Origin of the sequence: Streptomyces hoynatensis, from assembly GCF_003626535.1 — a bacterium.
Lineage (GTDB): Bacteria > Actinomycetota > Actinomycetes > Streptomycetales > Streptomycetaceae > Streptomyces > Streptomyces hoynatensis.
Genome location: NZ_RBAL01000004.1, coordinates 402,317 through 459,396 on the forward strand (window position 1 = coordinate 402,317; position 57,080 = coordinate 459,396).

General features: G+C 77.2%; 44 protein-coding genes and 3 pseudogenes (2 of these 47 running past the window's edge). 20 read left to right on the plus strand and 27 right to left on the minus strand.

The genetic code is table 11. The features are described from left to right. Positions 1-453, plus strand: partial view of a xanthine dehydrogenase family protein molybdopterin-binding subunit gene (locus D7294_RS09815; RefSeq protein ID WP_241562229.1) — the 3' portion only. Its footprint begins 1,668 nt before the window's first position; 453 of the gene's 2,121 nt are visible here — the last part of the coding sequence; the start codon falls outside the window, past its left edge; the stop codon is at positions 451-453. A gap of 289 nt (positions 454-742) precedes the next feature. Here the strand turns inward: D7294_RS09815 and D7294_RS31870 are convergent, their stop codons facing one another. Beyond that, the gene (locus D7294_RS31870; RefSeq protein WP_158674598.1) at positions 743-1,342 is read right to left on the minus strand and encodes a TetR/AcrR family transcriptional regulator; all 600 of its coding nucleotides are present in this window, start codon (positions 1,340-1,342) and stop codon (positions 743-745) included. Positions 1,343-2,266: 924 nt separating this feature from the next. Further along, positions 2,267-3,160, minus strand: a complete 894-nt coding sequence (locus tag D7294_RS09825) for a helix-turn-helix domain-containing protein (protein ID WP_120677692.1) — start codon at positions 3,158-3,160, stop codon at positions 2,267-2,269. 486 nt (positions 3,161-3,646) lie between these two features. On the opposite strand from D7294_RS09825, the pseudogene D7294_RS09830 reads away from it, so the two are divergent. Beyond that, positions 3,647-4,327 (plus strand): annotated as a pseudogene (locus tag D7294_RS09830) (class I mannose-6-phosphate isomerase); the annotation flags it as partial. After that, positions 4,324-5,661, plus strand: coding sequence for an ROK family protein (locus D7294_RS33685; RefSeq protein ID WP_120677694.1), 1,338 nt, complete (start codon positions 4,324-4,326; stop codon positions 5,659-5,661). The pseudogene D7294_RS09830 and the gene D7294_RS33685, both read left to right, overlap by 4 nt. Positions 5,662-5,743: 82 nt before the next feature. On the opposite strand, the gene D7294_RS09840 is transcribed toward D7294_RS33685, so the two are convergent. The 3 genes from D7294_RS09840 to D7294_RS09850 form a co-directional block, all read right to left on the minus strand. Then, entirely contained in the window at positions 5,744-6,646 is a 903-nt protein-coding gene (locus D7294_RS09840) for a GH25 family lysozyme (RefSeq protein ID WP_120677696.1), read from the minus strand. A 429-nt stretch (positions 6,647-7,075) separates the two neighbouring features. After that, positions 7,076-7,744 carry a hypothetical protein gene (locus tag D7294_RS09845; RefSeq protein ID WP_120677698.1) on the minus strand — a complete coding sequence of 223 codons (669 nt, stop codon included), beginning with the start codon at positions 7,742-7,744 and terminating at the stop codon, positions 7,076-7,078. A gap of 52 nt (positions 7,745-7,796) precedes the next feature. Continuing rightward, on the minus strand, positions 7,797-8,657 hold the full coding sequence (locus D7294_RS09850) for an LppU/SCO3897 family protein (RefSeq protein ID WP_120677700.1): 861 nt from the start codon (positions 8,655-8,657) through the stop codon (positions 7,797-7,799). Positions 8,658-9,121: 464 nt separating this feature from the next. Here D7294_RS09850 and D7294_RS09855 point away from each other — a divergent pair, with 464 nt between their 5' ends. Next, positions 9,122-10,375 carry an MFS transporter gene (locus D7294_RS09855; protein WP_241562248.1) on the plus strand — a complete coding sequence of 418 codons (1,254 nt, stop codon included), beginning with the start codon at positions 9,122-9,124 and terminating at the stop codon, positions 10,373-10,375. 73 nt (positions 10,376-10,448) lie between these two features. On the opposite strand, the gene D7294_RS09860 is transcribed toward D7294_RS09855, so the two are convergent. Beyond that, positions 10,449-10,844 (minus strand): nitroreductase/quinone reductase family protein, encoded by a 396-nt coding sequence (locus tag D7294_RS09860; RefSeq protein ID WP_120677702.1) that lies wholly within the window; start codon positions 10,842-10,844, stop codon positions 10,449-10,451. A gap of 248 nt (positions 10,845-11,092) precedes the next feature. After that, entirely contained in the window at positions 11,093-13,312 is a 2,220-nt protein-coding gene (locus D7294_RS09865) for an NADP-dependent isocitrate dehydrogenase (protein ID WP_120677704.1), read from the minus strand. 188 nt (positions 13,313-13,500) lie between these two features. Between D7294_RS09865 and D7294_RS09870 the strand changes: the two genes are divergently transcribed. Then, complete coding sequence (locus D7294_RS09870) at positions 13,501-14,526, plus strand: LacI family DNA-binding transcriptional regulator (RefSeq protein WP_120677707.1); 1,026 nt, start codon at positions 13,501-13,503, stop codon at positions 14,524-14,526. Positions 14,527-14,676: 150 nt separating this feature from the next. On the opposite strand, the gene D7294_RS09875 is transcribed toward D7294_RS09870, so the two are convergent. Next, the gene (locus D7294_RS09875; RefSeq protein ID WP_120677709.1) at positions 14,677-15,585 is read right to left on the minus strand and encodes a LysR family transcriptional regulator; all 909 of its coding nucleotides are present in this window, start codon (positions 15,583-15,585) and stop codon (positions 14,677-14,679) included. Between the two features lie 247 nt (positions 15,586-15,832). On the opposite strand from D7294_RS09875, the gene D7294_RS09880 reads away from it, so the two are divergent. Continuing rightward, positions 15,833-16,855, plus strand: coding sequence for a YeiH family protein (locus D7294_RS09880; protein WP_120677711.1), 1,023 nt, complete (start codon positions 15,833-15,835; stop codon positions 16,853-16,855). Positions 16,856-16,906: 51 nt separating this feature from the next. Here D7294_RS09880 and D7294_RS09885 read toward each other — a convergent pair whose 3' ends face one another. Together D7294_RS09885 and D7294_RS09890 are read right to left on the minus strand one after the other, a co-directional pair. Continuing rightward, complete coding sequence (locus tag D7294_RS09885) at positions 16,907-17,269, minus strand: hypothetical protein (protein ID WP_120677713.1); 363 nt, start codon at positions 17,267-17,269, stop codon at positions 16,907-16,909. Then, complete coding sequence (locus tag D7294_RS09890; RefSeq protein ID WP_241562230.1) at positions 17,266-17,811, minus strand: hypothetical protein; 546 nt, start codon at positions 17,809-17,811, stop codon at positions 17,266-17,268. Before D7294_RS09890 ends, D7294_RS09885 begins: the two co-directional genes overlap by 4 nt. A gap of 895 nt (positions 17,812-18,706) precedes the next feature. Between D7294_RS09890 and D7294_RS09895 the strand changes: the two genes are divergently transcribed. The 4 genes and pseudogenes from D7294_RS09895 to D7294_RS09910 all read left to right on the plus strand — a co-directional run bounded on the left by D7294_RS09895 (position 18,707) and on the right by D7294_RS09910 (position 20,878). Further along, a complete protein-coding gene (locus D7294_RS09895; RefSeq protein WP_120677715.1) occupies positions 18,707-19,594 on the plus strand; it encodes an SRPBCC family protein in 888 nt (295 codons plus the stop codon). Between the two features lie 49 nt (positions 19,595-19,643). Beyond that, a pseudogene (gene gvpK / locus D7294_RS33850) lies at positions 19,644-19,757 on the plus strand (gas vesicle protein GvpK); the annotation flags it as partial. Between the two features lie 108 nt (positions 19,758-19,865). Continuing rightward, positions 19,866-20,600: a HemK2/MTQ2 family protein methyltransferase gene (locus D7294_RS09905; RefSeq protein ID WP_206619491.1), complete on the plus strand. Its 735-nt coding sequence runs from the start codon at positions 19,866-19,868 to the stop codon at positions 20,598-20,600. Next, positions 20,597-20,878, plus strand: a complete 282-nt coding sequence (locus D7294_RS09910; protein ID WP_241562231.1) for a CDGSH iron-sulfur domain-containing protein — start codon at positions 20,597-20,599, stop codon at positions 20,876-20,878. The genes D7294_RS09905 and D7294_RS09910 overlap by 4 nt, the downstream gene beginning before the upstream one ends. A 59-nt stretch (positions 20,879-20,937) precedes the next feature. On the opposite strand, the gene D7294_RS09915 is transcribed toward D7294_RS09910, so the two are convergent. The 13 genes from D7294_RS09915 to D7294_RS31555 form a co-directional block, all read right to left on the minus strand. Continuing rightward, positions 20,938-21,975: an iron-containing redox enzyme family protein gene (locus D7294_RS09915; RefSeq protein WP_120677721.1), complete on the minus strand. Its 1,038-nt coding sequence runs from the start codon at positions 21,973-21,975 to the stop codon at positions 20,938-20,940. Positions 21,976-22,162: 187 nt separating this feature from the next. After that, on the minus strand, positions 22,163-23,434 hold the full coding sequence (locus tag D7294_RS09920; RefSeq protein WP_120677723.1) for an MFS transporter: 1,272 nt from the start codon (positions 23,432-23,434) through the stop codon (positions 22,163-22,165). Positions 23,435-23,600: 166 nt separating this feature from the next. Then, positions 23,601-24,269, minus strand: a complete 669-nt coding sequence (locus tag D7294_RS09925) for an NADPH-dependent FMN reductase (RefSeq protein WP_158674599.1) — start codon at positions 24,267-24,269, stop codon at positions 23,601-23,603. A gap of 32 nt (positions 24,270-24,301) precedes the next feature. Next, positions 24,302-25,528 (minus strand): NAD(P)/FAD-dependent oxidoreductase, encoded by a 1,227-nt coding sequence (locus tag D7294_RS09930; protein WP_174248310.1) that lies wholly within the window; start codon positions 25,526-25,528, stop codon positions 24,302-24,304. Then, the gene (locus D7294_RS09935) at positions 25,506-26,594 is read right to left on the minus strand and encodes a hypothetical protein (RefSeq protein ID WP_147450804.1); all 1,089 of its coding nucleotides are present in this window, start codon (positions 26,592-26,594) and stop codon (positions 25,506-25,508) included. Before D7294_RS09935 ends, D7294_RS09930 begins: the two co-directional genes overlap by 23 nt. A gap of 61 nt (positions 26,595-26,655) precedes the next feature. Next, positions 26,656-27,984 (minus strand): metallopeptidase TldD-related protein, encoded by a 1,329-nt coding sequence (locus D7294_RS09940; RefSeq protein ID WP_120677729.1) that lies wholly within the window; start codon positions 27,982-27,984, stop codon positions 26,656-26,658. After that, positions 27,965-30,175 carry a lantibiotic dehydratase gene (locus D7294_RS09945; RefSeq protein ID WP_120677731.1) on the minus strand — a complete coding sequence of 737 codons (2,211 nt, stop codon included), beginning with the start codon at positions 30,173-30,175 and terminating at the stop codon, positions 27,965-27,967. The genes D7294_RS09940 and D7294_RS09945 overlap by 20 nt, the downstream gene beginning before the upstream one ends. Continuing rightward, positions 30,172-32,412, minus strand: coding sequence for a lantibiotic dehydratase (locus D7294_RS09950; protein ID WP_120677732.1), 2,241 nt, complete (start codon positions 32,410-32,412; stop codon positions 30,172-30,174). The genes D7294_RS09945 and D7294_RS09950 overlap by 4 nt, the downstream gene beginning before the upstream one ends. Beyond that, positions 32,409-34,055 carry a hypothetical protein gene (locus D7294_RS09955; protein ID WP_120677734.1) on the minus strand — a complete coding sequence of 549 codons (1,647 nt, stop codon included), beginning with the start codon at positions 34,053-34,055 and terminating at the stop codon, positions 32,409-32,411. Before D7294_RS09955 ends, D7294_RS09950 begins: the two co-directional genes overlap by 4 nt. Further along, positions 34,052-36,310 carry a lantibiotic dehydratase gene (locus D7294_RS09960; RefSeq protein ID WP_120677736.1) on the minus strand — a complete coding sequence of 753 codons (2,259 nt, stop codon included), beginning with the start codon at positions 36,308-36,310 and terminating at the stop codon, positions 34,052-34,054. Before D7294_RS09960 ends, D7294_RS09955 begins: the two co-directional genes overlap by 4 nt. Next, positions 36,307-38,787: a lantibiotic dehydratase gene (locus tag D7294_RS09965; RefSeq protein WP_120677738.1), complete on the minus strand. Its 2,481-nt coding sequence runs from the start codon at positions 38,785-38,787 to the stop codon at positions 36,307-36,309. Before D7294_RS09965 ends, D7294_RS09960 begins: the two co-directional genes overlap by 4 nt. A gap of 9 nt (positions 38,788-38,796) precedes the next feature. Continuing rightward, positions 38,797-40,575 carry a hypothetical protein gene (locus tag D7294_RS09970; protein WP_206619488.1) on the minus strand — a complete coding sequence of 593 codons (1,779 nt, stop codon included), beginning with the start codon at positions 40,573-40,575 and terminating at the stop codon, positions 38,797-38,799. A 612-nt stretch (positions 40,576-41,187) separates the two neighbouring features. Then, positions 41,188-41,340 (minus strand): ammosamide/lymphostin RiPP family protein, encoded by a 153-nt coding sequence (locus tag D7294_RS31555; protein WP_147450805.1) that lies wholly within the window; start codon positions 41,338-41,340, stop codon positions 41,188-41,190. Between the two features lie 495 nt (positions 41,341-41,835). On the opposite strand from D7294_RS31555, the gene D7294_RS09975 reads away from it, so the two are divergent. Further along, positions 41,836-42,768 (plus strand): IclR family transcriptional regulator, encoded by a 933-nt coding sequence (locus D7294_RS09975; RefSeq protein WP_120677740.1) that lies wholly within the window; start codon positions 41,836-41,838, stop codon positions 42,766-42,768. Between the two features lie 77 nt (positions 42,769-42,845). Here D7294_RS09975 and D7294_RS09980 read toward each other — a convergent pair whose 3' ends face one another. Continuing rightward, positions 42,846-44,483, minus strand: a complete 1,638-nt coding sequence (locus tag D7294_RS09980) for an FAD-dependent oxidoreductase (RefSeq protein ID WP_120677742.1) — start codon at positions 44,481-44,483, stop codon at positions 42,846-42,848. Between the two features lie 87 nt (positions 44,484-44,570). After that, positions 44,571-45,992 (minus strand): aldehyde dehydrogenase family protein, encoded by a 1,422-nt coding sequence (locus tag D7294_RS09985; RefSeq protein WP_120677744.1) that lies wholly within the window; start codon positions 45,990-45,992, stop codon positions 44,571-44,573. Positions 45,993-46,216: 224 nt separating this feature from the next. Between D7294_RS09985 and D7294_RS09990 the strand changes: the two genes are divergently transcribed. Both D7294_RS09990 and D7294_RS09995 read left to right on the plus strand, forming a co-directional pair. Continuing rightward, on the plus strand, positions 46,217-47,992 hold the full coding sequence (locus D7294_RS09990; RefSeq protein WP_120677746.1) for a thiamine pyrophosphate-binding protein: 1,776 nt from the start codon (positions 46,217-46,219) through the stop codon (positions 47,990-47,992). After that, positions 47,989-49,005 carry a zinc-dependent alcohol dehydrogenase gene (locus tag D7294_RS09995; RefSeq protein ID WP_120677748.1) on the plus strand — a complete coding sequence of 339 codons (1,017 nt, stop codon included), beginning with the start codon at positions 47,989-47,991 and terminating at the stop codon, positions 49,003-49,005. The genes D7294_RS09990 and D7294_RS09995 overlap by 4 nt, the downstream gene beginning before the upstream one ends. Positions 49,006-49,056: 51 nt before the next feature. On the opposite strand, the gene D7294_RS10000 is transcribed toward D7294_RS09995, so the two are convergent. Beyond that, positions 49,057-49,353, minus strand: coding sequence for a putative quinol monooxygenase (locus D7294_RS10000; RefSeq protein WP_120677750.1), 297 nt, complete (start codon positions 49,351-49,353; stop codon positions 49,057-49,059). Between the two features lie 50 nt (positions 49,354-49,403). On the opposite strand from D7294_RS10000, the gene D7294_RS10005 reads away from it, so the two are divergent. The 7 genes and pseudogenes from D7294_RS10005 (at position 49,404) to D7294_RS10025 (ending at position 56,472) form a co-directional block, all read left to right on the plus strand. Beyond that, positions 49,404-50,648, plus strand: coding sequence for an oxidoreductase (locus D7294_RS10005; RefSeq protein ID WP_120677752.1), 1,245 nt, complete (start codon positions 49,404-49,406; stop codon positions 50,646-50,648). A 199-nt stretch (positions 50,649-50,847) separates the two neighbouring features. Further along, entirely contained in the window at positions 50,848-52,371 is a 1,524-nt protein-coding gene (tcuA, locus tag D7294_RS10010) for an FAD-dependent tricarballylate dehydrogenase TcuA (RefSeq protein ID WP_120677754.1), read from the plus strand. A gap of 104 nt (positions 52,372-52,475) precedes the next feature. Next, complete coding sequence (locus D7294_RS31875; RefSeq protein WP_158674600.1) at positions 52,476-53,870, plus strand: MFS transporter; 1,395 nt, start codon at positions 52,476-52,478, stop codon at positions 53,868-53,870. Continuing rightward, positions 53,867-54,913: an NAD-dependent epimerase/dehydratase family protein gene (locus D7294_RS31880; protein WP_158674601.1), complete on the plus strand. Its 1,047-nt coding sequence runs from the start codon at positions 53,867-53,869 to the stop codon at positions 54,911-54,913. Before D7294_RS31875 ends, D7294_RS31880 begins: the two co-directional genes overlap by 4 nt. 11 nt (positions 54,914-54,924) lie before the next feature. Next, on the plus strand, positions 54,925-55,818 hold the full coding sequence (locus tag D7294_RS10020; RefSeq protein WP_120677756.1) for a sugar phosphate isomerase/epimerase family protein: 894 nt from the start codon (positions 54,925-54,927) through the stop codon (positions 55,816-55,818). A 57-nt stretch (positions 55,819-55,875) separates the two neighbouring features. After that, positions 55,876-55,935: pseudogene (locus D7294_RS33930) on the plus strand (hypothetical protein); the annotation flags it as partial. 3 nt (positions 55,936-55,938) lie between these two features. Continuing rightward, entirely contained in the window at positions 55,939-56,472 is a 534-nt protein-coding gene (locus tag D7294_RS10025; protein WP_120677759.1) for a GntR family transcriptional regulator, read from the plus strand. Positions 56,473-56,488: 16 nt separating this feature from the next. Here D7294_RS10025 and D7294_RS10030 read toward each other — a convergent pair whose 3' ends face one another. Continuing rightward, positions 56,489-57,080: the 3' portion of a helix-turn-helix domain-containing protein gene (locus D7294_RS10030; RefSeq protein ID WP_241562232.1), read on the minus strand. Its footprint extends 245 nt past the window's final position; only the last 592 of its 837 coding nucleotides appear in the window; its start codon lies beyond the right edge, outside the window — the gene reads right to left on this strand; it ends in the stop codon at positions 56,489-56,491.

Here is a 57,080-nt window from a genome sequence, read left to right on the forward strand (position 1 = left end):
TTGTCCCGGCACTCCTACGGGGCGCAGTTCGCCGAGGTCGCCGTGCACGCCGTCACGGGGGAGGTGCGCCTGGAGCGGATGCTCGGCGTTTTCGCCGCGGGACGGATCGTCAACCCGCGGACGGCGCGCTCCCAGTTGCTCGGCGGAATGTGCATGGGGCTGTCGGGGGCGCTGCACGAGGGGCTCGAAGTGGACCCGCGCGACGGGGACTTCGCCAACCACGACCTGGCCACGTACCACGTCGCCTCGCACGCGGACTTCCGCGGCGCCGAGGTGGTGCTGCTTGAGGACGAGGACCCGGGGCTGAACGAGATCGGGGTCAAGGGCATCGGCGAACTCGGCATCGTGGGCGCCGCGGCCGCGGTCGCCAACGCGGTGCACCACGCGACCGGCGTGCGGGTGCGCGACCTGCCGATCCACCCCGAGGACCTGCGCACTCCCGCCGGAGGCTGAGGCGGGCCCGGGACGGGAGGGGGACACGGCCCCGGGGGCGGGGACGCGGAGAAGGGCCGGGGCGGAGGCGAAGCAGGGGCGAAGGAGGGGGGATGGGGCCCGGAGGGGAGGGGGCCGGAGGAGGGGGAGGGGGTCCGGAGGAGAGGGGAGGGGCCCGGTGGGGAGGCGGGCTCCGGGCGGGACGGCGAGCCGTCGATCCGGCCGGGGGCGGCCGGCCCCGAGGCGGCCTCGGGCGGGCGGGATCGCGCCGGGTGGCGCCGGTGGCCGGGCGGACGCGCGCCGGGTCGCGTCAGGCGCGGGGGGCCTGGGGGCGCAGGCCGTCGAGGAGGACCGTGAGGAACGCCTCGTAGAGCGTCTGCGCGGCGGGCCCCGCGTCCGCCCCCGCGCGCGCCACCGCGGAGGTCGCCTCGCCGACCATCGTCATCACCGCCTCCGCCGCTATGTCCGTGCGGATCGCGCCCTGTTCCCGCGCCCTGGCCACGAGGCCGTCCTCGACCTCCCGCAGGGCCGCCCGCTGCTCGCCGGTCGCCGGCAGGTCGAGCCCGCGCAGCTGCTCGCCGACCCGCAGGTGGGCGGACTGGAAGGCCATCGTCTCGGCGAGGAAGCCACGCAGCGCCCGCTCCGCGTCCGGCTCCTCCAGCGCCTGCCTGCCCCGCCGCACCAGCGGGCCGAGCAGGTCGGAGACGGCCGCGTCGAGCAGCGCGTCCTTGCTGCCGAAGCTGCGGACCACCGTCGCGGCCCCCACGCCGGCCTCCCGGGCGATGGCCTCGACCGTCACCGCGCCGTCCGCCCGGGCGAGCAGCGCCTTGGCCGCGTCGAGCACCAGCCGCCGGTTGCGCACGGCGTCGGCGCGGCGGCGTGGATCACGTCTCCCCGTGGGGCTTGACATGTGGAACGCGCCTTCCATATCGTTAAGTGAAACGAGTGTTTCACTTGGCTCTTCGGTCAGCCTATGAGAGCAGGGGGACCCATGCAAGCACGATCCACGGCCGCGGTGGCGAGCCCGGCGGCGGCCCGCGCCGCGGGGCGCGCGGGGGAAAGCGCCGCGGGCCGAAGCGAGTACGCGTCGGGGACCAGGGGGAAGGGGGCCGGCCGATGAGGGGGCGGGTGCTGATCGCCGGGGCCGGCATCGCCGGCCTGGCCCTGGCCTTCCGGTCGGCAGGCCACGGCTTCCGCCCGGCGATCGCCGGGCGCCCCCCGGGCCCCGCCCGGGGGGAGACGGGGCGGCCGTCCGCGCGCGGGCGATCGAGGCGGGCGCGCGGACGGGGCTCATGGGGCTCGTGGGGAGCGTCGGGCGCAGGGCCGCCGAGGCCGCCGGGACGGCCCTCGTGGAGGGGAGTCCGAAGGGGCGCGTCTCCCTTTCCGGTGACGCCCGCCCGGCGCCTCGGGCCCGGCCGGGAGCGGCCCGGGCCCCCGGAGGTGGTGCCGAGCGTCCTGGCCAGTCCGTCGACGTCGAGTTCCTCGCCGAGGTGCTCCTCGACGAGAGCGACAAGCTGGTTGAGTGCCGGGATCACGGGGCCTCCTTCCGGCGGCCACCCTGGCAGGAGGCGCACCGCCCCCACCCGACCGTCGCGGTCCGATGCGATCAGGCGGCACGGCCGGCGCGAAGCCGGCGCCCGCCCACCCCGCCGGGCAGGCACCCGCCACACCCCACACATCGACAGGGCAACAAGTCGACAGAGAAAGGAGATCCGCGCGACGCCCCCGGCGGGCCGGCCCGGCACCGCGCGCACCAGGACCTGCCCTGGCGGCGCATCCCTCCCCGCGACCTCGCCCGTGATCACCTCCGCACGCCTGGCCGCTCCGGCGGCGGTCAGGAGGCGGCCGCGGGCGCCGCCTGCGGTGGCGCGGCGCGCTCCGGCCCGGTGGGCGGGGCGGCTGGGGCGAGCCCCGAGAGGGCGGCCAGTGCGGCGTGGGAGGCCGTGCCGGGGGCGGCGGTGTAGGCGACCAGCCGCTGCCCCGGGGCGGTGGGCGCCGCGAGCACCGTGTACTCCAGCGTCAGGCGGCCGCACCGCGGGTGGCGCAGCTCCTTGCGGCCCTCCACCTTGTGGCGCAGTTCCCTGGCGGCCCACAGCCGGCGGAACTCGGGGCTCTCGGCCCGGAGACCGGCGATCAGCGTGGCGAGCGCCGGGTCGTCGGGGCGATGCCCGGCGGCGGCCCGCAGGTGGGCCACGGAGTCCGCGGCGATCTCCGGCCAGTCGACGAAGAGTTCCCTGGCCTCCGGGCTGGTGAACACGTAGCGCACGTTGTTGGGGCGGCGCGGCCCCTCGACCAGGTGGCCGAACAGGGCGGCGGCGGCCCGGTTCCAGGCGAGGACGTCGCTGCGCTCGTCGATCACGTAGGCGGCGGTCGGCGGGAGAAGCAGGTCGAGCATCCGGCGGGTGCCCGCCTCCAGCACGGTGGACTCCGGCTCCGGCGACGGCTGGTGCGCGAGTGCGAACAGGTGCCGACGCTCCTCGGGCGGCAGCCGCAGCGCCCTGGCCAGCGCCCCCAGCACGCCGGCCGAGGGGTACGCCGCGCGGCCCTGTTCGAGCCTGACGTAGTACCCCGTGCTGACCCCGGCCAGCCGGGCGACCTCCTCGCGGCGCAGCCCCGAGGTGCGCCGCACGCCCCCGGTCGCGAGGCCCACCGCCTGCGGCGAAAGCACTGCCCGGCGCGACCGCAGGAACGCGCCCAGCTCCCGTGCCCTCGGGCTCTGCCCGGCCATCCGGCACCCCTTTTCCTCGACGTTTTCCCTCGACGTTTTCCCTCGATGTTTCCCCCGGCTTTTCCCCCGACGTTTTCCCCGGCGTTTCCCCCGACGTCGCACCGACCTTGCCCCGACCTTCCCTGCTGTGAGGGTAGCCCCGGCGGGAACGCCCCGGTCCCGGCCGCCTCCCGGTCCCCGGCCCCGGCCGCCTCCCGTCCCCTTCCCGGTTCCGTTCTCGTCCCCGGCCCGGTCGCGTCCTCGTCCCCGGCCCTTCCCCTCCCGGTTCCGGGTCCCGGCCTCGTCCCGTCCCGGTCCCGGTACCGCCTGGTCTCGGTCCCGGCCTGGTCCTCGCGTGGCCCCCCAAGCGCCGGGGGCCCGGGGAGGGCGCACGCGCCGTCGTCCGCGAGGTCCCGCACGCGGCGGCGGGTCCCACGGGGCGCCCGCGGTGGGCCGCCGGGCGCTCGCGGTGGGCCGGCGGCGCCGGGCGGGCGGGGCATGGCCGTGACGTACTACATGACCCTCGGCGGGCCGCAGACCCGGGTGTTCCTCGGCCTGCGCGAGGACGCCGACGTGGGCAGGTTCCGCGCCGAGATCGAGCGGGCCGTGTCCGAGGGCGTCCCGATGCGCCCCGAGGACCACGTGCTGACCTTCCCGGCCGAGCGCGGGCAGCTGTTCATGATCCCGGCGGGCACCCCGCACGCCAGCGGCGCCGGGAACCTGGTCCTGGAGATCAGCGCCACCCCGTACCTGTACAGCCTGCGCTTCTACGACTGGCTGCGCCCGGACGCGGAGGGCAACCCCCGCCCGCTGCCGTACGAGCACGCGCTGGCCAACCTGGACACGGAGCGGCGCGGGGCGGCCGTCGCCCGCGACCTGGTGCCGCGCCCGCGCACCCTCAGGGAGGGCCCTGGCTGGCGCGAGGAACTGCTCGGCAGCCTGGAGGAGATGTTCTACGAGGTCCGCAGGTTCGCCGTCGACGAGGGCGCGGCGGCCGAGGACGACACCGCGGGCCGCTTCCACGTGCTGAACGTGGTGGAGGGCGAGGGCGTGGTGGTGGAGACGGCCGCCGGGGACCGGCACGACCTGTCCTTCGCCGAGACCCTGACCCTGCCGGCCGCGGTGGGCGCCTACCGGCTGCGGCCGCGCGGCGGCCCCGCGCTGGTGGTGAAGGCGCTGGTCCGGTGATTCCCGTCCTCGACATCGGCGGCACGCACGTGACCGCCGCCCTCGTCGAACCGGCGGCGGGCGGGCCCCTGGTGCGGGCCCGCCGCCGCCACCCGCTGGACGCCCACGGCGCCGCGCCGGAGATCCTCGCCGCGATCACCGGCTGCGCCGCGGCCCTGGCGGCGCCCCCCGGCGCGGTGTGGGGCGTGGCGGTGCCCGGCCCCTTCGACTACGAGCGGGGGGTGGGGCGCTTCGCCGGGGTGGGCAAGTTCGACGCCCTGCGGGGCGTCGACGTGGGGGCCGCGCTGCGCGCCGGCCTGCCGGGGCCGCCGGGCGCCGTGGTCTTCCGCAACGACGCGGAGTGCTTCCTGCTGGGGGAGTGGCGCTCCGGGGCCGCCCGCGGCATGTCCCGGTGCGTGGGCATCGCCCTCGGCACCGGCGTGGGCTCGGCCTTCCTCGGCGAGGGCCGCGTGCACCGCGCAGGTCCCGGGGTACCCCCCGAGGGCCGGGTGGACCTGCTCACCCTGGGCGGGCGCCCGCTGGAGGACTCGGTGTCCCGGCGCGCCATCCGGGCCGCCTACGGCGAGGCGGGGGCCGACGTGCACACCATCGCGGAGCGGGCCAGGGCCGGGCAGGCGCGGGCGAGGCGGGTCCTTGACGAGGCGTTCGGCGGACTTGGTACCGTCCTCGGGCGCCGCGTGGACGGCATCGTGGCGGTGCCCGCCGGCGCCGACCAGCGGCACCTGGCGGCGGCCGCGGCGCAGGGCGTTCTCGTGGTCTGCGCCAGCCGCCCGCCCGCCGGTTTCGAGGCCGACCACGTGCTGGTGGACGACTTCGGCGGGGCCAGGGACGCCACCGGGCGGCTGATCGGGCTCGGCCACCGCAGGATCGGTTTCCTCGGCCCCCCGGCCGGGGTCTACACGAGCACGGAGCGGCTGCGCGGCTACCGGGCCGCGCTTCAGGCGGCGGGGCTGCCGGTGGCGGAGCACCACCTCAGGCAGGGGCAGCAGGAGATCGGCCAGGCCGAACGGGCCGCCGCCGAACTGCTCGCGCTGCCCGACCCGCCGACGGCCCTGTTCTGCTCCAACAACCGCAACACCATCGGCGCCTTCCGCGCGGTGTCGGCGGCGGGCGGCGAGACCGCGCTGGCCGGCTTCGACGACTTCGAGCTGGCCGACGCGCTGGGCGTCCCGCTGCTGATCCAGGCCTACGACAGTGACGAACTGGGCCGCGAGGCGGGCCGGTTGCTGCTCGGCCGGCTGGCCGGCGGCGCCGGGGACCAGCCGGCGCGCCGCACGGTGCTGCCCACCCGGCCGGTGCAGTACGGCGTGCCGCGCCCGGTTCGGACCGGCTGAGGGCCGCCCCGGCCGCACCGGCGGGGTGCCGGTGCGGCCGGGGCGGCCCTGGGGTGCGTGGGCGGGGAGCCGCCCGGGGGGATCAGGCCGTGTTGTTGGCCAGGGCCAGCAGGCGGTCGCGCGAGCCGTTGAACTTGTCGCGGTCCACGCCGCCGGAGACGCCGCTGACCGAGCCGGAGCTCGTGTACTGCCAGACCGTCCAGACGGAGAAGCCGCCGGGCAGGGTCGGGCTGCCGGCCGAGGTCCAGTGGGCGACCCACAGCGGGGACTTGGCGGCCATGCCGCTCCAGCTGCCGGTGCAGGTGTTCCACCAGCTCGGCGAGGTGTAGATGACGATGTCCCGCGAGGTACGCGACTTGTACGTGTTGTAGAAGTCGGTGATCCACGAGCGCATCGCGGTCTGGCTCAGCCCGTAGCAGGTCGCGCCGTAGGGGTTGGACTCGATGTCCAGCACGCCGGGCAGCGTCAGGTTGTCCCGGGACCAGGCGCCGCCGTTGGAGGCGAAGTAGTTGGCCTGGGTCGCGCCGCTGGACGCGTTCGGCAGGGCGAAGTGGTAGGCGCCGCGGATCACGCCCGCGTTGTAGGCGCCCACGTAGTTGGAGTTGAAGGAGCTGTCCTTGTAGCTGGTGCCCTCGGTCGCCTTCATCCAGGCGAACTGGATGCCGGCGTTGCGCACCGAGGTCCAGTTGATCGCGCCCTGCCAGTGCGAGACGTCGATGCCCTGGACGCCGCCGCTGCTGTCGAGAGGGATCACCATGGCGTCGTCCGCCGCGGCGGCGCCCTCGTGGATCATGGTGCCCGCGCCCATGAAGGCCTGGCCGGGACGCAGGTCGCCGACGCGCGCGGGCGCCGGGTTGCCGGCGGGTTCGGCGGCCGAGGCGGCGGTGGGGGTGGTGACGAGGAGGGCGGCGAGCGCGCTGAACAGCGCGCCCACGGCCGCTGCTCGCAGACGGGTCCTCGTGGTGAGAGATCTGTGGAAGAGCATCCGATGTTCTCCTTGGCACAGAGACGGGGGGACGAACTCAGCACTGAGTTGACCGGAGCACGTCATAAAGTGACGCACGTAGACCCGGGCCAAGGGAAGGGTTTCCGGCTGCTCTCTATGGTCTAGCCCTGTGCTCTGGCGTTACGCCTGCGGCAACAGGGAGTCCCGCCGGGAACTTTCACAGTCTGACACTCGCTCGACACAACCCGGCCGACTCCGCCGGGCTCCTCCGCAATCTGCGCGAAACCCCGCAGCCCCGAGCGAATCGCACACGCCTCCGCTCGCGCCCCGCCCGCACACCGGGCGGTCGGGAGGTGAGCGGAGGCATCCGAAGGCGCAGAAGGGCGTGCGGAGGCGTGCGGGGCGTACGGCCGCGCACGGCGGGAGCCGCCGGCGGGGAGGGCGGCACCCGCCGGGGGCGCCGCCGGCTCAGCCGAGGGCGCCCGCGGGGCGCCGGGTCCTGCCGAGCAGGTAGCCGGCGAAGATCGCGGCGGCCGGGGCCAGCGCGATCAGCAGCCAGGTGACGCCCTCGGCATTCTCCGTCCAGCCGTCCCACATGTCGGAGAAGTTGTCGAAGAACAGCTCGAAGGGGCTCTTCGCGCCGTCCGACGCGTCCGAGGAGACGACCGCCATGGCGAAGGTCTGGCCCAGCAGCATCGAGCCGAGCGCCAGCGCGCCCGCCAGCCAGTAGTACCCCGCCTGCCCGGCCGCGTACTTGCCCATCGGGATGCCGACCAGCGCGCCCACCGCGGCGGCCAGCCAGGTGAGTTGGGTGATCTTGATCTCGCTGTCCCCGTCCTCCATCGCGTCGCGGATCAGCGAGTCCAGGTCCACCACCGAGCCGTTGAGGTAGCCGTAGAGCACCACGAGCAGCAGGGCGGCCCCGGCGGCCAGGGCCACCCCGAGCCCGGCCTGCGAGCCGGTGGGACGCACCGGCACCGGCGCTCCGCCCGGCGGCGGATAGCCGTAACCCGCGGGCGCGGGCGGCGGGCCGAAGCCCGCCTGGGGCGGCGGCCCGAACCCCGGCTGGGGCTGGGGCTGCGCCGGGTATCCGTAGCCGGGCTGGTTCGGCTGTGGCTGCTGCCAGGGCTGGCTCATGACTCCCCCTGTGAACGAGACGACGTTGCCTGCGGTGCCGGGCGCGCCCCGGTCACGAGTACACGACGGCGCAGACCAGCACGGACTCGCCGTCCACGGTCCACCACCAGTAGGTGTTCTGATCGGTCGAGGACTGGCGGCACTCGTCGCCGGTCGGGTTTGCCGGGGCCGAGTAGACGCTCGTCACGTTGTAGAGCTGGTTGTAGGGCGAGGGGACCTCGGTGGCGGCGCAGTCGAACCAGCTCATCAGGTTGGCGCTGCCGTCGGGCATGCCGAGGAAGCACTGCCCGACCGCGAACTGGCGGGTGACGCACAGCGCGACCGTCTCCAGGCCGCTGCTGTAGTACAGGTAGGAACGGCCCGCGTCGGTGGGGCAGTCGGAGGTGTCGCCCGAGGTCTGGGAGACGCGCACCCCGGCCGCCTCGTCGCTGCAGGAGACCACCTCGGGCACGTCGCTGGCCCACTCGGTGTCCGAGATCATCCAGTCGTTGAGGCAGTCGCCCGCGGTGATCGACCTGAAGTGCTCCAGCGTCGGGTCGGTCTGCGTCGGGGTGGGCGTCGGCGTCGGCTCCGTGTAGACGTCGCCGCCGTCCGAGGTGCCCCCGGAGCCCGGGTCACCGCCCCCCAGGTCGTCCCCGGTGCCGCCGAGCCCGTCGTCGACGTCCTCCCCGCCCAGGCCGTCGAGATCGGGCATCTCGCCGGGCCCCGGGCCCAGGGCCGCCGGGCCGGAGCCGCTGCCCAGGGCGTCCGCCCCGGTGGCCTTCGCGAGCCCGAAGGAGCCGGCCACCACCAGGGCGACGACGAGCGCGAGGATGGCGAACCGCTGTCCCTCGCTTGCGCCCTGGGACCCCGCGGGGGCCGCGGGCCCCCCGGGACCCGCCCCCGCACCCGGCCAGCCCTGTATACCGCTCATCGCTCCCCCGTGGAAAGTTCCCTGCGTTTGTCCTGCACAGGCCAGGCTAGCAACCCGTGTTGCCCTCGGCGCACGTGCGGCGGACGGCCCCCGGCGGGGCCGTGCGGCCCGCGCCGTGCCGGCGAACGCCCGTGGTGCGCCTCGGCGTTACCGGCCCTGCCGGGCAGGACGCGGCTGCGCGCGGGGCGGTTCCCGGCCCGGGCGGGTTTTCCCTCCGGGCCCGCGCACCGCCCCCGGGCACCCGGAACGGGCGCCCGGGGGAGCGGCCTTACAGTGAGGAGAAACGGTTCGCTGCCGGAAACGGCCGGCGTTCCCGTGCCCGAAGCGGCGCGGCCCGGGCTCGCGGGGCCCGAAGAGCTCGCGGGGCCCGAAGAGAGGAGAGGGCGGTGGAGAGCGCGAAGAGCCGCGCCGAGGACGACGATCGGGACGCGGCCGGGCGCCAGGCCGCCGGGGGCGGGCCCGCGGTGCCCGCGCCGGAGCGGCAGCCGCTGTGGCGCCGCTGGGTCATGGACACCGCGCCGCTGCGCCACCGGCCCTTCCGCCGCCTGTGGTCCTCCACCAGCGTCACCGCCATCGGCAGCCAGCTGACCGCGGTCGCCGTCCCCAAGCAGATCTACGACATCACCGGTTCCTCCGCCTGGGTCGGCTACGCCAGCTTCGCCGGGCTGCTGCCGCTCATCGTGTTCGGCCTGTGGGGCGGGGCGATCGCCGACAGCGTGGACCGGCGCACCCTGCTGCTGGTCACCAACGCCGGCATCGCCGTCACCTCCCTGCTGTTCTGGCTCCAGGCCCTGGTGCACGTCGACTCGGCGGGGCTGCTGATGGTGCTGCTCGCCGTGCAGCAGGGCCTGTTCGGGATGAACTCGCCCGCCCGCACCGCCTCCGTGGCCCGCCTGGTGACCGAGGAGGAACTGCCCGCGGCCAACGCCCTGCTGTCCACCGTGGGCGGCACCGGCATGATCCTCGGGCCGCTGCTGGCGGGCTCGCTGATCCCCGTCCTCGGCCTCCCGGTGCTGTACCTCGCCGACGCCGTCGCCCTGGTGGCCACGCTGTGGGCGGTCTGGATGCTGCCGCCGCTGCCGCCCCTCGACGGCGGCGGCAGCCGGCGCGCCGGCTGGGGGGAGGTGGTGGCGGGCTTCCGCTACATCGCCGCCAGGCGCGTGCTGATGATGTCCTTCCTCGCCGACATCGTCGCCATGGTCCTGGGAATGCCGCGGGCCCTGTTCCCGCAGCTGGCCGCGGGGCGGTACGAGCCCTGGGGCGAGGGCTTCGCGCTCGGGCTGCTCTTCGCGGCCATCCCGGTGGGCGCGGTCCTCGGCGGGCTGCTGTCCGGGACCTTCTCCCGGATACGGCGGCACGGGCTCATGGTGGTCGCGGCCGTGGTCGCCTGGGGGCTCGCCGTGACCGGCTTCGGGCTGAGCGGCAACCTGTGGTGGGCCGCCGCCTTCCTCGCCCTCGGCGGGGTGGCCGACATGGTCTCGATGGTCTTCCGCAGCGCCATCCTCCAGTCCGCCGCCACCGACGAGATGCGCGGCAGGATGCAGGGCGTCTTCACGGTCGTCGTGGCGGGCGGCCCGCGCCTGGCCGACCTGCTGCACGGGCTCGGCGGCTCGGCCTTCGGCCCGGGCGCCGCCGTCACCGCGGGCGGCCTCCTCACGGTCGCCACCATGCTCGCGCTGGCCGCCGCCACCCCCGACTTCCGCCGCCACGCGATCTGAGGCCGGCCACGCGACCCGGCGCCCGCCGGGACGGCGCCCGCCCGCCGGGCGGCGCGGGGAAGGGGCGCGCGCCTCAGCCGTCGAGGTCCACCCGGATGGTCAGCAGGCTGGTGCCGAAGGCGCGGACCGCCGCGCTGTTGAACCGGGGCAGGGAGCGCAGCCGCGCCCTGGGGTCGTCCTCGGGCAGCAGCCGCGCCGTGCCGGTGTGCCAGTGCCCGCCGACCCGCACCCGCACCCGCGGGTCGGCCTTGATGTTGCGCACGTACTGGGCGCGTTCGCCGTGCTCGGCGACCAGCCAGAAGGCGCCGCCGATGATCCGGCCGCCCACCGGGGTGCGCCGCGGCAGGCCCGAGACGCGCCCGGTGGTCTCCAGCAGGGTCTGGAAGGGCAGCCGTGCCAGCACGGGGTTGCCGACGCGCCGCTGGAACAGGGTGACGGCCCGGTGCTTCAGGTGGTGACGGCGCGGCATGGGCCCTTCTCTTCCCTCGCGTTCTTCGCTTCTTCCCGCGGCGCGTGCGGCGCGAGCCGCCCCGGCCGGGTCCCCGTGCGGCGGCCGGGCCTTCCCCGTCCGGCGCCGGCGGTACTCCGGCGCGCCCCGCCGCCACGGGGGACGTTACCGGCATCCGCGGGGTCCGCGCACGGCCGGGCGCGCGAGGGCCCCGGCCGCCGCCTCGCGGCGGGCGGGCCGGGGCCCGGGCGCAATCCGGTGCCGCGCGCTCAGGCCAGGGAGGCCAGGGCGTCGTTGAAGGTCTTCGACGGGCGCATGACGGCGGTCGCCTTGGCCGGGTCGGGCTGGTAGTAGCCGCCGATGTCGGCCGGGGAGCCCTGCACCGCGATCAGTTCCTCGACGATCGTCTTCTCCTGCGCCGTCAGGGTCTCGGCGAGCGGCGCGAACCGCTCGGCAAGCGAGGCGTCCTCGGTCTGCCGCGCGAGCTCCTGCGCCCAGTACAGCGCCAGGTAGAAGTGGCTGCCGCGGTTGTCGAGGCCGCCGACGCGGCGGCTGGGCGACTTGTCCTCGTTGAGGAAGGTGGCCGTCGCCCGGTCCAGGGTGTCGGCGAGCACCTGGGCGCCGGCGTTGCCCGTGGTCCTGGCGAACTGCTCGAAGCTGACCGCAAGCGCGAGGAACTCGCCGAGGCTGTCCCAGCGCAGGTAGTTCTCCTTGACCAGCTGCTGCACGTGCTTGGGCGCCGAGCCGCCCGCGCCGGTCTCGAACAGGCCGCCGCCGTTCATCAGCGGCACGACCGACAGCATCTTGGCGCTGGTGCCCAGCTCCAGGATCGGGAAGAGGTCGGTCAGGTAGTCGCGCAGCACGTTGCCGGTCACCGAGATGGTGTTCTCGCCGCGGCGGATGCGCTCCAGGGAGAACGCCGTCGCCTCCCGCGGGGACATGATCTCGATGCGCAGGCCCTCGGTGTCGTGCTCGGGCAGGTAGGCCCTGACCTTCTCGATCAGCCGGGCGTCGTGGGCGCGGGACTCGTCCAGCCAGAACACCGCCGGGTCGCCGGTGGCGCGGGCGCGGGTGACGGCGAGCTTGACCCAGTCCCTGATGGGGGCGTCCTTCGTCTGGCACATGCGGAAGATGTCCCCGGCGCCGACGGCCTGCTCCAGTACCACGGCCCCCGACTGGTCGACGACGCGGACGGTGCCGGTGGCCGGGATCTCGAAGGTCTTGTCGTGGCTGCCGTACTCCTCGGCCTTCTGCGCCATCAGGCCGACGTTGGGCACCGAGCCCATGGTCGCCGGGTCGAAGGCGCCGTGGGCGCGGCAGTCGTCGATGACGGTCTGGTAGACGGCCGCGTAGCTGCTGTCGGGGATCACGGCGAGGGTGTCGGCCTCCTGGCCGTCGGGGCCCCACATGTGACCCGAGGTGCGGATCATCGCGGGCATGGAGGCGTCGACGATGACGTCGCTCGGCACGTGCAGGTTGGTGATGCCGCGGTCGGAGTCCACCATGGCCAGGGCCGGGCCCTCGGCGAGCTCGGCCTCGAAGGAGGCCCGGATCCCGGCGCCCTCGGGCAGCGCGTCCAGACCGTTCAGGATGCCGCCGAGCCCGTCGTTGGGGGTGAGGCCCGCGGTGGCCAGGACGGCGCCGTAGGCGGCGAACGTCTTGGGGAAGAAGGCCCGCACCACGTGCCCGAAGATGATCGGGTCGGACACCTTCATCATGGTGGCCTTCAGGTGCACGGAGAACAGCACGCCCTCCGCCTTGGCCCTGGCCACCTGCGCCGCGAGGAACTCGCGCAGCGCGCCCACCCGCATGACCGAGGCGTCCACCACCTCGCCGGCCAGCACCGGCACGGACTCCCGCAGCACGGTGGTGGCGCCGTCGTCCCCGGCCAGCTCGATGCGCAGGGTGCCGGCCTCGGCGATGACCGCGGACTTCTCGGTGGAGCGGAAGTCGTCGGCGCCCATGGTGGCGACGTTGGTCTTCGAGTCGTGGCTCCAGGCACCCATCCGGTGCGGGTGGTTCCTGGCGTAGCCCTTGACGGAGGCGGGCGCGCGGCGGTCGGAGTTGCCCTCGCGCAGCACCGGGTTGACCGCGCTGCCCTTGACCCGGTCGTAGCGGGCGCGAATCTCCCGCTCCTCGTCGGTCTTCGGGTCGTCCGGATAGTCGGGCAGGGCGTAGCCCTGGGCCTGCAACTCGGCGATCGCGGCCTTCATCTGGGGGATGGAGGCCGAGATGTTCGGCAGCTTGATGATGTTGGCCCCCGGCGTCCTGGCCAGCTCGCCGAGTTCGGCGAGGGCGTCGTCGATGCGCTGGGACTCCTCCAGGTACTCGGGGAAGACGGCGATGATCCGCCCGGCCAGGGAGATGTCGCGGCTCTCGACGCCGACCCCCGCCGCGGCGGCGTACGCCTGGACCACGGGCAGGAACGAATAGGTCGCCAGGGCCGGGGCCTCGTCAGTGTGCGTGTAGATGATGGTCGAGTCAGTCACCGGTACTCCGCTTCGCGTCAACTTCGTCTCGACATCAAGATATCTCGTGATCGACCGTGCCCGACACCAACCCCCGGGTGGCGTCGGCGCGCCCCGGGGCCGCGGGCCGCTCCCCGGGCAACGGTCCGGTGATCCCGCGGCGACGGACCGTGTCACCCGGCCGCCGCCCTCCCCACTACAGTGGCGTCATGGTGACGATCCGCGACGTGGCAACCGATGCCGGAGTCTCGCGCAGCACGGTCTCCTACGTCCTGACGGGCAACAAGCGGCTGAGTCCCGCCACGGTCGCCAGGGTGCGCGCCAGCATGGCCAAGCTCGGTTACCGGCCCGATCTCGCCGCGCGTGCCTCGGGGCGGGGCAGGACCGGCGTGCTCGGGCTGCTGGCCCCGGTGTCCGCGGCGGGACCCGAGTCAGGGGTCGAGGTGTTCATGCACTTCGTCAGGGCGGCGACCTACGCGGCCCGGGCGCGCGGCCTCGACCTGCTGGTGATGGGCGGCAAGGACCAGCGGCTCGGGGCCGGCCTGCTCGCCGACGCCCTCGTCGTCATGGACGTGCAGCGCCAGGACCCGCGCCTGGGGGCTCTGCGGCGCTCGGGACTGCCCGCGGTCCTGATCGGGCTGCCCGAGGACCGGCACGGGCTGAGCGCGGTGGACCTCGACTTCGAGGCGGCCGGGCGCGCCGCGGCGCAGCACCTGGCGGAACGGGGGCACCGGGAGGTCGCGTTGCTCGGCATGCCGCGGCGGCACGGCTTCGCGTTCGCCTTCGCCGAGCGCTTCCGGCACGGCTTCGAGGCGGAGGCCGCGGCCCGGGGGCTGGCCGCCCGGCACCTGCCGTGCGAGCCCGACGGGGAGGGCGTGGGGGACTGGCTGGACACCCTGGCGCCGGAACTGCCCGGGCTCAGCGGCCTGGTCGTGCTCAACACGGACGCCCTGCGGCCCCTGCTCGACGCCCTCGGCCGCCGCGGCCTGGTCCTGCCCCGCGACTGCTCGGTCCTGGCCGTCTCCCCCGGGGAGCTGGCCGCGCGCGGGCCGCGCCCGGTGACGGCCGTGGACCTGCCGGCGGCCGAGCTGATGGCGCGGGCGGTCGCCCGGGTGCTGGAGGAACTCGCCGGCACGGCCGAGGCGGGGGCGGTGGACCTGCTGCCCCCGGTGCTGCGCGACCAGGGCTCCACGGCCCGTCACGTCCCGGGCGTCAGCCGCGGCGTCTACGCCTGAAATCCCCCGCCCGGCAAGCGCGTTCCTCGACGCCGGCGCCTTGCCCCGCCGGGCCCCGCCTCCCCTCACGGGCCCGCCGCCCCGGGCCGGGGCCGCCTCCCCGCGCCGGGCCCGCCGGATGCCGTAACGGCCGGGGGCCGGGGGCGCCGCTCAGCGGCCGCGGGCGAGGGCGAGGAGGGTGGCGGCGGCCCCGGCCGGCGGGGCCTCGGGGCGCCACACCGCCCGGAAGCTGCGCCGCAGCGGGGCGGGTTCGCCCAGCGGCACGGCCACCAGCCGCCGCCCGGCCAGTTCCTCGCCCACCACCAGCCGGCTGACCACGGCGGGCGCCACCCCGGCGGCGGCCTCCGCCTTGATCGCCGCGGCCGAGCCGAGTTCCGCGGCGGGCGCCGCCGGCTCGCCGAAACGCCGCAGCACCTGCCACAGCGCCTCCCTGGTGCCGGAGCCGGGCTCCCTGGTGATCAGCGGGGTGGCGGCCAGGGTGCGCAACGGCAGCGGGCGCCGCCGCCCGGCCCAGGGGTGGCCCGGGGCCACCACCACGACCAGCTCGTCCGAGCCGACGACGCGACTGCGCAGCCCGGCCGGGGCCTGCGGACCCTCCACGAAGCCGAGGTCGGCCCCCTCCCTGACCAGCTGCGCCACCTGCTCCGAGTTGCCCACCTCCAGGGCCACCCTGGTCCCCGGCTCCCGGTCGCGCAGCGTGATCAGCCAGCCGGGAATGCGGTGGTCGGCGATCGTCAGCGAGGCGGCGACCCGCAGCCTGGCGTCCCCCTCCGCCCTGGCGTGCAGCGCCGAGACCCCGCCGACCAGCGCCCGGGCGGCGGCCAGCACCGGCACCGCCCACTCGACGACCGCCGCGCCGGCCGTCGTCGGGCGCGAGCCGGTGGGGCCGCGCTCCAGCAGCACCAGCCGCAGCCTGCGCTCCAGGGCGCTGATCCGCATGCTCGCGGCGGGCTGGCTGATGCCGTGGCGCCTGGCCGCCTCGCCCAGGCTGCCGGTCTCGGCCACCGACACGAGCAGGTCGAGGACGTCGAGTTCGGGCGTTCCCGGGGGCAAGGGCATAAGGCCAGCTTATGGACACCTCCGGAAAAGGGCTCTACCGGGCCCCGGCCTGGGCGCCGATCATCGAATCCGTCCCACCGGGACCCCAAGGGGGGCACGCCGGTAGCCCGCGAGCGCCGGCCGGACGCCCCCGGCGCCGGGAGCAGCGCGGAAGCGCCGGGACACCCCCGGGCGCCCCCCAGGGAGGGCCCGGGTGAACCCGGGCGAACCCGGGAGAACCCGAGGCGACAGCGGGAAGGGAGCGGCCGTGGACGCCACCGCAGGCGGCAGGAGGCGCGTCCCCGGGCTGCTCCTCGCCGCCGCCCTCGCGGCGCCGGCGGTGGGCCTGGGCGAACTGGCGCCCGTGGTGGGCGGCCCGGTGTGCGGGCTGCTCCTCGGCGCGGCGCCGGGCGCCGCACTGCGCCTGCGGCGCCCGGCGGCCTACGCCCGCTGCCTGCCCGGACTGACCACCGCGGGCAAGGGCGTCCTGCAGAGCGCGATCGTGCTGCTCGGCCTCGCCCTGCCGCTGGGCCGCGTGCTCGACGCGGGCGCCCGCTCGCTCCCGGTGCTGCTGTCCACCCTGGGCGTGGCCCTGGCCGGGGCCTGGTGGCTGGGGGGCCGGCTGCGGCTGCATCCGGAGACGCGGGTGCTGATCGGGGCGGGCACCGGCATCTGCGGGGCCTCGGCCATCGCCGCGGTCGCCTCCGTGATCCGCCCGGCCCGCGAACGCACCGCCTACGCGCTGGGCACGATCTTCACCTTCAACCTGGTCGCCGTCCTCACCTACCCCGCCCTCGGCCGGCTGCTCGGCCTGACGGAGCACGGCTTCGGGCTGTGGGCCGGCACCGCCGTCAACGACACCTCCTCGGTGATCGCCGCTGCCTCCGCCTTCGGCAGCGGCGCGGTCGCCCTGGCCGTGGTCGTCAAACTGGGCAGAACTCTGATGATCGTGCCGCTGTGCCTCGCGCTGCACCTGTGGCGCCGCCCCGGGCGCCCGGCCGGAGAGCGGCGCGGGGCGGCCGGGGCGCTGCTGGGCGCCTTCCCGCCGTTCATCCTGTGCTTCCTCGCCGCCTCAGCGCTCGCCGCCGCGGGCACGGTGCCCGGCGGCCGGGCGCAGGTGACGGCGCTCAGCTCCGCGCTGGTCACCGTGGCCCTCGCCGGCATCGGCGCCACCCTCGACCCGGGGGCGATCCGCGCCGCGGGCCCGCGCCCCCTGGCGTTCGGCGGCGCCCTGGGCGCGGCGGTCGCCGTCAGCGCCCTGGCCGTCCAGGCCCTCACCGGGCAGACCTGAGCCCGCAGCGGGGGACCGGCCGGAAGGGGAGCCGCCGGGGCCCGGCGGCGCTCAGACGCCGGTGCGGTGGAACTCGTCCACCCGCTCCGGGGGCGGGACGGGCTCCACGCCGTGCGCCCCGAGCTGGGCCGCCAGCTGTGCCGCGTACCCGGCGAAGGCACGCACCAGCGACTCCAGGCCGAACAGCCGCTCCCTGAGCCGCGCGTTCTCCTGGTCGACCCGCTCCACGCTCGCCCTGAGCACCGCCAGGTCCGCCAGCCGCCCCTCCGGGCCCGCCGCCGTCTCGGCCACCCGCTTCTGCGCCTCCGCGCCGATCACGGCCGCCGCCCTGGTCGCCCGCGCCGCGTACCAGCCGCCGAGCACCGCGCCCACCGGTCCGCCCACGGCGGCCATCGTCGTCCAGAAGCCGCTCATCCGGCCGTGCCCTCCCGGGCGGCGGACGCCGTCGGCCCGGGCCGCGGGGGCGGCGCGTGCTCGGGCGTCGCGCTGGCCCACAGGCAGACGCCGACGTGCGTGGCCGAGTAGTAGGCGGCCAGCCACAGGCCGCGCGGGTACTCGCCCGAGCAGGCCGCCGTCAGGTAGGCGGCCAGCCACATCATCGGCGGCGTGAGGGCCGCGGCGAAGCCCAGCCAGTCGCCGCGGCTGCGCACGCACGCCGCGAGCGCCGCCAGCAGCCCCGAGACGACCCACAGCCAGGCCCAGGCCCGCAGCGGCGCCACCTCGGTCAGCAGCGTGAGCCCCCGCGGGTTCGGCGCCGGGTCGAAGCGGAACTGGAAGCCCCACACCACCTCGCCGAGGCCGACGAGCAGCAGGAAGCCGCCGCGCCGCCCCAGGTGTGCGCGCGCCAGGCGCGCCACCCGGCCGGTCACCGGCCGCCGCCGCACGGCGGGGCGGCCACGGGCGCGGCCGCCCGCTGTGGGCCCTGGGGCCAGGCGCCGGGGCAGGCGGGTTCCCAACCGGCCTCCCCGGCCGTGTCACCGACGGCGTTGCGGACCGTGCCGGCCATCGCGCACCTCCCCGACGCGGCGCCACCCCGGGCGCCCTCCCGAACCTTCGCTCACCCGCCTGATACCCGCCGCCGGCGGGCAGGCCGCCGGCCCGCGCCCCGATTACCGCGAACGTGTGCATCCCCGGCCGGGGCCGGCGCGGGCGGCCGGGGCGGCGGGGGTGGCGGCGCCTCGGCGCGGGCACCGGTGCCGCCACGCCAGGCGGACCCGGGGCGAGGTTCCGGCCCCGCCTCGTCCCCGGGGCAGGGGGTTGGCGAACTCCCCGTCTCGCGCCCGGCGTTGGCGAACGTGGGTCCCGGCTTCCGCCCCGCGGGCGGAACAAGGACGTTTACCCGGCCGCCGAAGATGCCACCCGAGAGGGGCCATGGCAGAGCAGACAGCGCACGCAGCGGAACGAGAAGACGACGGCGGCACCGGCGAGGGCGCGCAGGCGCGCGAGGGCCGGGAGCGCGGCGGGAGGGCCGGGCACCGCCCGGCGGCCGAGGGACTGCGCAGTGCCGGGGCCGGGCCAGGGGGCCAAGGGGGCGTCCGCCTCCGGGCGGCCCTCGCGCACCCCGGCCCGCCGCCCGGGAGGTGACCGCGATGACTGACGCGCTGCGCAAGGACGCGGCACGCGCCCCGGGTTCGCCGCGCGGGCGGCTCCTGGGCGGCCCCGCCGCCGAACGGCTGAAGGAGGAGGCCGCGGCCTTCGCCACCGCCCAGGCCCGGCGGCTGCGCGTCTCGCTCGGCCACCGCCGAGGGCAGGGGACCGGTCCGCGCCGCCCTCGGGGCCGGGGCGGCGCGGGTCAGGGACACCCTGGGGAGTGGCGTCGCGGAGCGCGCGAAGGACACGGCCCGGCGGGCGGTGTCCCGCCGCCGCGGCGGCTTTGGGGAGCGCTTCCTCACCCTCGTGGAGAGCCTCGACGTCGGCGTCGCGGTGCGGGAGGCGTACGGCCGGTGGACGCGGCTGCAGGAGTTCGGCGCCTGTGCCCGCGGCGTGCAGGGCGTCGAGCGGGTCGACGGGACCGGGAGCGACTGGCGGGCGGAGATCCTGTGGTCGACGCGCAGTCGGCAGGCCGAGGTGACCGAGCAGGTGCCGGACGAGCGCATCGCCTGGACCGGCTCGGGAGCCAAGGGCACCACCAGGGGCGTGGTGTCCTTCCACCCCCTCGGCGAGCGGCTGACCCGGGTGCTGCTGGTGATCGAGTACCACGCCAGGGGGGTGCTGGAGAAGGCGGGTGCCCTGTGGCGCGCCCAGGGGCGGCGGGTCCGGCTCGACCTCAGGCGGTTCGGGCGCTTCGTGACCCTGCGCGGCGAGGCCACCGGCGAGTGGCGCGGGGAGATCCGCGAGGGCGAGGCGGCGGAGGGGCCAGGGGAGAGCGCGGCGGGGGAGGAGTACGAGGACTGGCCGGAGGGCGAGGAGCCGGAGGAGGACCGCCCCGAGCGCGCGGCGTACGCGGCGGGCGACGCCGGGGAGGCGGGGGACTACGGGGAGGCCGGCGAGCGGGACGAACTCGACGAGGCGGAGGAGCCGGACGAGGACGTCGGCGAGGAGGCAACCGCGGCCGGATACCCGGAGGACACGCAGGACACAGAGGACACACGGGACACGGAGGACGCACAGGACACAGAGGCCGCAGAGGGCCCGGAGGACGCGGCGGGGGCCGGGGAGGCGGAGGAGGGGGAAGAGCCCGCGGACCCCGGTGAGTTCGGGGACGCCGGGGAGAGCGAGGACCGAGAGGGAGCCCGCTGAGCCGCCGGGCCCCGCGGGGCCGCGGGGCGGGGACGGCGGGCGGATCGCCCTCGACCGGGACACGGCGGAGCTGCGCCGGCGCTACGGCCTGCGCCCCGAGGACCTGAACCTCGACCTCGGCCCCCTCGGCCCGCTCCTCCCGCCCGCGGACGCAGCGGAATGAGCGGCGGCGGAAGGCCACCGCGGCCCGCCTGGGCCGGGCGGGTGAAGTGGAGGACGGCCGCCGGATCGGCGTTTCGCCTGGTGCGGGCGTGGTACTCCGGGGCTCGTGATGCTTCTGCGGTCCTTCGGGGTCTACGCGCCCCAGGGCGACACCGCCCTCCTGCTGAGTGCCCTGAGCCAGTTCGGGGTCCGGCCGGGGAGCAGGGCCCTCGACGTCGGCACCGGCTCGGGGACGGTCGCGCTGTCCGTGGCGGGCGCCGGGGCGGCCGAGGTGTGGGCGGTGGACGTGTCCCGCCGGGCCGCGCTGACCGCGCGCCTGAACGCGTTCCTGCACCGCAGGCGGCTGACCGTGCGCCGCGGCGACTTCGGCGAGTGCGCGGGGCAGGGCCGTTTCGACCTGGTGACCGCCAACCCGCCCTATGTGCCCTCCCGTTGTGGCGCCCTCCAGGCGCGGGGGGTGGCCAGGGCGTGGGACGCGGGGCCGCGCGGGCGGGACGTGCTCGACCGGCTGTGCGCCGCCATGCCGCGGCTGCTCGCGCCCGGCGGCACGCTGCTGCTGGTGCACTCCGCGCTCTGCGGGGTGGCGGCCACCCTGACCGGGCTGCGCGCGGAGGGCCTCGATGCGTCGGTGGTGGCCCGCCGCGCGCAGCCCTTCGGCCCCGTGCTCCTCAGGCGGGCGCGCTGGCTGGAGGAGCAGGGCCTCATCGCCGCGGGGCAGCGCCACGAGGAACTGGTGGTGGTCCGGGCCGACCTGCCGGGGGCGCCGGGCGGGCGGGCCGCGGTGCCGGCGGAGCGCGCGGCCGGGGGAGCGGCGGGCATGAGGCGGCCGGGCGGCGCCGGGTGAGCGGGCGGCGGCAGGAACCCGAGCCGCGGCGCGTCACGATCGACCCGCGCGGCCCGCTGCTGATCGAGGGGCCGGTGGAGGTCGTGCTGGCGGACGGCAGGACCGTCCGTTCCGATCGCTTCCTGGTGGCGGTGTGCACCTGCCGCCGCAGCCGCGCCTACCCGTGGTGTGACACCAGCCACCGGCGGCGCTCCCGCCCGCCTTCCCGGCGCGCCGCGGCGGGTCCGGGAGGCGGGGAGGAGCCGCAGCCTGGCGCCGGGGCGGAGGAGGCCGGCTGAGCCCGGCGCCGCGGCGCCCGCGCGAAGCGCGGAGCGCCGGCGCCCGGGCCCCCGGCGGGTCAGGGCCCGAGGTCCGCGGGCAGCGGGCGGCGCAGGGAGCTCTCCCCGCGCCGCCAGGCGCCGAGCAGGCGGTCCGCGAGCCGGCCCTCCAGGTACTCCGTGGCCTGGACGCCGAACACCACGTCGGCCGCCAGCTCCGGCTCCCCGGCGAGCAGTCCGCCGACCACCTCCCGGCGCATCACCTGCTCGTGCACGGCGTCCGCCTCGATGTGCTCGGTGAAGAACCGCACGCAGGCCGGGGCCGCGCCCACCCGTTCCAGCGCCGCGGCCAGCCGCCGCGCGCTGGGCGCGGTGGTGATCTCGGCCGCCGCGAAGTGCCCGACGAGCGCGCCGCGCAGCCCCCGGTGCAGCCCGCACAGCGACATCAGGTTGACCAGCGCCAGGGGTTCGGCCGGCACGTCGTCCAGATAGGCCAGGTAGCCGTCGTCGAGACCGGCCGCGGCCAGCAGCTCCGCGTACAGCCGCGCGTGCATCCGGTCCTCGCGGCCGCCGCCGAACTCGTCGTACTCCACCGCCACCAGCGCGGCCTTGGCCCGCCCTTCGAGCCGGGGGATCGCCCAGGCGTGCGGGTCCGCCTCCTTGAGGTGGTAGATCGAGCGGTGCACGAAGTACTCGCGCAGCCTGGGCCAGTCGCCCTCCGCGTGCAGGTGGGCGGACAGGCCGGTGTCCTCCGCGGGCGCCACCAGCAGCCCGTCGAGCGCGGCCTCGGCCTCGTGTCCCCCCGGCACCGCCTGCCGGAGCGCGTCGTGGAAGGCCCGTTCGAGGGCCTGGCGGAAGCGCAGCAGCTCCGCGTCCCACTCCCAGCCGTCCGCCACCCCGGGCAGGCCCCGGTAGTGCAGCTCGTAGCAGGTGTGCAGCGCCAGCTGGAGGTCCTCGCCCCACGGGTCGGCGGCGGCCACCCCGGGCCAGGGCGGGGCCTGCGCCCCGGGATCGGCGCGCAGCGCGTCCAGCACGGCGGCGGACAGCGGCCCGCGCGCCTCGGGCAGCGCGGCCGGCCGCGCCCGCGCCCGGTCGGGCCGGGGTGAGACGAGAGCCATCGCACCTCCACGGGTTCACGCACGGCACCGGGGCAGGCGAGTGCCCCCCACGCCCGCGCGGAAACGCCACCCCCAGCGGGAAACCCCCGCCCGCCGACGCCCGCCCGGGCCGGCCGGGGCGCCGTTCCGCGGGGCGCCCGGTGGGTGCCCGTGCGCCGCGCGGGTCCCCGGGCCGGGGCGCCGCCGCTCAGGTGTCCGGCGCGGTCCCGGCCCTCGGCCGGCCCGCGGCGATCAGGGCCGTGCCCGCGGCGCACATGGCCGCCGCGACGAGGAAGCCGTGCCCCGCCTCCGCCTCCACCAGCGGCCCCACGGCCGCGGCGCCCGCGGTGAGCCCGGCCGAGGAGGCGCCGTTCAGCCAGCCGAATGCCTCGGTGGCCAGCTCGGGCGGGGCCGCGTCGTCCATCGCGGAGAACTGCGCGGTCAGCGCCGGGTTGAGGGCGAGCCCGGCGAGCAGCAGCAGGCCCGCCAGCACCCAGGGGTGCGGCGCGAGGGCCAGGAGGCCCCAGCCCACCGTCAGCGCTCCCGTCCACACCAGCAGGTCGCGCCGGGGCCGCGCCTCCTGCCGCCTGCGCCCCCAGAGCAGGCCCCCGGCCACCCCGCCCACGGAAAGCAGCGCGATCAGCACCCCCGCCGCGTCCGGCCTGCCCTCCTGGTCCGCCGAGGAGACCAGGGACACCTCGATGACCGAGATGCTGCCCGTCAGCAGGAAGCCCACCGGGAGCAGCGCGCGCACCCGGCGGCTGCGCAGCGCGCCCAGCCAGTGCCGCTCCCGCGGCCCGCCGGGCGCCCCCGGCAGCAGCCGGGAACCCGTCGCGAGCGCCCCGCAGCCGGCCACCGTGGCCACCGCGGCCGCGATCAGCGCGAGCCCCGGGCTCGCCGACGCGGTCAGTCCCGCCACCACCGCGGGCCCGGCGATGAACACCACGTCGGTGACCATGGTCTCGTAGGCGAAGGCGGTCGCCCGCAGCGCGGAGCCGGCGAACATCCGCGACCACTGGGTGCGCATGACCGCCGAGACCGGCGGCAGCAGCGCCCCGCTCGCCGTCACCGCGAGCAGGGTCAGCGGCAGCCCGCCCGGCCCGTCGCCGAGGGTCACCCACGCCTCGGCCGAGAGCACCGCCGCCTCCCCGCCGCCGGTGACCAGCAGCACCGGGGCGGGGCCGAGCCGGTCGGCGGCCCTGCTCCACAGCGGCGTGGCCACCGTGGAGGCCGCGGTGAACAGCGCCGCCGTGGCGCCCGCCGCCGCGTACGAGCCGGTGACCTCCACGGCGGTCAGCATGAAGACCAGCCCGAGCATGCCGTTCGCCAGCCGCGCCAGCAGTCCGAAGCCCGCGGGCCAGGCCACCCCGGGATGCGCCAGGAACGGCCCGTACTGCCCGAGGAGGCCGCCCGCGCCGGGCGCGGCTGCCTCCCGCTCCCTGGCCCCCGCGCTCTGCTCGCCGCTCGCCTGCCCGGTCATGCGCCTCCTGCCCTTCCAGGGTGGTTGCCGTGGCCGCCGCCCGCGGCGGGCCCGGTGCCGTCCCCCGCTTCCTTCCCCCGCCACTCGCGCCCCGCTCGCGTGCCCCGCTCGCCCGCGGCGCCCGGCCCGCGGGCCGCGCCGGGCGAAGGCGCCGGGGCGGCCCCGGTCACCCGCCCTCCACCACCCCGGCCCAGCGGGGCCCGGGCGCGGCGCCGGCCGGCGCGGGGGCGGGCGGTGCCGGGGCCTGACCGGGGCCGCGGCCCGCCAGCCGGAAGCCGAGCAGTTCCCCGATCGCCGTGTCGACGCGCCGCAGCACCTCGGGCGCCGGCGCCCCGTCCGCGGGGAAGTCGCCGCCCGCGCACACCACCGAGGTCGGCACCGGCCAGCCGCCCAGGGCCCGGACGACGGCCTGCAGGTGGTCGACCGCCCCGTGCGCGCCCTGCACCTTGGCCGCCACCGAGACCACCAGGGCCGGCTTGCCCTGGAAGGCGCCCATCGGCAGGTGGTCGAGGAGGTTCTTCAGGGCGCCGGAGAAGCTGCCCTGGTACACCGGCGTGGCCAGCACCAGCGCGTCGGCCCGCGCCACCTCGGCGCACACCGCCCGCACCGCGGGCCGCCGGGCGAGCGCGCCCGAGGCCCGCGCGTCCACCTCCATCGCCGGCAGCCGCAGCGCCTCCGGCCCCAGGCAGGTGCCGCGCACCCCGGGGCGGGCGCTGCCTGCCCGTTCCAGGACCGCCCGCGCCGCCCGGGCCGTCTGCGACTCGCGGGCCGTGCTGCCCGGCACGGCGAGCAGGCGGAACTCCCTCCCGCCCGGCGCTCCGTTTCCTTCGCTCATCGGGGCCTCCTGTCCCGCTCGAAGAAAGGTCATCACGGCCGGGCGGCCGGCACGGCGCCCCAGGCCGCGCGTGGCGAGAACTCGGCCGGAACGCCCGACCAGTCCTCCCGCAGCAGCCCCGCGGCCACCCCCCGCGCGGTGTGCCGCGCGGTCAGCAGCCCGTGCCCGGCGTGGCCGGTGGCCACGAACACGCCAGGCGCGCCGGGGAGTTCGCCCACCAGCGGCCTGCCGTTGCGGGTCGTGGGACGCAGCCCGGCCCGCGTCTCGCACACCTCGGCCTCCGCCAGGCCGGGCACGGTGCGCAGCGCGAACGCCAGGAGCCTGGCGGTCCCGGCCAGCGAGGTGCGCGCCGCGAACCCGGCGTCCTCCTCGGTCGCGCCGACCACCACGGAGCCCGAGGGCAGCGGGGCCAGGTAGAACCGGGAGGACAGCACGCACCGCGGCGGCCTCTCGCAGCGCAGCACCACCAGCTGCCCCCGCTGCGGCGCCACCCACGGCGCGGCCGCCGCCCGCCGGGCCCCCTCGCCCGCCGGGCCCCCGGCAGGAACGTCCGCGGCGTCCGCGGCAGGACCGTGCGCCGGGGCGCCGGCCGGGGCGCCCCGCGGCCCCGGCCCCGGCAGCAGGCGGCCCGACCAGGCCCCGGCCGCGATCACGACCCGCCCGCCGCGCACCACCTCGCCGCAGTGCAGCCGCACCCCGGGCCGCCCGCCCCGCTCGGCCGGGCTCACCTCCACGGCCGCGCTGCCCTGCCGCCAGTCCACGCCCGCCGCCAGGCCGCCGTGGCACACGGCCTCCAGGTAGGCGCGCCCGTCCACCATCAGCCCCTCGGGCGAGCGGAACAGGTCCTGCCCCTCGGGCACCCGCGCCCCCGGCAGCAGCTCGCGCAGCTCCGCCGGGCCGATGCGTTCGCCGAGCGCGGGCCCCGCCGCCGAGGCCAGGACCGCCGCCGCCTCCGCGGCCGGCAGGCAGCGCACGATCGGCTCCCGGCGGCTGAACGGCGGATGCCCCGCCGCCAGCCGCGCCAGCTCCTCCGCCAGGGTGCCGCGGGCCGCGTCCAGCCAGCCGTAGAGCACCGGATCGCCCAGGTGCCGCAGCGAGGGCACGGCCACCCCCGCGGCGTGCCCGGTGGCGTGCCCCGGCTCGCGGCCGGCGTCCACGACGAGGACCGCGGCCCCCGCGAGCGCCAGCTCCTCGGCGAGGCAGGCGCCGACGATTCCCCCGCCCACCACGACGACGTCATAGCGCCGAGATTGAGGCACGTGAGCTCCTTTCGAGTTCTTCCGCGGCCGGCAGGAGGAGCGAGGCGCTCCGGACGTCCTGGTCGGCGCAGGTGTCGGTGAGGGCCCCCGCGCCGCCGGCGACGGCGCGCAACAGGCCAAGCGGCGTTCCGCCGAGCCGCACGGCGAACCACCCGTGGCCAGGCGCCGCCCGCGCCAGGCACCGCAGGCTCATCCGGCCGCCGGGGTGGTAGCGGCGCAGGCCCTCCAGGCAGCGCACCAGCTCCACGGCCTCCTCGGGGGCGGCGACCTGCGGGCTCTCCAGCCGCAGGCGCAGCGGCGCGGGCCGCGCCAGGGCGGCCAGGTCGTGGTCCCACACCGCGCGCCCCACCGGCAGCCCGCCCGCCGGCTCGCGCGCCGGGAGCGCGAACCGCCCCCGGTCGATCCACAGGTGCCGGGCCAGGCCGGCCCCGGCGTCGTCCACGGCGGCCTCCCGGTGCACGTCGGGCGGCAGTTCCGCGAGGCTCAGCGGCGGCAGTCCCCGCCTGCCGTCCAGGCCGCGGGCCGCGGGCGCCTCCAGGGCCAGCCGCGCCCCGGCGGCGAGCGCGGCGGCCACCGGCGGCCGCAGCAGCAACGGCCGCCGCCGCCAGCCGTGCGGCGGCTCTTCCCGGCGGGCCAGGTGCCCGGCCAGCTCCGCCGCCCCGTCCAGGAGGCGGGCGAGGACCGGCGCGGGCTCGGCGCCCCTGGCGCCGAGCAGCACAGGACCGGCCGCGGTCTCCGCCCTGGCCAGCGCCCGCACGCTCAGGCCCACCACGCCGCCCGCGCCGCCGTCCACGCCGCCCGCGCCGTCTGCCGCGCGCCCCAGGACGGTCAGGTGCACGCTCTGGCAGACCGCCTCGGGCCGCCCTCGTTCGGCCAGGCCGGCGAGGAGGGCCGGGAGGTGCCGCGCCACCGCCTCCTCGAGCGCCGCCCCCAGCCGGGCCGCGCCGGGGCAGGCGCCTGGCGGCACCCGCGCCGAGGAACGCACCCGGCCCTCCTCGCGCACCAGCCGCAGCACGTCCGCGGTGCGCCGCGCCGGCGCGCCCGCCCCCGCAGGGGGCGTCAGCACGGCCGTCACCCGGCCCCGCAACTCCCCGCCCCCCGGCGGCCCTCCGGCCCCGGGAGGCGGCTCACCAGCGCACATCGACGGCCTCCCCGCCGAACCACAGGCCGCTGTTGCCGAAGCTGACCACGAGGGGGAACTGCCCGAGCTTGCCGCAGCCCTTCCTGGCCCGGCCCGCGCACCCCACCTCGGGCGCGCCCGGCCGCAGGGCGGCCAGCACGGCGAGGCCGTTGCCCGCCAGGGTGCACGGGCCGGCCCGCCGCGGCCCGCCGCCTTCCCCGTGCAGCAGCGCCAGCGGGACGTCGAACTCGAAGTCGCCGGTCAGCAGGTTCATCCACCGCAGCTGCACTCCGCGCGGCGCCAGCCACGGCCCCTCGGGACGCTCCTCGGGCACCCCGGCGTGCCGGGCCACGGTGTGCCGCATCCGGGGCACCGCCGGGTGGCGGTAGTCGAGCCGCCGCGCGCTGCCGGTGGCGGCCGCCGGGCGAGCGGCCCCCGGCGCGCCTCCCGCGCGGGAGGCCGCCGCGCCGCCGTGCCGCGCCGTGGCCAGGTCGGTCAGGGCCTCCGCCACCACGCCGCCGCGCAGCATCGCCGCGGTGCGCACCGGGGTGCCCTCGTCGTCCACGCCGACCACCAGGCCCGCGCCCGGCGCCCCGGCTCCGTCCTCCACCGTCAGCCACCCGGGCGCCACCGCGCTGCCGAGCCGCCGCGCCAGGTACGAGGAGCGGCCCGCCACGATGTCCCCCTCCATCGGATGGCCCACGAGCTCGTGGAAGAACGCGCCCGCCCGCCCGGGTTCCAGGACGACGGCGCACCGGCGCGGCGGGCCGGGCGCCCTGGGCAGGGCCGCGATCCGCAGCGCCTCCCGCGCCGCCAGCTCCACCCGCCGCGCACTCTCCCGGGGGCGCGCCGGGTCCCAGTGGGCGCTCTCCGCGCACACCGTGCCGTCCGCGGCCTTCGCCTGCACCTCCACGGTGCGCATCGACCGCTCGTCGAGCACCACCCGCCGCGCGTCGCCCACCGCGGCGAGCTGGTGGTACGCGGCCCACGTCACGGTCAGCCCACCGTCCAGGGACAGCGCGCGCAGCTCCCGCTCGGCCTCCTCCCCTGGGCCCCCGCCCGCCTGCCCGCACCCGCCGGGGCCGCCGGAGAGCACCTCGCGCACCACGGCCCCGGCCTCCCGCGACAGCCGCGCCACCCGGGAGCCCAGCAGGTCGGCCCCGTCCGCGCACAGGTGCCGGGTGCCGGTGAGCGGGCGGTGCTGCTCCACGCAGGCGCCGCGCCGCGTGACGCGCTCGGACCACCGCAGGGCCCCCTCGGCGTACCGGCGCACCGAGCGGACGGTGCTCTCGGCGAAGACCACGTCCGGCGGCGCCTCAGCCCGCGAGCGCCGCATCCGCCGGCTCCCACCGCACGAAGACCGGCACCCGCAGCTCGGCGGGCTGCCGCGCCCCGACGTTCCACCAGGTGTCCCTCAGGCCGGGCAGCACCTCCGAGCAGGTCACCTCGGCGCCGGGCAGCCGGCACAGGTCGTCCACGCCCAGCGGGTCGGTGAAGTCCACCAGCAGCGGCTTGGTCTCCCGCGGATGCCGCAGGAACACCTGGTCCGGCATGCCCTCGGCCCGCTGCCACACCCGCGCCGCGCGCCAGCCGGCCAGGCCGCGCCCCAGCGGCGGCAGCGGCAGGCGCCACCGGCGGCGCTGGACGACCATGCCGCCGAGCACCACGCGCGGCGCCCTGCGGCGGCCCGGCGCGAAGTCCACCGGCACCAGGCAGGGCAGGGACAGCGCCCGCGCCACCACGCTGCCCAGGTCGCCCGGGTACAGCTGGTAGCGCCGCCCGCCGTGCAGCACGCTCGCCCCGTCCGCCGCGACCTCCACCGCACAGGCGGGCACCACCTGCTCGGGGGGCTTGGCCGAGACGCCGGACAACTCGATGGACAGGCCGGGGAGTTCAGGCGTGATGTGCCGGTTGCGGCGGCGCCCGACCACCGTGGCCATCCGGCCGGTGTCCAGCCAGCCGGGCAGCCGCGCGCAGAAGTCGAGGAAGTCGCGGGTGCCGCCGGGGCGGGCGTCCGCGGTGAAGCCGCCCACGATGGTGCTGCTGTCGTCATGGCACTCCGAGAGCACCCACTGCCCCCCGCCCGGCGGGCCGCCCGCCACCATCAGGTCGAACCCGGGCCAGCAGGCCCACTGTTCCCCCTCGGCGGGGCGCAGCCGGGACCACAGCGGGGCCAGGCGCGCGGCCAGCTCCTCCGGGTCGAGACGCAGCTCGTCCACCCCGCCCGGCTCCCCGCGGTCCTCGCCCTCCTCGCCGCCCACGCCGTCCACGCAGGCGGCGAGGACGCGAGATAGGGCCTCCCGGCGCTCGGTGACCGGGGGCACCTCGCGGGCCACGAGCTCCACCAGGCCCACCCGGCGCCCGCCCGTGGCGCGCACCACCGCCTCCCGGGCGTCCGCCTGGGCGAGCAGCGCGGCAAGCGTCATCACCGGGAGCACCGCCTCCAGCGCCCCGAGCAGGGAACGCGCGGCCGGCGCGCCGAAGGCGACCCGGCCGGTGAAGGGGCTCGACCTGTCCTCGTTCACCACGTCCCGGTCGGCGTAGTGGCTGCCGCCCGCGCGCTCGGTGGCGCAGCCCGCCCGCGCCACCCGCTCCCGCACCCGCTGCCGCGCCTGGAGGGACGCGGGCCAGGACGCCTGTGCCGCCGTGCCGAGCAGGGCCTCCAACTCGGCGACGAGCGGCGAGTCCGGGTGCTGTTCGCGCAGCCAGCGCACCCCGTGCGTTTCGGTCGATGCGGGTTGCGGCCAGGGCCGCAGGGCGGGCGCAAGCCGGGCCAGGGCGGCGGCGACCGCGCGGGGCGCGCCGCAGCGCCCGGCCAGCTGCCGCGGGGTCAGCGGCCCCGCCAGGGCCTCCCAGACCAGCGCCGCCTCCTCGCCCAGCGGGATGCGGCGCCCGGTCAGCACGCACCGCAGGTCCCCGCCCTCCCGGCGCCACAGCGGATCGCGCGCCCAGGCGCGGTCCCCGGCCGGGCGCGTGCGCCGCAGCGACTGCGCCAGGTCGCGCACCACCCAGTGGCTCAGCCGCAGCGTGCACTCCTCAGGCCCTGGCTCGCCCACCCGCAGCGGCTGGTCGAGGAAGGGGTCGAAGGAGGCCACCAGCACCGGCCCGTAGAAGGAGACCGTCTCGGTCTTCGCCAGCAGCCGCCGCAGGTAGCGGTGGGCGGTGCGCATCCGGCCGCGGGCGCCGCTGTTCATCGCGGCCCAGGGCTCGTCGGTGACGAGGGTCCGGCCGGGACCGAAGGCCAGCCGGTAGAAGGAGGGGCCGGAGAGGGACACCGCCTCCCGCATCCGGGGCGTGAACGCCGCCCGCGTGGCGGCGACCGCACGCTCCAGCGCCCGCTCGTACTCCGCCCGCACCTCCTCCTCGGCCGCGTCCGGCGCGTCCCGCAGCGGCGTCGGGCCGCCGAGCCGGGACAGCGGCCCGACGTCGAACCCGGTCGGCCGCAGCAGCAGCACCGGATGCAGGGCGTAACGCAGGGTGCCGCCCGGGGTGCGGGTGCGGCCGGACAGCACGGCTTCGCCGGTCAAGAGCCCTCCTTCGTGTCGTGGCCGGTCAGCTGCACCCGCAGCTCGCAGGTGTAGCGGTAGCCCGCCGGGTCCCTCAGCCACAGCCCCTCGGGCCCCGGCCACATCGCCTCCGCGGTCAGCCGCTCGGCGCCCGCCGCCACGTGCGCCACCAGGTCGGCGGCCAGCACGGACTCCAGGTCGACCAGGTAGGGCTTGCGCTCCCCGCTGCTGCGGCAGTACACGAACCTGCCGGTCACGGCGGCGGCCCGGCGCATCTGCAGGAACCGGGCCGCGGGAGAGCGCAGCCGCCACTCGGCCGGGTCCCAGGTCCAGCGGGGGCGCTGGTAGAGGACGCCGCCCACCCGCACGGCCGGCACCGCAGGCTCCCGCCCCTGGGCCCCGAAGGCCGCGTGCAGCACCTGCGGGTGCGAAAGCGCCGCATAGGGCGGGTACTTGACGTAGTCGCTCAGCGGCAGGTAGGCGTACAGCCGCCGGCCGGCCGCGTCCCGCAGCTCGGGGCCCTGAGCGCCGAGCCGGACCGACAGCTCCTCGGGCCGCAGGGCCAGCGGGTCCCCCGCCTCCTCGGCCGAGGGGCGGCGCAGCAGAATCCGGCGGCCGGGGAAGCGGTAGTAGCCCTTGTTGCGCCGCCCGGTGTCGAACGCGGCCACCTCAGGGTGCGCGGCCGACCACTCCCGCGCCGCCGCGCCGAAGGCCGCCCGGTCGGGGCACATCGTGGCCAGCCAGCCGTCCGTGAGCAGGTGGTGGTGCAGCCTGCTCAGGGCCAGCGGCGCCGTCGCCAGCTCGGCGGCCGAGGCGGCGCTCAGGCACAGGTCGAGCAGCGCGTACCTGTCGCCCGGCAGCGCGGCGGCCCGCCGGCCGAGACGCTCGGCCTCGGCCCGCCACCCCTCGCCCGGGTAGCCGGGGGCGTGGCCGGCGGCGAAGCGGCTGCCCTCCGCGTCGAAGGCGGCCCGCGTCGCCTCCGCGTAGGCGGGCAGCGGCAGGGAGTCCTCGCCGGGCAGCGCCTCCCGCACCAGGCGGGATGCGGCCTCCTGGGCCGCGGCGCCGTGCGCCGTGGACAGTTCGAGCGCCGCGGCCAGCCGCTCCTCCCAGGAACGCGCCACCTCCTCGCCGACCTCGAGGGAGAAGGGCGAGGCGCATTCCTCGTAGAACACGGCACGGTCGGCGTAGACCCCGCCCGCGGCCCGCCGCGCGGGCACCCCGGTGGCCCGGGTGAAGCAGTCCTCCAGCTCCTCCACCAGGGCCGGCTTCTTCGCGAACTCCGCCTCCTGCAGGGCGGTGAGCAACTCCTCGACGGCCCGCAGCCGCCCCAGCCAGTGGTCGCGCGCCCCGGAGGCGGGCAGCGCCGCGAGCGCGCGCTGCATCGTGGCCAGCGGGCACAGGTCCAGGGGGCCGGGCCCGATGCCGAAGACCACCTCGCCCGCGGTGACCATCTCCCGCAGCAGCGCCGCCGTCTCGCGCGGCGGGCGGCCGAGGGCCGCGGCCAGCGCGGGCAGCGGGAGGCCGCCGCGGGCGAGGGCGGCGAGCACCCGGTCGCGCTCCGGCGCGGCGGCGGCCGTGGCCAGGCGGCGGAAGGGCAGGTGGGCGCGCAGCGCCCGGTCGGCGGCGACGGCCCGCGCCAGCTCCGCCGCGGCCCAGGAGGACAGGAACACCCGCCGCGCGCGGGGCCGTCCGGCCCGCAGGGTGACCTGCCGGCCGGGGACGACCGTGCCGTAGGCCATGGGCCCGAAGAAGCTGACCGTCTCGTTCTTCGCGCACAGCCGCTGGACGTAGGTGTAGAGCTGGCGGCGCACCCGGCGCCAGCGGGCGTTGAGGGGCCGCGGCCGGGAGAAGGGCACCAGCATGTTGTGGTAGGCGTCCGGGTTGGACAGGAACACCGCCTCGCGCAGCTCGGTGCGCTCCAGCAGGCGGCGCAACGCCTCCGAGGCCGCGCCCTCCGCCTCGGCGAACGCCGCGGCGTACCGCTCCAGGGCCTCGGTCCAGGCCCTGGCCGCCTCCCGGTAGCGGGGGTCGCGGCAGCCGGGCAGGGCGCCGGGCCGCGCCTGCAGCACCGGCTCCGCGACGGCCGGGTGCGGCAGCCCGCAGCCGGCCGCCGCCGCAAGCAACTCCCGTTCGCGGCCCAGTACCTCGCGCGCCGCGGCGAGCAGGCCGGCCGGGGCGCCCAGGTCCTCCAGCCAGTCGAAGGGCAGCCCCGCGTGGCGCAGCACGAACACCGGGCCCAGGCTCCAGGAACGCCTCATGCGGCCTCACCGCCGCTCCGCACCGCCCTGACCCGGCCCAGCTGCCGCAGCAGCTCCTCGCGGCGGGCCGGCGCCAGGCGCCCCAGCAGGGCCGAGGCCCGCGCCCCGCCGTGCCGCAGCCGGTCCACCACCGCGGCGGTGTGCCCGGAGAGCCGGGTGATGCCGCCGCCGCGCAGGCTCACCAGGAACCGGCCGGGCGGGCCGCCGTCGGGGGCGAGGTGCTCGGTGCCGACGGCGCGCGCCGCCGGGTCCCAGCACCAGGAGCCGTGCACCCGCGGCCACCGGCTCGGCTGCGTCACGGCCGCGGCGACCCGGCCGGGGAAGAGGTCGAGGCCCGCGGCCCGGCCCGCGAGCAGCTCCCCGATCAGCCGCTGCCGCCACGCGTACCCCCCGGGCCCCCCGGGTCCTGGGGAGCCCGGCCCCGCCTGCCCGCCCGGCCCTGCGGATTCGGCGGCGGCAGCGGGTGCAGCGGGTTCATCGGGTGCACCGGTGTCATCGGTTTCGTCGTCGTACGGCAGCCACCTGGCCAGGTCGGGCAACTCCGCGGCGGGGCGCGGCGGAACGGCCCAGGCGTGGGGGGTGCCCGGCAGCGGCAGCCGGAACGGCCGGAAGCCGGCCAGCCGCACCGGCGCGCGCACCTCCTCCGCCACCAGCCGCTCGTACTCCACGGCCGGCACGCCGGGGGCGCCCACCAGGACCTCCACCGCCACCGGCACCCGGGCCGCCAGCGGCGGCACCACCGCCGCCAGGTCCACCGGGTGGCCCCGCTCGCCGACCGCGCGGCCCCAGGTCCGCAGCCCCGCCACCGTCACCACGAGCCCGGCGCAGCGCGCCGTCGCCCCCGCGGGCAGCCGCGCCACGGACTCCGCGTCCAGCCACCCCGCCCAGGGGCCGCGGGCGGGGCACTCGGCGGCCCGCGTCACCCACACCACGGGGTCCGCGTTCCCCGGCCCGCCGCACCCGCCGAGCAGCAGCCGCCGCGCCCGGGGCGACAGGCGCGCCCGGCCGGGCGCGTCCAGCCGCGCGAGCGCCGCGTGGTGGCGGGCCACGAAGCGCCCGGTGAGGGTCAGCGTGGCCGGGGGAGCGGCGGCGGCCAGGGCGAAGGCGAAGGGCAGCTGCCGGTCGGAGTCCACCACCACCTCGGCCGCCCCGGCCGCCGCCACGGCCCGCGCCGCCGCCGCCACCTCGGGCGCGAACAGGGCGCTGCCCGCGGCGGCCCGCAGCACGTCCGCGCCGCGCTGCGTGCTGCCGTGCCGCAGCCACAGGTCGTCCAGGGCCGCCGTGATCTCCGGGTCGCCCGCGCTGCGGAGCCGCAGCGCCATGCCCACCGCGCGCAGCGCCGTCGGGTCGGGCAGCTCCGCCTCGGCGAGCGCGTCGGCGCAGGCCCGCAGGAACAGCGCCCGCTCCGCGCGCCCTTGCGCCGCCGGGCCGCCCGGCCGGTCCAGGCGGGCGGCCTCCCCGGCCAGCCCCGCGGGATCGGCCAGGCGGCCGACGAACGCGCCGGCCGCGTCGAGGAGTTCCTCCCCGGCGGCGAGGGCGGGCGCGAGGGTCGGATCGCCCAGCGGCGGCAGGACGACCAGGCGCGACGGCGCGGCGGGGGAGTCGGCCGCTGCGGTGGCGTCGGCCGTGCGGACCAGGCTCACGAGTCCTCCCTGGGGGCACCCACGTAGACACAGCGGAACTCGGCGGCGAACCTCGCGGACCCGTCGGCGAGCCAGGACTGCTCCTCGCCCGGCAGCGCCTCGGAGAGGTCCACGTGTGCCGCGCCCCTGGCCAGCCTGGCCAGGCATTCGAGGAGCAGCGGGCACGCCGCGTCGACGTACACGGGCTTGCGCTCGTGCGGCGCCTTGGCGAAGAACCGGGCGGGCACGCCGTGCGTGCGCAGCAGGGCCCTGGCCGCGCCCAGCAGCTCGGCCGGCCTGGACGCCGGGGGCCAGGCGGCGAGTTCGGCGCTCGGCAGGCGCAGGCGGCGCCGCGCCCACACGAGGTTGCCCCAGCGCAGCCGCGGCATCCGGGGGAGCGCCGGGAGCGCCGGCGGCCGGATGCGGGGCAGGGCAAGCGCCGTGTGCAGGGCCGAGTCGAGTTCCCCGTTGTGGAACACCAGCTCTCCCTCGTGGTCGGGGGACCGCAGCCCGGCCCGCCGGCCGTCGCTGTGCACGAACAGCCGGTCAAGCGCCACGCGCGGCCCCGGGTCCCGCACGGGCCCGAGTTCCAGCAGCAGCCCGGGCAGGCGAAGCGGCGGCAGCCCGGTGGTCCGGCGCGCCACCACGTTGACCGCAGGGAAGCCGGACAGCGCCCGCGACAGCAGCCGGTCGCGCTCGGCCAGCGCGCCCGCCGCGTCCGGGTGGAACTGCAGCGCCCAGGGGGTGAGCAGCGGGGCGTCGTGGATGTCGCCGAGCACCAGCGGCGTCCGCCCCGCGCGGTAGGCGGCGAGGTCCGCGGTGACGGCCATGACGTCCACCGAGCACAGCAGCGGCCACCGGGCCGGCGGGGGCGGCGCCAGCCGTCCGCGCAGGTCGACCTCGGCGGCGTCCCGATCGGCCTCCCGCAGCGCCCCGGCGACGACCTCGGGCAGCCACGGGTCGGCGGCGAGCGGCAGGCCCGCGCAGCGGCGCATCGCGGCGAGCAGCGGGAAACGTCCCGGGCCGAGGTGCGCGGCCACCTGCCTGTTGTTCGCCTCGCGGGTCAGCTCGGCGGCCCGGCCCAGCAGGTCCAGCACCGCGGGCACGGCCGTGCGCAGGTCGTGGGCGAGGCCGCCGCCGAGGGTGAGGTCGAGGGTGCCGGCCGCGGCCTCGTGCACGATGACCCGGTCGTTGTAGAACCGGCTCCTGCCCCCGGCGGCCGGCGCCCGGCCCGGCACCCGGGCGGCCAGCTCCGCCTGGATCTCCGCCTTGCGCCCCGGCGCCGCGGCGGGGTAGCGGTCCAGGAGCTCCACGACCCGGCCGAGGCCGTCCGCCAGCCCGGGCGGCAGCGGGGGCCGCCGCCCGGCGCGCGCCGCCAGCCAGCGCGTGGGGTCCACCGCCGTCGCGTCCGGCTCCGCGTCGTGGGTGAGCACCCCGCGGGAGCGCGCCGTGCCCAGGGCCGCGACGGCCTCGGGCAGGTCCAGGCCCGCCCGCCTGGCGGCGCCCGCGAGCGTGCGGCGGCCGTCCGCGGCCGCCACCAGGGCCCGCACCGCGGGCTCCCGGCAGGCCGCCGCCGCCTCCCGCAGCGTCTTGGGCCGCGGGACCAGCGCGGCGGCGAAGTCGCCGCTGCCCGCCACCGCCTCCTGCAGGCCCTCGAACGCCCAGGCCGCCAGGTAGGCCCGCCGCTCCCGCAGCGCCAGGTGCCCCTGCCAGGAGAACACCGCCTCCTCGGCCTGGCCGGGGTCGACGGTGGCGTAGTTGACCGGGCCGAAGAAGCTCATCGTCTCGCACTTGGCGGCGAACCGCTGGACGTACGACGCCACTTGGCGCCGCAGCCGGGCCCGGCCCGCCCCGTGCCGCGCCAGCTCCCGGTACACCCCGGGGCCCGAGCAGACGACGGCGTCGAGGAACCGCTCGTCCGCGGCGAGGGCGGCCAGCGCCTCCCGCTCGCGCCGCGCGTCGCGCTCGGCGGCAGCCGTCAGCTCCTCCCTGGCCGTGGCCAGCGCGCCCGTCGCCTCGTTCCACCGGGCGTGCCACTCTCCGGGGAAGGCGCCCGAGGGCGGCAGCGGGCGCAGTCCACGCAGCCGCGCCGCCTCGCCGCGGGTGAGCCTGCGCAGCGGGGTCAGCTCCCCGGCCAGCCGCCGCGCCCGCGCCTCCCGTTCGTGCGCGGCGTCGACGCCGCGGGCCGTCTCCTCGTGCCGCAGCAGGTGGGTCAGCTCCCAGGGGAAGCCCGCGGAGCGCACCACGAGCTGGGGAAGCAGCGTCCAGTCCGTCATGCCCCGCCTCGCCTGATGAGTGCGAGCCGCAGCTCCGAGGTCACCGGCTCGCCGTTCCTGGCCAGCCACAGCCGGTCCGGCGCGGGCAGCATCTCGGTCAGCGCGATCGCGTCCGCCGTCCCCGGCAGCAGGCCGCGCAGCGCCTCCACCGCCAGCGGGGCCGACAGGTCCACGCACACCGGCTTCGGCTGTCCCGGCACGTGCGCGTACACCCAGCGGGGCAGGCCGAGGCGGGCCCGCAGGCGCTGGACGCCGAGGAACGCCTCCCGGGTCCCGGTCCGGCCCCCGTGCCCCGTGCCGCGCAGCTCGGCGGGCTCGACCAGCCAGGAGGCGCGCTGCATCACGACCTCGCCCACGGTCACCCGCGGCCGCCGCCGGCCGTCCCCGGCCGGCGGCATCCGCACCGCGGGCGGCGCGAAGGCGAGCAGGTGCACGTGGTCGTCCTCGCCCGCGTACAGCACGAGTTCACCCCGGCCGTCCCACAGCCGCACCCCCTCGCCCTCGGCCCGCACCGTCAGCTCGGTGACCGGCACGCTGCGCGCGCGGTCCCGGCAGGCCGTCGCCGTCACCTCGACGAACCTGCCGGGGAACCACTCGCCGACCAGGCCCTTGTGCCGCCGCCTGCGGATCACGGTCGCCATCCGCGAGGCCCCGCCCCACGGGGACAGGTCCCGGGCGAAGTCGGCCTGGAGCGCGCCTGGTTCCTCGGCGAACAGGCCCTGGGAGCCCCAGGCGAACACGTAGGGGTGCACCTCCCCGAGGACGAACGTGCCGGGCCGCCCGGCCTCGTCCACGCCCACCAGCACGTCGGGGCCGGCGAAGCGGGGGCGGTGATCCGGCTCGCCGAGGGCGCGCAGCTCCCGCGGCGTCAGCCGCGCCCGGCCGTCGCGGGTGCGCGCGAGAACGAGCGCGGCGAACTCCGCGGCGAACGCCCGCGCCTCACCGGCCCAGCGCGCCAGGGCCCGCGGCCCCGCGGCCCCCGGCGGGCCCTCCGCTTCCAGGGCCGCGCGCGAGCGGCGCACGAACTCGGGGTAGGGCATGGCCGCCACCCCCGCCGAGCGCAGCACCTCCCGGGCGAAACGCTGGTGGGCGGCGTGCAGCAGCTCCCCGTACCGCGCCCCCACGTCGAGGGCCGGGCCGAGGGCGGCCTCCAGGCGCCGCCTGGTGTCCTCGCCCATCAGGACAGGACTCAGGTCGCCCTTGGCGTCCAGGTAGGCCACGGTCCTGTCGGCGTACATCCGCCCGCCGGCCCGGCGCGGCGCCACCCCCGCCAGCTCCTCGAAGCCGCGTTCCAGGCGGTCGAGGGCCCGCCGGCGCGCCAGGTGCCCGCCCGCGGCGCCGTATTCCTCCACCGCACGCCACAGGTCCGCCAGCCGGGCGGGCCAGGGGGTGTCCGCGGCGTACCTGCGGGCGTCGGCCAGGAGTTCGGAGAAGGGCCGGTCGGTGGTGGAGGCCGGCTCCGGCCGGCGGCGCAGCGCCCCCACCGACTCGAAGCGGTCCAGAATCCGCGAGACCTCGGGCAGGGGCAGCCCGGTGGCCCGGGCGACGTCCGCCGCCGACGCGTCCCGGCCCACCGCCGCGGCCACGGCGGCCGAGGCGCCGGACAGGCCCACGGAACGGCCGGTGGGCAGGGTCAGCACCCGGCCGTCGAGCCGCGCCGCGGGCAGCCAGCGCACCGGCAGCCGCTCGCCGACCCCCGGCGCCTCGGCCAGGCGGGCGGCGAGCGCGCACACCGCCCAGAAGGCCATGAACGGGCGCACCTCGGTGACGCCGGAGGCCGTCTCGGGCCCCAGGCGCACCCCGTCGATCCCCGGCGCGACGCGGCCGTGCACCAGCGGGCCGAAGAAGCTGGACGTCTCGTTCTTGGCGGCCAGCCGCTGGAGCACCAGGTACAGCCGCCGCGCCATCGCCCGCTCGCCGGAGCGGCCGGGGCCGCTGGTGGCCAGCCAGCGGCGCACCCCGTCGTACAGGTCGGGCGTCATCTGCAGCACCGCGTCCAGCACCTGCGGGCCGAGCGCCTCCCGCAGCCGCGCCTCGCGCCCTGCCTCCTCCTTCGCCAGGGCCGTCCACAGCTCCTCGCGCGCCGCGGCCTGGGCGGTGAGGGCGGCGGCGTACGCGTCGAGCGGGCCGTCCAGGTGCGGCAGCAGCGCGCGGGCCTCGCCCGCATCCACGGGCAGGCGGCGGCCGATCCGGTTGCGCAGCGTGGAAAGCCGCCGCAGCCCGGCCCGGTCCCCGGCCCGGCGCCGCTCGCCCACCGCGGTGCGCATCGCGTCCCCGAGCAGCCGCTCGCGGGTCTCGTCCAGCTCCCGCGTCGCCTGCCGGTACGCCGCCGCGGCGTGCCCGGCCGCGGGGTCGCCCGCGTGGTCAAGCAGCGGGAAGCCGAAGCCGGCGCGGCGCAGCACGAACCTCGGCACCATGTGCCAGGGCCCCGCCTCGGGCGCCCCGGCGCTCGTCGGGGCCTGGATGGGGCGTTCCATCGGGCCCCCTCAGAAGTTGACGAGGTCGAAGGGGCGGTTCAGCTTGGTGCGGGCCGCGGGCAGCAGGGCGCGCAGCTCCCCGGCGGGCGCGGCGCACTCCACGGCCTCGGCGAGCGTCCCGGCCCTGGCGGCGTGGGTGCGGCTGGCCCGGGCCAGCCGTGCCACCTCCTTCCCCGGGCGGCCGCCGCCCGCCAGGGCGAGGGCGGTGCGGGCCAGCGCCATCCGGTAGGGGTCGCCGAGCCGCTCGGTGGCGTCCGCGGCCTGCGCGAAACGCTCCGCGGCCTGCCCGCCGCGGCCCGCCTCCAGGAGCAGGGCGCCGAGTTCGAGCGCGACCTCGGACTCGTGGAAGTCGTCGGCCAGGCCCGCGCAGTGGCGCAGCGAGGTGCCGAGTTCCTGCCCCGCGCCCTCCCGGTCGCCGCACCTGAGCCTGAGCCCACCGGCCCGGTAGGCGTGGTGCTTGAGGAACTTGGGGTCGTCGGTGCCGGGGCCGCGGCTGAAGCGCTCCCAGGTCTCCAGGGCCTTCTCCGGCTTGCCCGCCCGCTCCTGGAGCACGCTGATGTTCGACACCAGGTTGACCCGCAGGTGCACCGAGCTGGCGTCGTCCAGGCCGTCCAGGCAGCCAAGGGCCCGTTTCTCGTGGGCCAGGGCCCCGGCCATGTCCTTGCCGGAGAAGAGGGTCAGCGCCTTCAGGTTGTGCAGCCAGCCGCGTTCCCTGCGGATGCTGTCCGCCTCGCGCGGCGCCGGGCGCAGCGCCTCCAGGCCCGCGTCCACCTCGGCCGCGGCGCCGCGCAGGTCGCTGTGCCGCTTGGTCAGGGTGAGCGCCGTGTACAGGTGGGACTGCGCCCGCAGTTCGGGCGAGAGCGGCGCCTCGGTCTCCCGCATGGCCCTGAACCGGCGCACCGCGTCGTCCTGCCGGCCCCGGAACGTCGCCTGGATGCCGAGGGCCTTCAGGAGGAACGCCCGGGCGTCGGCGGCCGTGCGCAGGATCGCGGGCTCGAACTCGATGGCCTGGTTCTCCCCGCCCGCCGGGTGGCGGTCGGCCACCTCGGCGGCGACGGCGGCGACCTCGTGGCCCGACAGGCGCTCCGCCGCGGGGAGGCAGGCGGCGGCGGCCGCGGCCATGCCCTCCCAGTTGCTGACGTAGAAGGCGAGGCGGCAGTAGGACATCGCCGCCGAGACCCGCGCCACCGGCCCGAGCGCCGTATCGAGCGCCGCCGCGAACAGCAGGTCCTCCTCCCGCGCGGCGGCGCCCCCCGGCCTCGGGTGGGGCCGGGGCGGCAGGGACGGCAGCCGCGCCGGGTCGGCGTCGAGCCCGATCAGGCGCAGGCAGCGGGCCCGTTCGGCGCGGTAGTCGGCCTCGGGGAACTCGGCCGCCTCCCAGGCGGTGGGCGGCTCCACCCGCAGCCGGCCGAGGCCGGTGGCCCGCGAGAACTCCACGGCCCTGATCAGCCCGCGCAGGCTGACCAGGTCGGTGAGCGCCGCGCCGCGCAGGAACAGCGTCGCGTCCAGGCTCTCGGAGGCCCGGCACAGGGCCATGGCGGCGACCGCGAGGACCCGGAAGGTGCGTTCGCACTCGCGGTGCAGCCGCCGCTCGGACGCGGAGAGGGCGACCGCGGCGAGGGGCGGGGGGCTCGCGCCGTCCGCGCGCGGGGGCCGCAGGACTCCCCACTCGGCGGGGTAGCGCCGCGGGAGCGCGCCGAAGTCGGCCCCCGCGTCCGCGACCGCGTCGAGTGCGCGCGTCAGACCCGCGAAGGCGGCGGATCTCCCGGCCCTGATGTCAACGTCCACGATGTCTCCCAGAAGGCGTCCGCGTGCCGTCGGCGCTGCCGAGGCTGAGGGCGGAGACGAAAGGCTGGAGGGCGACCCGGAAAGGGAAGCCACGAGGGGAACTGCCGAGAAAACGGCGCGGCGTGAGGGAATGCACGGAAGGCCGGAAAACGGCCGTGACGGGTCGGCGCGAGTCGGCGCTGAGACTGAAGAGGTACGGAGGGGGAACCGGCCGGGGATCGATTGAGGCCGGACGGGACCGGAACACGACCGGGCGGTGCCCGGGGTCGGGCTCGAAGAGCGCCCGCATGGGGTCGGAAAAGGGTCGGAAAAGGGTCGTAGAAGGGCCGGGAACGGGCCTGAGCCGGGCGGGAACGGTGGGGAGTTGCGTGGGAATGCGCCGGAGCGGGACCGAAACGGGACCGAAAAGGGACCGAAAAGGGGCGGGCAGGGGATCGGAACAGGACGGAATCGGGACGGCGCCGGAATGGGCGGAATGGGCGGAGGGGGTGGAACGGGCGGAAGGGGCCGGGCGAAGGGCGGGCAGGGCCGGAGGCGGAGGCCGGCTTCATGGCAGCGGGGTCGCGGCGGGGCCCGTTGGCGCCCCGCCGCGCCCGCCGCGCCGCCCGCGTCTCAGACCTGGGCCAGTGCCAGCGGCGCGATGCTGCTCTCGACCTCGTCGAGGGCGAACTCGATGTCGTCCAGCTCTTCGATGTCGTCCAGCTCATTGAAGTCGGTGGATTCCGCCGAATTCTCCGAGGTCGCGGGAGCCGCTACTTCCGGCATCTTCGTTCACCTTCCTTTCGCTCTCCGGTCGGCGGATGCGGTGGTCCCCTGAATCCGCCGCCGATATGTGCGTGCCGGTGCGAGCGAGGCGCTCGTTCTCGCGAAGGCGGGCACGATATGCAATCCAGGCTGGCAGTCGTTCCCGCGCGCGGCAATAGTGCCCGGCGTCCCCCATCAGGGTGAACGCTCCGGGCGGCATTCCCCGTGGTCATAGGCTTGTATGACCCGGCCGCCGATTCCTTTTCGGTGCCGACCGGAATTCTCCGGCCTGGGCGGAAAATCCACGGAAAGGCTTTCCTTCGCGCCTGCCTGGCGGCGGTTCCGCGGCCGTGCGCCCGCCGTGCCTGCGCTCTGCCTCCGCCGTGCCCCCGCCCCGCCTGCCAGGTCCCTCCCCGGGCGCCCGGCGGCGCCCGGGGCACGGCGGGGCGCGCGGCGGCCCGCGGGGCGCCGCCTCCGGCCCGGGAGGGACGCGGGGGAGCGGCCTAGAATCTGGGTATGTCCACGACGTCGCCGCCCCGCTCCGACAGCCGGTCCCGCAGCGAGAAGCCGGGGCGGCAGGGCCGGCCAGGCCCCGGGGGGCAGGCCGGGCAGCCGGGGCAGCAGGGGGTCGTCGGCGCGCTGCGCAAGGGCCTCGAAATCCTCGACCTCTACTCCCGCGAACGCCAGGAGATCGGCATCGGCGAGATGGCCGAGGCGCTGGGCATCCACAAGTCGAGCGCCTCGCGCCTGGCCGCCACGCTGGCCGGCTCCGGCTATCTGAAGACCGCGCACGCCCCCGGCACCTACCGCCTCGGCCCGCGCCTGGCCGCGCTCGGGGAGATCGCCGGCAGCAGGGCGGGCCTGGCGGAGATCGTCATGCCGCACCTGGAGGAGCTGGTCGCCGCCACCGGCGAGACCGGCCACCTGGCGGTCCTGGAGGGCGCCGAGGCCTCCACCGTGGGCGTCGCGGACGGCTGGCACACCGTGCGGATGCACAGCTGGGTGGGCAAGCGCTCCCCGGCGCACTGCAGCTCCATGGGCAAGGCGCTGCTCGCGGGCCTCGGACCCGCGGCCGTCCGGGAGCTGCTCGCGGGGGCGGAGCCGGCCAGGCCCACCGCCAACACCCTGCACGAGCTTCCCCGCCTGCTGGACAACCTGGAGAGCCTGCGCTCCGGCGGCTTCGGCCTGGACGACGAGGAGCTGGAGTACGGGCTGCGCTGCGTCTCCGCCCCCGTCTTCTCCGCGGACGGCACCGTCGACGCGAGCATCTCGATCTCGGGCCCGACCCAGCGGATCACGCACGCGCGGGTGCCGCGGATCGCCGAGCACGTGCGCTGGCACGCCTGGCGGGCCTCGCAGGCCCGGGGCGCCGTGCGGGTGCCCGAGGGCTGGGCGCCCCCGCCGGCCGCGCCCCCCGCCCCGCTGGACTGGCTGCCCAGGGAGCGGTGAACGCCGGCGCCCCGCGCGCCGCCCGGCGCGCGGGGCACCTCCCGCCCCCGGGGGTCCTGCCCCGGGGCCGGGCCCGTTCAGGAGCCGGCCGTGCCCGCGATGTCCTCGGCCGCGAGCAGTCCCATCACCATGCCGACGGCCAGCGTGGCGCCGGGGCCCGGATAGCCGTCTCCCGCCCAGAAGGCCGCTGCGTTGCCGACCGCGTACAGGCCGGGGAGGGGGCCGTCCGCGCCGAGCACCCGGCCCGCGGTGTCGGTGGTGAGGCCGCCCTTGGAGCCGATGCAGCCGGAGTGGACCCGGGTCGCGTAGTAGGGCGGCCGGTCGATCGGCCCGAGGTTCGGGTTGCCCTCCTGCCAGGGATCGCCGTAGTAGCGGTCGTACGGGTTCTCGCCGCGGTGGAACTCCTCGTCGCGGCCCTGCGCCGAGAACGCGTTCCAGCGCGCGACGCTCTCCTGCAGCCCCTCGGCGTCCACGCCGATCCGGCGGGCGAGCTCCGCGAGGGACCCGGCGGACACGATGTGCCCGGCGAGCGGGCCCGAGGGGGTGAGCCCGGGGAAGGGGTAGCGGCTCCTGAAGCCCTCGTCGAAGATCAGGTACGCCTCCCGGTTGGGCGTCCTGCCCAGCTCGTCGAGCCGGTGCATGGCCTTGCCGAACTCGTTGTACGGGGCCGCCTCGTCGATGAACCGCCGCCCGGCCGTGTTCACGATGACGGCCCGGGGCGTGCCGCGCTCGCGGACCAGCCCCCTGGGGTAGTCGCGCCCGTCCAGCTTCTCGCCCGGCACCTGCGCCATCGGCATCCACCAGCCGTCGTGGACGTTGGCGGTGGGCGCGCCGAGCCGGTCGGCCAGGTCGAGGGCCAGCCCGGTGTTGCTCGGCGCCGCGGCGGAGACCCCGAGGCCCGCGGGCAGCAGCTGCTCACGCAGCCGCGGGTTGCCGTCGAAGCCGCCCGTGGCGAGCACGACGGCGCGGGCGCGGATGTGCTCGGTGCCCGAGGGGGTCCGCACCACCACGCCGCCGACCCCGTCGCCGGCCCGCAGCACGTCGACGACCCTGGCGCCGGCCCGCAGCCTCGCGCCCGCCCGCACCGCGCCGTCGACCAGGGCGGCGGCCAGCGCGACGCCGCCGGTGCGGCCGCCCGCGGCGTACCGGGCCCGCAGCCTCTCGTGGTCGAAGTGCGCCGGGTAGCGCCACTCCTCCCACTCGGCGTGCCGGATCGGCACATAGCCGGGGGCCTCGCGGACCCGCGCCGCCTCGGGCACCAGGCGCCCGAGGTCGAGCACCTCCATGTCGAAGCAGCGGCCGCCGACCGTGGCGCCCGCCAGGTGGGGGTGGTAGTCGGGGTAGTGGGGGCACACGGCGAAGCGGTGCGGGGTGGCCTCCTCGACGAACTCCCGCATGCGCGGCGCGTGGGCGACGAACGCCTCGACGAACTCCGGCCACCTGGGGTCGAAGAGCTGCGACAGGTAGGTGCGCGCCGCCTCCGGGCTGTCCCCGGCGTTCTCCGGGGTGCCGTTGACCGGCACCCACACCCGGCCGCCGGAAAGCGCCGTGGTGCCGCCGAACTCGTCCGCCGCCTCCAGCACCAGGGTGCGCAGGCCCGCGCGCGCCGTGCGGACGGCGGCGGTGAGGCCCGCCGCGCCGCTGCCGGCCACCACCACGTCGTACGCGGTGCCGTCCGCGGTCTCCCCGGCCCGCCGGGCCTCGGTCTCGGTCATCAGCTCTCCGTTCCGCCTGGTTCTGCGTGATCTCGCCGGTCTCGCCGGTCTCGCCTGTCGTGCCGGTCTTGCCTGTGCCGGTCCGCCTCAGAGGTTCAGCACGACGAGGCGCGGGTCCGTCATGTCGTGCACGGCGTACTTCGGGCCCTCCTGGCCGTGCCCGCTCTCCTTCACGCCCCCGTAGGGCATCTCGTCGGCGTGGTAGCTCGACGTGTCGTTGATCATCACGCCGCCCACCCGCAGCCGCCGCGCGGCGCGGAAGGCGAGGTCGAGGTCGTGGGTGAAGATCCCCGCCTGGAGGCCGTAGGGCCCCTCGTTCACCAGGCGGATGGCGTGGTCGACGTCGTCCACCGGCACCAGGGAGACCACGGGGGCGAAGATCTCCTCGTCGAGCACGCGGCTGCCGGGGTCGGGGTCGACCAGCAGCGCCGGGGTGAGCAGCGCCTTGTCCCGCTCCCCGCCGAGGGCGAGCCGGGCCGAGGGGCGGGCCTGCGCCACCCAGGCCGCGGCGCGCTCCGCCTCGGCCGGGTCGATCAGCGGCCCGAGGCTGCTGGCCGGGTCCCGCGGGTCGCCCGCGACCAGGGTCTGGACGCGTTCCCTGGTGGCCTCGGCGAGGTCGCCGAGGCGGGAGCGGTCGACGAGGAGGCGCTGCACGCTGGTGCACACCTGCCCCGCCTTGCGGTACCCGGCCCTGGCGACGAGGGCGGCCACCCGCTCGACGTCGGCGTCGGCCGCCACGATCGAGGCGCTGTTGGAGCCGAGTTCCAGCTGGGTCCTGGCCAGGCCGGCCCGCGCGCTGATCCGGCGGCCGACGGCCGTGGAGCCGGTGAAGGTGTAGAAGCGGACCCGCGGATCGCCGACCAGGGCCTCGCCGAGGTCCTCGCCCGTGCCGCACACCAGCTGCAGCAGCCCCGCGGGCAGGCCGGCCTCGTGGAAGGCGCGCACCGCGTGCACCGCGCTCAGCGGCGTCTTCTCCGCGGGCTTGAGCACCACGGCGTTGCCGGCGGCGAGGGCCGGGCCGATCTTGTGCGCGACGGTGGAGAGCGGGGCGTTGAAGGGGGTGATGGCCACCACGACGCCGACCGGGACGCGGAAGGTGAACGCCAGCCGCCGCTCGCCGCCCGGCGCCGATATCGGGACCTGCTCGCCCGCGATGCGCACCGCCTCCTCGGCGCTGAGCCGGTAGATGCGCGCGGCGCGGGCAAGTTCGCCCCTGGCGTCGGCGAGGGTGAAGCCGGTCTCGGCGACGTAGTCGGCGACCACGCGCTCGCCCTCGGCCTCCAGCGCGTCGGCCACCGCCCGCAGGACGCGGGCCCGCTCCCCGGGCGGGGGCGGCTCCGCGGCGGCGCGGCAGGCCCCGTCGACGGCGGCCAGGACGTCCGCCGGGGTGGCCTCGGCGACCTCGGCCACCGGCTCCAGGGAGTACTTGTCCAGGACGGCCAGGCGGCGGTTCCCGCTCCGCCAGGCGCCGTCGAGATAGAGGCCGCTGGGGCGTTCGGCTGCTGCCACGCGCTCGTCTCCTTTGACCCTTCGCCACGGCCCGGTGGGCCGGTTGCGCCGCACGATGTCGGCCTTTGTGGGCGTCTGCTGCCTTTGTCGAGGTGGTGCCGCCGCGGTCGCTTTCCGCCGGAAGGCCCGCTGGGTGGCGGTCCGCTTGACGGCTTCCGTTATCGTTCCCTACGATCTCGCCCTACGCAAGTCATTGCGGAATACGCAACGGAGGAGACCCGCGGATGTCTCAGTCAGGCGCCGAACTGATCGCCGAATACCTCGTCCGCGAGCGGGTGCCCTACGTCGTGGGGCTCTGCGGCCACGGCGATCTCGGCCTGCTCGACGGTTTGTTCGACCGGCAGGACCGGCTCAGGACCCTCTCGGTCCAGCACGAGTCGATAGCGGGCTTCATCGCCGACGCCTACTACCGCGTCGCGCACCAGCCGATCGCGACGTTCACCTCCTGCGGCCCGGGCTCGGCGAACCTGCCCGTGGCCCTGGGCTCGGCCTTCATGGACGACTCGGCCTTCCTCGCCATCACGGGCAACGTGGCCACCACGCAGTTCAACCGCACGCCCTTCCAGGAGACCGGCCGCTACTTCCAGGCCGACTTCCCCAGCGTCGTGCGCCCCTACGTCAAGCGCAGCTTCCAGGCCACCCGCCCCGAGCAACTGCCCCTGATGCTGCGGCAGTCCTTCGCGCTGATGCGGCAGGGCCGGCCGGGCCCCGTGCACCTGGACGTCCCCCTGGACGTCTTCGTCGAGCACACCGCGGAACCGCCGGCCGATCCGGCCACCTGGAGCACCGGCGCCCGGCCGCGGCCCGGCGCCGCCGAGGCGGAACTCGACCGCGTGGTGGAGCTGATCGAGGCGGCCGACCGCATCGTCCTCGTGGCCGGCTCCGGCGTCGAGGGCTCGGAGGGCGAGGCGGCCCTGGCGCAACTGGCCCGCGAGCAGCGCCTCCCGGTGGCCACCTCCCCGCTCGGCAAGGCCACCTTCCCCACGGCCGACCCCCTCGCCCTCGGCCCCACGGGCCGCAACGGCACCTACGCCGCCAACCGGGCCGCCCGCGGGGCCGACCTCGTGCTCGCCTTCGGCACCCGTTTCGACGACCGCGCCACCAGCTCCTGGCTGCACGGCTACACCTACGCCTTCCCCGAGGCCAGGCTGGTGCACGTCCACATCGACGCCGCGGAACTCGGCCGCAACTTCCCGCCCACCGTCCCCATCCAGGCGTCCCCCGCCACGGTGCTCGCCCAGCTCGCCGCCCGCCTGCGCGGCAGGCCCGTCCCCTCCTCCCGCGACGCCTGGCTGGCGGCCGTCGCCGGCTGGAAGCGCGAGTGGGAGCGGCACGTCGCCCCGCACCGCGCCGCGGACGCGGCGCCCCTGCGCCCCGAGCGCGTGGTCGCCGAGCTGCGCGCGGCCCTGCCGGACGACGGCGTGCTGCTGAGCGACGTGGGCGTGCACCACAACTGGCTGGTGCAGGAATGGGAGGTGCGCGCCCCGCGGACGTTCCACCAGAGCTGGGGCTTCGCCTCCATGGGCTTCGGCGTGGGCGGCGTCATCGGCTCCTGGCTGGCCGCCCCCGAGCGCAAGCACGTCGCGGTGGTCGGCGACGGCGGGTTCCTCATGCTGCCGAGCGCCGTGGCCACCGCCGTGCAGTACGACATCCCCGTCACCTGGCTGGTCTGGAACAACGGCGGCTTCCAGTCCATCCGCGACCAGCAGCGTTCCTACTTCGGCGCGGACCGCGAGCTGGCGACGACCTTCCTGCACGAGGCCACCGGCGCCCCCTACCGGGCCGACCACGCCGCCCTGGCCCGCGCGATGGGCGCCGAGGGCCTCACCGTGGAGGGCGTGGGGGACCTGGCGGGCGCGCTGGAGAAGGCCATCTCCTCGCCGCGCCCGACCGTCGTCGACGTCCGGGTCGACGACGCCGTCGGACTCCCGGCCGCCGCGACCTGGGAGTTGCCCCCGCTGCCGCACCCGGCGCCCGGATTCGGCTGGCCGGACGCATGAGCGCCACCGTGCGGGCCCTGGTCAAGTCGGCCCCGGGGGAGGGCCACGTCTCCCTCGCCGAGGTGCCCGAGCCCATCCCCGGCCCCGGCGAGGCGCTGCTCGAACTGGTCTACGCCGGCATCTGCCACACCGACCTCAACATGATCGCGGGCGCCTACGGCCCTGGCTCCGGCTACCGCCCCTCCTACCCGGTGGTGCTCGGCCACGAGTTCACCGCCCGGGTGGTGGCCACCGGCCCCGGGGCGGAGGACCTCGCGCCCGGCACCCGCGTCGTCAGCGGCTGCCACCTCACCTGCGGCGCCTGCCGCTGGTGCGCCTCGGGCCGCTCCATGCTGTGCGTCCGGCGGCGGGTGATCGGGCTGGACGCCGACGGCTGCTGGGCCGAGCGGTTCGTCATGCCGCGCCGCAACCTGGTGGCGCTGCCCGGCACCGTCTCCGACCGGCTCGCCGCGCTCGCGGAGCCCTTCGCCGTCGGCGCCCACGCCGTGGACCTCGCCCGCGTCGAGCGGGGCGAGCGGGTGGCGATCGTGGGGCCTGGCACCGTGGGCCTGCTCACCCTCGGCGCGCTGGCCGGACACGAGGTGACGGTGGTCGGCCGCCGCGCGGACGCCAGGCAGCTGGAGCTGGCGCGGGAGTTCGGCGCCACCCGCCTGCTCCGCACGGAGGAGGCGGAGGCGGCGGCCGGCACCTTCGACGCGGTGTTCGAGACGGCGGGCAGCGCCGCCGCCGCCACGCTCGGCGCCCGGCTGCTCGGCCCGGGCGGCAGGCTGATCTGCGTCGGCCTGCCCACCGGGCCCGCCACCTTCGACACCGCCCAGCTGGCCTGGCAGGAGCGCTCCGTCCTCGGCTCGCGCGCCTACGACCTGTCGACCTGGCAGTCCATCCCCGGCCGGCTGGCGAACGCGCCGCAACTCGAGGCCATCGCCGGCCACACCGTGCCGCTCGGCGAACTCGGCCGCGCGCTCGGCCTCATCGCCTCACGCCGGGCGACCAAGGTGCTCCTGCACCCCTGACCCCTTTGCCCCACGGGAGCCACCATGAGCCCGCACCGCGGCCACCGCCCCTCACAGCGGCACCGGAACGTGACCGTGCACCGAACGCCAGGCGAGCAGCGGCACCACGCCCTCCAGCACGAGCGACCGGAAGTGGCCGGACGCCCGGTGCCTCTCGAACGCCTCCCGGTCCGCGTACCGCTCCACCAGCGTGACGCGGTCCGGGTCGGCGCGGGAGACGAAGCCCTCGAAGCTCACGCAGCCCGGCTCCGCCCTGCTCGCCTCCTCCAGGCGCGACAGCAGGGCGAGCACCTCCTCCCGTGCGCCCGGCCTGATCTGCCACTCGGCGAGGACGAGGAACTGGCTCATGCCCGCATCCTCCCAGCCGCCGCCCCGCCCGGCGGCCCGGGGGCCCGCCGGTGAGCGCCCCCGGCCTCTTCGCGCCGCTCGTGCTGCCGAGCGGCGAGGTGCTGCGCAACCGCGTGGTCAAGGCCGCCATGGAGGAGCAGCTGGGCGCCGCGGGGCTGCTGCCCGACGCCAGGCTGCACCGGCTGTACCGGCGGTGGAGCGCGGGCGGGGCGGGCCTCCTCCTCACGGGCAACGTCATGGTCGACGGCCGGGCGGCCACCAGCCCGGCCGGGGTCGCCCTGGAGGCGGGGAGCCCCCTCGGGCCGTTCGCCCGCTGGGCCGAGGCCGCCCGCGCGGGCGGGGCGCGAGCCTGGATGCAGCTCAACCACCCGGGCCGGCAGGTCAGGGCCGACCAGCGCGGCATCGTCCTCGGCCCCTCGGCGGTGGCCGTGGACGCGCCCGGTTTCGCCGCCCCGCAGGCCATGGACGCGCACGACATCGGCAGGCTCGTGGCCAGGTTCGCCCACACCGCGGCCCTGGCCTGCGAGGCCGGCTTCACCGGGGTCCAGGTGCACGCCGCGCACGGCTACCTGATCGGCCAGTTCCTCTCCCCGCTGGCCAACCGGCGCGACGACGCCTACGGGCGCGGTCCCGAGGGCCGGGCGCGCCTGCTGCTGGAGATCCTCGACGCGGTGCGGGCCCGGCTGCCGCGCGGGGCCTCGCTCGGCGTGAAGCTGAACACCGCCGACTTCCAGCGCGGCGGCTTCGGCCCCGACGACGCGGAAAGGGTGGTGCGGCTGCTCGGGGAGCACGGCGTCGACCTGCTCGAACTCTCCGGCGGCAGCGCCGTGCGCCCCGCCATGCACGGCGCGCGGCTGCCCGCCTCGACGCGGGCCAGGGAGGCGTTCTTCCTCGACCTGGCCCCTCGGCTGGCGGCCGCCGCCTCGATGCCGACGATGCTCACCGGCGGCATCCGGGCCCGGCCGGTCGCCGAGGGGGTGCTGGCCCGGGGGCTGGACGCGGTGGGCGTGGGCACCGCCCTCGCCCTCGTCCCCGACCTGCCCGAGCGCTGGCGGCGCGACCCCTCCTTCGCGCCCGCCCCGCCCGCCTGCGGCGAGGAGAGCCCCGAGCGCCTCGCCGCAGGCACCCAGGCCACCGTCCGCTGGCTGCTGCGCCGGTGGGCGCGCCCCGAGCCGGGCACCCCCCGGGTGCCGCCGCCGGGGCGCGCCATCGCCGTCGACCGGGCCCGCCGCACCCGGCTGCTGCCGCGGTACCACGCCTACCTGGCCTCCCGCCGTGGCGAGCCGCGGGTCTGAGGCGGGGCGCCGCCCGCCGCCGCGGCCCACCGCCTGTTCCCGGGCCGCCGCAGCCGGGGCGTCACCCCGGCGCGCCCGGGCGCCGCGTCCCCCAAAAGAACGCTGCATTGTGCTTGACGCAACGGGTTGCGCTAGATACAACCTTCTCGGTAGACAACGGTATACAAGGCTCGACACCCCGGCACACCAGGAGATCCGCATGCCCCCCGCAACGCCCCACCCCACCCACCCCGCCCCGGGAGCGGCCGCCGGCGCGCCCGGGGAACGGGCCGACGTCGTCGTCGTGGGAGCGGGCAACGCGGGCTTCTGCGCGGCCCACGCCGCCGCCGAGCGGGGCCGCCGCGTGATCCTCCTCGAACGCGCCGCCGAGGCCGAGGCCGGGGGCAACAGCTACTACACCGCAGGCGCCACCCGCATCGTCCACGCCGGCCTCGACGAACTGCGCGAGTTCGTCGTCCCCGACGCACGCCACCCACTGACCACCGTCCCCGCCTACACCGCGGAGGACTTCGGCGCCGACATGGCCAAGGTGACCGAGGGCCGCAACGACAAGGCCATGACCGAGGTCCTGGTCGCGGAGAGCCAGGACACCGTCCGCTGGCTCGTCTCCCTCGGCCTCGCCTACCGCCTCATGTACGAGCGCCAGGCCTACCGGCGGCCCGACGGCACCTACCTGTTCTGGGGCGGCCTGCACCTCGGCAACGTCGGCGGCGGCCAGGGCCTCCTCGCCGACCACACCCGGGTCGCCAGGCGCCTGGGCGTCGACATCCGCTACGGCCACGGCGTCACCGGCCTGCGCACCGAGAACGGCCGCGTCACCGGCGTCACCTGCACGAGGCCCGACGGCACCCGGGGCACCCTGGCCGCCGACTCCGTCGTCCTCGCCTCCGGCGGCTTCGAGGCCAGCGCCGAACTGCGCGAGCGGCACCTGGGACCCGGCTGGGCCCGCGCCAAGGTCCGCGGCACCCCGGAGAACACCGGGGAGCTGCTGATCGCCGCGCTCGAACTCGGCGCCGCCAAGGGCGGCGACTGGTCCACCTGCCACAGCGTCCAGTGGGACGCGTTCCTGCCCGAGAACGAGAGCAACCGCGAGCTGACCAACCGGCTCACCCGCCAGAGCTATCCGCTGGGCGTCATCGTCAACCGCGAGGGCCGCCGCTTCCTCGACGAGGGCGCCGACTTCCGCAACTACACCTACGCCAAGTACGGCCGGGAGATCCTGCGCCAGCCGGGCTCCGTCGCCTGGCAGATCTTCGACGCCGCGCTGCGCCCCATGCTGCGCACCGAGGAGTACGACATGCCGGGCATCTCGGTGGTCACCGCGGACACCCCCGGCGAACTCGCCGACGCCGCGGGCATCGACCGCGCGGCCTTCGAGGACACCCTCGCCGCCTTCAACGCCTCCATCGACCGCAGCGTCCCCTTCGACGCCACCGTCAAGGACGGCCGCCGCGCCGCCGTCCACCCCCCCAAGTCGAACTGGGCGGCGCCCCTCGAAACCCCGCCGTACTACGCCTACGCCGTCACCTGCGGCATCACCTTCACCTTCGGCGGCCTCAAGGGCGACCTCGACGGACGCGTGCTCGACGGGCAAGGCCGCCCCATCCCCGGCCTCTTCGCCTGCGGCGAGGCCCTGGGCGGCCTCTTCAGCGGCAACTACCCCGGCGGCTCGGGACTCACCGCAGGAATGGTCTTCGGACGCCGGGCCGGACGCGCCGCCTAGCGAGCGCCCCGCGTCCACCGCCCACCGGCGACCGCCCACCACCCCCTCGACGACCGCCCGGCCGAAGCGGCGCAAGCCATCCCCCAACGAAGTGGAGAGCCATCGTGTCAGACACCACGGAGCGGGCGTACGACCCGAAACAGGCCAGGCGCGCCTTCGCGGCCGGGGCCGTCGGCACCGCCGTCGAGTACTACGACTTCTTCGTCTACGGAACCGCGGCCGCCCTCGTCCTCAACGACCTCTTCTTCCCCAACGTCGACCCCGTCATCGGCACCCTCGCCGCCTTCGCGACCTTCGCCGTCGGCTTCATCGTGCGCCCCATCGGCTCGGTCGTCTTCGGCCACATCGGGGACCGCATCGGACGCAAACGCTCCCTGGTGCTGTCGCTGCTGCTCATGGGCATCTCGACCTTCTCCGTCGGCCTGCTGCCCGACTACGGGGCCATCGGCATCGCCGCCCCGATCCTCCTGGTCACCCTGCGGCTGCTCCAGGGCGTCGCCCTGGGCGGGGAATGGGGCGGCGCCACCGTCCTGGCCTCCGAGTACGCCAGGGAGGACAACCGCGGCTTCGTCGGCAGCCTGGTCCAACTCGGCTCGCCCATCGGCCTCCTGCTGTCCTCCGGCATCTTCGGCCTCGTCGGCCTGCTGCCCGACGCCGCCCTGGAGTCCTGGGGCTGGCGCCTGCCCTTCCTGCTCAGCTCCGTCATGGTCGCCATCGGCCTGTACATCCGGCTCAACCTCATGGAGTCACCCGAGTTCGTGCGCGCCAGGGCCGCGGGCGAGATGACCTCCAAGGTCCCCGCGATCGACGTCTTCCGCTACTCCTGGCGCGAGCTGCTGATGGCCATCGGCATGCGCTTCGCCCCCGACATCGGCTTCTACGTCTGCGGCACCTTCCTCGTCAGCTACGGCGTCGACAACGTCGGCTACGACAAGGGCGAGATCCTGGCCGGCGTCTCCATCGCCGCCGCCGTCGAGATCTGCACCATCCCCCTCTTCGGCAGACTCAGCGACCGGCACGGCCGCCGCACCCTGTACTTCATCGGCTGCACCTGGTTCGCCGTCATGGCCTTCCCCGTCTTCGCCCTGGTCAACACCGGCGTCGCCCCGCTGGCCTGGCTCGGCATCGTGCTGGCCCTCGCCGTCGGCCACGGCATGCTCTGGTCGATGGCCGCCTCCATCAACTCCGAGCTGTTCCCCACCAGGTACCGCCTCACCGGCGCCAACTTCGGCCTCAACATCGCCAACATCGTCGGCGGCGGCCCGGCCGCCCTCATCGCCGGCGCCCTGGTCCTGTGGGCCGACTCCTCCTGGCCCGTGGCCCTCTACGTCGTCCTCGCCGCCGTGATCAGCTTCGCCGCCGTCCTGCCCGCCCCCGAGACCTCCACCCGGCGCCTCGCCGAGGACTACTCCACCGCCGCCAGGCCCGCGAAGGCCGGGCGGGCCGACGTCCCCCGGCCGGCCGGCCGCACCGCACTCAGCAAGGGGACCGCCAAGTGACCACCCTCGTCACCGGGGGAGCCGGCTTCGTCGGCCGCCCCCTCGCCGCCCACCTCGCGCGCCGCGGCCACCGCGTCCTCGCCGCCGACCGCCTCTCCGCGGCCGAGGCGCTCGCCGGCCTCCCGGGCGAGGTCGCCTACCGGCAGGTCGACGTCGCCGACCGCGCCGCCGTGGCCCGGCTGATCGAGGACACCAGGCCGGAGATCGTCGTCCACACGGCCGCCGTCGTCGGCGTCGCCGCCAGCGTCGGCGCCGGCGTCATGCCCACCGTCCAGGTCAACATCGCCGGCAGCGTCAACCTCTTCGAGGCGCTCCACCGCGTCGGCGGCGTGCGGCGGCTGATCGACCTCTCCTCCGAGGAGTACTACGGCGACTTCGCCACCGACCCCCTCCCCGAGACGGCGCCCGCCGCCCCCGTCTCCCCGTACGGCATCTCCAAGTTCGCGGTGGAACGCCTCGGCCGCTTCTACGCCGAAACCGCGGGACTGCCCTACGTGGCCGCCCGCCTGTGCTGGGTCTACGGTCCCGGCTTCCCCCGCACCCGGCTGCCCGCCCCCTGGCTGGACGACATCGCCGCCGGCCGCGTCAGCATCCTGGAACGCGGCGGCGACCAGCGCATCGACTTCACCCACATCGACGACGTCGTCCAGGGCCTCACCCTGCTCGCCGAGGCCGGCACCCTGCGGCACCGCGCCTACCACCTGGCCACCGGACGGGCCGCCACCCTCCACGAGATGGCCGGCATCCTGCGCCGGCTGCGCCCCCAGTGGCGCGCCCGGGTCGGCGACGGCGGCCTCGAACTCGCCCCCGGCGTGCCCGCCGCCCGCAAGGGCGCCCTCGACATCACCCGCGCCCACGAGGAACTCGGCTACACCCCGCGCGTCTCCCTGGCCGCCGGCCTGGAGTCGAACCTGCTCCTCGTCGAGGCCGCCCACGACTCCGCCCACGACTCCGCCCGCCGCCCCGGCCCCGGCGCGGACCGGGCCCCCGCCCAAGACCCGGCCCCGAAGCCGGACTCGGGCCGGGGCGCACGCGCCGACTGAGAGGAAGAGACATGCCCCACCCGCCCGCCCCGCTCGCCCTCGGCGGCACCACCTACAGCTGGATGCACCAGGCCACCCTCACCGAGGCGCTGCGCGGCCTGGCCGAGGCCGGCTTCACCCAGGTCGAGCTGACCACCGCCGCCCCGCACCTCCAGTCCGGCGCCGCCGGAACCCTGGAGCGGCACGCCCTCGTCCGCGAGCTGCGCGCCCTGGGCCTCACCCCCACCTCGGTGAACCCCGGCTTCCTCGACATCAACCTGCTCAGCCCGAGCAACGAGTTCCGCGCGCTCAGTCTCCGGGCCATGCTCGACGAGCTGGAACTCGCCGCCGACCTGGGCGCCCCCTACGTCATCGCCATGCCGGGCCGCAGGCACGCCCTCTCACCCGCCCCGGACGAGGCCTGCCGCTGGTGGCTCGACCAGGCCCTCGACACCCTCGTCACCCGCGGCGAGGCCCTCGGCGTCGCCCTCGCCCTGGAGACCAACCCCTACGGCTACCTCGGCAGCGCCGCCCAGCTCACCGAGATCGCCGACCGCGTCGACTCGCCCTGGCTCGGCATCGCCTACGACGCCGCCAACACCCTCACCGTGGAGAACGTCGCGGACGGGGTGCGCACCGCCGCACACCGCCTGAAGATCGCGCACGTCAGCGACACCTGGCGGGACCGCTGGGTACACACCTCGCCCGGCCGCGGCGAGGTCGACTTCGCCGCCTACGCCGACGCCCTCCGCGAGGTCGGCTACACCGGACCCACCATCTACGAGCTGATCGACATGGAGCCGCCCGGGCCCCGACTGGCCCGCGACATCGCCACGTTCGGGCAGTACGGTTGGACCACGGAAGCCGTCGGGGACCTGCCGGCCGCGCCGCGCCGCCGGCCGGCGGCCCAGGGGGAGGGGAGCTGACCGATCGCGACCAGCGTCTACGAGCAGATCCGCGAGGCGATCATCTCGGGGCACCTGCTGCCCGGCAGCCCGCTGAGCGAGAAGTCGCTCGCCGCCGAGTTCGGCATCTCCCGCACCCCCGTGCGCGAGGCCCTGCACCGGCTGGAGGGCGAGCGGCTGGTGGAACGCAGCGGCCGGGCCGTCACGGTGCGGCGGATGACGCCCGAGGAGATCCTCGACATCTACGAGGTCCGCACCACGCTGGAGGGCGCCGCCGCCCGCAGCGCCGCCACCCGCGCCACCGCACTCGACCTCATGCGGCTGAAGGCCGCCCAGGAGGCGATGCGCGCCCAGCGGGGCGGGGACCCCTGGGAGCGGGCCCGCCTCAACCGCCGCTTCCACCAGGCGATGTGGGAGGCCAGCCACAGCCTCACCACCCTGGACCTGCTGGAGCGGCTCAACTCGCACCTCTTCCTCTCCGCCAAGACGATGCTCGGCGTCGACGAGCGCTGGCAGACCGTCCTGCGCGAGCACGACGAGCTGATCGCGGCGATCGAGTCCCGCGACCCGGACGCGGCCCGCCGCATAGCCGAACACCACATGCTCGGCGCCCGGGACGTCCGCATGCGGCTGTTCGCCCACGACGCCCCCACCGGCCGGGCCGCCGCCTCCTGACCGGGCCGCGGCCCTCCTACCCGCGCCCGGGCCGGCCCCAGGCGCGGTCGTCGACCGCGAGGAACGGCTCGTCGACGACGGTCACGGGGGTCAGCCCCGTGAAGGCCGCGACCTCCCGGTGCAGGTGTGACTGGTCCGCGTAGCCGCCGTCCGCGGCGACGCCCGCCGCGTCCTGCCCGGCGACCAGGCGGTGGACGGCGTGGTCGAAGCGCACCAGCCGCGCGGCGTGCTTGGGCGACAGGCCGACCTGCGCCCGGAACCGGGACCACAACTGCTTGCGGCTCCACCCGAGTTCGGCCGCGAGGCGCTCGATCCGAATCACGCCCCGGTCGGCCGCGATCCGGCGCCAGGCCCAGGCCACCTCGGGGTCCACTCCGGGCGCCGCCGCGCACCGCCGGGCGAGCCAGGCGTCCATCCACGCGAAGCGGGCCGCCCAGGAGGGCAACTCGCCCAGCCGCCCGGCCAGCCGCGCCGCATCCCGCCCCCACAGCTCGTCCAGGGACAGCGCCGCACGGCCGAGGTCGGCCACGGCACCGCCGAGAACGGCGCGTGCCACGACCGGCGACAGCCGCACCTGGAGGCACGCGAAGGCGTCGGCCCGCAGCGCG

Excerpts from the sequence above, each read along its gene's own strand:
- D7294_RS31870 (WP_158674598.1), bottom strand. The coding sequence starts at position 1,342 with ATGTCAAGCCCCACGGGGAGACGTGATCCACGCCGCCGCGCCGACGCC.
- D7294_RS09825 (WP_120677692.1), bottom strand. The coding sequence starts at position 3,160 with ATGGCCGGGCAGAGCCCGAGGGCACGGGAGCTGGGCGCGTTCCTGCGG.
- D7294_RS09840 (WP_120677696.1), bottom strand. The coding sequence starts at position 6,646 with ATGCTCTTCCACAGATCTCTCACCACGAGGACCCGTCTGCGAGCAGCG.
- D7294_RS09845 (WP_120677698.1), bottom strand. The coding sequence starts at position 7,744 with ATGAGCCAGCCCTGGCAGCAGCCACAGCCGAACCAGCCCGGCTACGGA.
- D7294_RS09850 (WP_120677700.1), bottom strand. The coding sequence starts at position 8,657 with ATGAGCGGTATACAGGGCTGGCCGGGTGCGGGGGCGGGTCCCGGGGGG.
- D7294_RS09860 (WP_120677702.1), bottom strand. The coding sequence starts at position 10,844 with ATGCCGCGCCGTCACCACCTGAAGCACCGGGCCGTCACCCTGTTCCAG.
- D7294_RS09870 (WP_120677707.1), top strand. The coding sequence starts at position 13,501 with ATGGTGACGATCCGCGACGTGGCAACCGATGCCGGAGTCTCGCGCAGC.
- D7294_RS09875 (WP_120677709.1), bottom strand. The coding sequence starts at position 15,585 with ATGCCCTTGCCCCCGGGAACGCCCGAACTCGACGTCCTCGACCTGCTC.
- D7294_RS09885 (WP_120677713.1), bottom strand. The coding sequence starts at position 17,269 with ATGAGCGGCTTCTGGACGACGATGGCCGCCGTGGGCGGACCGGTGGGC.
- D7294_RS09905 (WP_206619491.1), top strand. The coding sequence starts at position 19,866 with ATGCTTCTGCGGTCCTTCGGGGTCTACGCGCCCCAGGGCGACACCGCC.
- D7294_RS09915 (WP_120677721.1), bottom strand. The coding sequence starts at position 21,975 with ATGGCTCTCGTCTCACCCCGGCCCGACCGGGCGCGGGCGCGGCCGGCC.
- D7294_RS09920 (WP_120677723.1), bottom strand. The coding sequence starts at position 23,434 with ATGACCGGGCAGGCGAGCGGCGAGCAGAGCGCGGGGGCCAGGGAGCGG.
- D7294_RS09925 (WP_158674599.1), bottom strand. The coding sequence starts at position 24,269 with ATGAGCGAAGGAAACGGAGCGCCGGGCGGGAGGGAGTTCCGCCTGCTC.
- D7294_RS09940 (WP_120677729.1), bottom strand. The coding sequence starts at position 27,984 with ATGCGGCGCTCGCGGGCTGAGGCGCCGCCGGACGTGGTCTTCGCCGAG.
- D7294_RS09950 (WP_120677732.1), bottom strand. The coding sequence starts at position 32,412 with ATGAGGCGTTCCTGGAGCCTGGGCCCGGTGTTCGTGCTGCGCCACGCG.
- D7294_RS09960 (WP_120677736.1), bottom strand. The coding sequence starts at position 36,310 with ATGACGGACTGGACGCTGCTTCCCCAGCTCGTGGTGCGCTCCGCGGGC.
- D7294_RS09965 (WP_120677738.1), bottom strand. The coding sequence starts at position 38,787 with ATGGAACGCCCCATCCAGGCCCCGACGAGCGCCGGGGCGCCCGAGGCG.
- D7294_RS31555 (WP_147450805.1), bottom strand. The coding sequence starts at position 41,340 with ATGCCGGAAGTAGCGGCTCCCGCGACCTCGGAGAATTCGGCGGAATCC.
- D7294_RS09975 (WP_120677740.1), top strand. The coding sequence starts at position 41,836 with ATGTCCACGACGTCGCCGCCCCGCTCCGACAGCCGGTCCCGCAGCGAG.
- D7294_RS09980 (WP_120677742.1), bottom strand. The coding sequence starts at position 44,483 with ATGACCGAGACCGAGGCCCGGCGGGCCGGGGAGACCGCGGACGGCACC.
- D7294_RS09990 (WP_120677746.1), top strand. The coding sequence starts at position 46,217 with ATGTCTCAGTCAGGCGCCGAACTGATCGCCGAATACCTCGTCCGCGAG.
- D7294_RS09995 (WP_120677748.1), top strand. The coding sequence starts at position 47,989 with ATGAGCGCCACCGTGCGGGCCCTGGTCAAGTCGGCCCCGGGGGAGGGC.
- D7294_RS10000 (WP_120677750.1), bottom strand. The coding sequence starts at position 49,353 with ATGAGCCAGTTCCTCGTCCTCGCCGAGTGGCAGATCAGGCCGGGCGCA.
- tcuA (WP_120677754.1), top strand. The coding sequence starts at position 50,848 with ATGCCCCCCGCAACGCCCCACCCCACCCACCCCGCCCCGGGAGCGGCC.
- D7294_RS10020 (WP_120677756.1), top strand. The coding sequence starts at position 54,925 with ATGCCCCACCCGCCCGCCCCGCTCGCCCTCGGCGGCACCACCTACAGC.